The organism is Vagococcus fluvialis bH819 (genome assembly GCF_900163795.1).
GTDB classification, from domain to species: domain Bacteria; phylum Bacillota; class Bacilli; order Lactobacillales; family Vagococcaceae; genus Vagococcus; species Vagococcus fluvialis_A.
In genome coordinates this window covers 1-57,671 of the sequence record NZ_FWFD01000015.1, presented here as the reverse complement: position 1 = coordinate 57,671, position 57,671 = coordinate 1, and the positions used below count along the sequence as shown (strand labels likewise).

Genomic DNA, 57,671 nt, shown 5'->3' with positions numbered 1-57,671 from the left:
CCTTTTTATTTTGGGTAAATATATGTGCTATATCCTCACTTTCTAAAATTAGTTTTTAATAAAATCAACGGTTTTTTTAGTTTGATATTTTTAGCCTTTGGTAGTTCAAATGCAGCTTAAATGTATGTTAATTTAATTTCACATGTATTTACATTTAAAGCCGTTTCATCTGTTAACAATTGATTGATTTTTATTAGGAAATTGTATTTTGAATGTGTCAGATACACCTCTTATTATCTATTTCAATTAATTTCCTGTTTCATACCCTTGCGTTTTTTAGCCAAATAAGGATGACTTACAAATATAAGTCATCCTTATTGTTATATATCTCTACTCTAATAATGCCATCTAGCATCTTGAATATATGTTTCAACATATGCTATTAAAAGGTCCCGTATAAATATTTCGCCGTCATTTGATAACATATCGTCTAAATAGCTTAAATCAAAGCTAAAACGTTCTATCATTGCACGAGTTCCCTTTTCTAGAAAAATATCAGGATTTGTGGACTCAGATATAACATTCTTATAGTCTTCACTAAAATCTTTGTACTCACAGCCTGATTCCATAATTTCTCCTAATCCAATACCTATCTCCTCATTCCACTCTAATGTTAACTCTTTAAGGTCATCATCACGAAGTTTATCATAGAAATAATGTGCCCGTTCTAAAATTTCATTGTAGTAATACTCATATCGTTCATTATTATCTTGAGCCTCACTTCCTTCATTAAGATACTCTATCTCCTCACTCCCTACTGCTAGTTCTTCTTTCATTAATCCTTTTACTTGTTCCATTCCTATCTCCTCCTGTTTATATACAATTCCATTTTGTCTAAATTCTTTATTTAACATTGTAGTATTCATTATTTTTATAGAAACTCACATACAAATACTGATTCACTTCTTTAGTTTCTTCATAGTAAATATTACTTGTATAGTCAGCTAAATATTCTAACTTCTCTAAACTTGCTAAATTTAATACTGAATCTACCTCTTTTCTATTTAACATTTATTTACCTCCTTTGAAAGAGATAACTTATCTCCTTCAGCAACAACCTGAGTATAACTCGATTTACTTCCTCTTTCCTCTCCTCCTGTATCATCTTTACAACAAAGTTTGTAAAACAATAACGGAATGTATCTATAATTAACTAATTTAAAGCAATCGCTGGAAATTGATTATTTACTGAACTAGCTATTGCTAAATTTATTAACCTTCTTCTACTTCACCAAAATACTTCTCATAGTCATCTGCATCACCATTTTCTTCCATAAATTCTTTTGCCTCATCTTTTGATAATAATTTTATTCCTGAACTTTCAGACATTTGATTATTACCTATTGATTCACCGTATTTACTGCTTGGTCCACCAAAGTAGTATAAAAAATACGCTCCTTTTTTAGTCACGTATAACTCTTCTAATACCTTTCTGAAATCCATTCCATACCCATATTCATAAGTTGCTAACAGTGTCCCAGTTTCCGTATTGTATGCTTTGCCATTAATAATTTTCTTCATTTCCTTTTCCTCCTATTTTTTATAATTGTTTTTTTACGCTTTGAACTTCCCTACCTACAATGTTTAACACATAATTATCATACCCCCTTGTTTTTTAACGATTTTAAAATTAGCGTTTCCTGTATTATATTTTTAAGTACTTTACTTAACTTGTCCGTCGTTGTATCAACACTATAGCTCGTTCTCATAACCGCGTCAAGTCTATTTTTCTCGACTTTCAGCCTACTCAAAATCATACTAGTTATGTTATTTTATCCCGTTCTAAGTTATACATTTAACCGCTATATCTTCCTTTTACTACAACTAAGTTATATAACTTCATAAAAAAAGTTTTTTAACTAACTTTTTCATATATATAGATATCTCCCCCTAATATGTTTCTTTCTATATATAGCACTTTTTAAGCTCATAAATACTGATTTAACAGTAATGTAAAATTTTTAGGAAACAAATAATACAAAGTGTTTTCAGGATTCTCCCTCTCTTTTCAGTACCTTTCCACCCCCTAACGAGACTTCCTTATTCATTTAAATTTCATTCATTTTATTCCGCATAAAAAATTCATCTTTTTTATTTTTATTATCACTTTTTATTATATAAACATATTCCGTATAACATTAATAAATTATTCCGTCATTATATATTTAATTACATTTTTATCGAACAGCTATTAGTTCCTTAATTTAAGATTAAAAGGTTAACTAGAGATAAGTTGGTTAGGTAAAAACAGAAGAGGCTAGCGAATTCGCTAGCCTCTTCATTTGCTATACAACCTGTTTTAATTCTAATAATGCATTATACTTATCATTTAATATAGTTATTTTGAACTTGTTTTTAGCGGTTAACTCATTATCTTTTACCATTAACTCCTTCACTTTTACTATTTTCTTACTTAAATCATCAATTTTTATTTTGTTTTCTAAACTAATGTTCTTATCAATCAAACTTTCAATAATATCTAAACTTAAAGAAATATCTTCTAGTTGAGTTTTAATAATAGAATTTTTTAACTCAATACTGTATTCTTCTTTTTTTGTTCGACTTACTTCCCTTTCTGATACTTTCATATTTTTAGCTACCTCCTTAATAGTTTTATTGGCTGTATTCACATAATTAATTTTGGTATATTGAATACTTTCTGTTAACAACCTTTTATACTTTATACCAAGCTCTTTTATCCTTTTTCTACAATTCGCCTCTTCCTCATTAACTAAAACTTTTAACCCTTCCTCTTCTTCATCAGTAATTTGTAAACTATTGAATATTTTTTCCCGTTTTATAAAATGATATTTTTGGGTATAGTTAATAATATGATTAAATTCTGAAGAAGATAGCGGTATATCAAATACCTCATTATTAACGTATCTTAGATAGTCCTTTGAATATTTTAAACACTTTAAAGTATATAAAGTATTATTCCGAATACCTTTCCACTTATAACCTGATACCTTTCTATCCTCAATTATTTTTTGAATATCCTCTCTTAAAAATTTAGCGTAATTGTTGGAACGTTTCTTCTTATCTTTAGTAGCTTTTTCACTTCCTTCAGAAGATTTTTTAGTATATTTATTGGGGTCATAATTCTCTTTACTTTTACAATATTGACTATAAAAATCTTCTCTAAAATCATACGTCTTAGTTAAATTATTGATAAGTATTTTAGTTTTAATTGGTGTCTCTTCTTTATTGTTAGTTGATAGTGGGACTCGCAGGTACCTACTAATCTCATTTACCGCAGTATCACTTTTTAATTGACTTGAGATAAACTTCTGAACCTTTTCCCAACTTCTGACATACGTCTCTAAGGCAGGTAATTTATAGTTCAATATCCAATAAAAATGAACCCCATGTCCTGAAGAGATAGCGTAGCTTGGTTGAGGTAATTGACTATTTTTAAGCCGAAATAATCCTTCCTCTGCAGAAACATGGTCAATATCTGCAAATAATGTCGTTAAATAGCTAACATTCTCTTTAGATTCCTTTCCTTTATAGTTAAAAATACTAGGCGTGTAATATAAATTTGCAGTATCTTTAAAAAATAACTGGTATTCTTCTAATTGAACACTTATATCCTTGTTGATTTCTATTCGAAGACTGTCTAAATTTTGAACAGTTTCTTTAATAAAAATAGGCTTACCATAATTTAGTTTAAATGTATCCTCCTCCATCGATAAACATTCCTTCTCAATGTTAGTGAGACTCAATAAACGAATCGTCCCATAGTTTAAACTGCCAGTTAATTTTTCTAACAATTTTGTAAACTCTTGTAGCTCCTCTTTACTCATTACTCCTTTCCTCCGTATTTTTTAACCGATGATTCCTTTTGATAAATAGATTCCTTGATACCCCCTAGAAGAATCCCATATTTTCTTTTTTCATATACTTCCTTGTTCAGAATAATCCAGATTCTTTGATTCAGATAATTTATTTTATGTAGATATATATACTATTAGAAGATTATGTCCATATAGAAATCAGAATTTTTAATATATATTAGGGGAATCTTTCTACTTTCTGTTTAATATTTTTTCACTTTTCTTTCTTCTAAATCTACTTGTATATTATTTAATTGAACTATAAACAATTCTTTTCTTTGCCTAGCTCCTTTAATTTCCTCTACTAACTCTTTAATATTTTGTTCCTCGTCTAAAATATTACCTTTTAAATGTTTCTCTTGTTTTAACAACACCTCTGTCTCACTTGTTAATGACATTTAACTCCCTCCTTTTTTACCATCCACTTTCCTTTTTTTAACTTTCCCTCCCTTGAAGTTAATTTAATGATAACTCCTCCTCGTATCAATTATTCGATTTCTGTATCATGAACAAAAAAAATAAGCCCTATCCTTTAATAAAAAAAGTTAATAGCTTATTTTAGTCAATCTATCGAAAAGGAAACAACACACCGTTTAAGAGATAATCACTTCCTCCAAATCAAACTCCTTATTTCACAAAGATATTTAACGTTCGTTTTCTAAGGTGCTTTCCTCACGTTCTGTCGCCTCTTAGACTCAGATGATATAAATATGCTAGAGAGTGATTCAAATGCGTCAGGAGGGCTCATAGACCCCTTAAAAATGATTCTAAAATATAGTCGCTGTTATCTTTTGATAGAGAAGAAGACAGCTTAAACCTCACTGTAATCATCTTCTAAAGTTTTTAATTTAAATTAAATTCGTTATTTTATGTATAAACACTGCCGTAAGTATTTGTATTTGATTTGGAGGTGGACGTAGGTTCGGGGAGGGTTGCCCCTTTTGTTATATCGTCCTCTATAACACTTTTTAACCTCCCGTCTGTCCCTTTTAAATAACCCTCTATGTAGTTATCTTCTGTTAAAGAGTTTAGCTTTTCCTTTACATAAGGAGAGACTTCCCTCATTTCTTCCGTTGGAGAATACACCCCATCCCCCACCACGTTATTATTACTTGCAGATACTTTACTAGTAGTTTGCGTAGAAAATACACCTACTGCAACCGTGCCTAATAAAACACCCCTTAAAATGCCTACATTCCTTTTTTTCTTTTTATCTGCCATACATTAATACCTCCATTAATCTTTTTGTCAGTATTTTTATGTTCTTTCAACAAGTTTATTTTTTCAACAAAAAAACCTACTAATTTAATAGTAGGTCTCTTTTATTATTTTTTAGTTGTTATTTGATTCTTACTACAATATCCGTAATATGAATGATTAAAGTATCACCGTTTGATTGTTTAACTGTCTTTTCTGATTCCTTACGTGATACCTCAGAATATCCACTTGGAATTGTTCCCCCTAAAAATACCCCGTTTTGGTTGTAAACATTCGTTTCATAGGTGTGAATTGTTTCACCTTGATGGTCTTCTTTTAATTCATAAGTAATTGTTGTTGTATACGTTGTCATAGTGTCCCCATTTGGAAAAGTTTCTTTCACTCCGTTATCAGCAATAGAACTTACTTCAATATACTCATTGATATCAAAGTCATCAGGTAATATATTTCCTTTATCATCTTTATAGACTGTTAAAAATTGTTCTTCATGTTTTGGCACATAGACAGTGTTTAGTTTGTAAATAACGGTTGTTGTATGAGTTGTAATTGTGTTCCCGTTAGATAGAGTTTTTACTGTTTGTTTAGTGTCTTCTGATACTTTTGTATACTTTGTAAGGTCAACGTTTGATGGGAGTACTTTCCCTTTATCGTCTTTGTTGATTGTTTCGTATTTGTCTTCGTTGGTTGGGGTTTCTTTATTGAAGTCGACTGTGTATTTTCCATTTTCCATTTTGTAAACAAAGAATGAACCGTTTGGATTCGGATTGTTATCGTAGCCCCAATCGTAAGCTTCTGCCTTGGTGTTGAATTGCATTCCACTGTTTCCAATGTCGCTTGGAAGTTCGGTTGTTTGGTCTTTCTTCCATATGATTGTTTTTGTGAATAAGGTATGTGTATCACCATTTGGTTTCTTGCTTACTTTCCCTTTATCTGTCTCCTCAGATACTTTTTTGTAGCCTTTTGTATCCTTTAAAACTTTGTTTGAGGTATCTTTATTGATTGTTTTTGTTTCTTTTGTTTGTTTAGGCTGATAAGATTTAGTTGCTGTGGCATTGATATAACCTAACCAAGTGCCTTTTTCATCATACACAGAATAATAAGTGTTTCCATTGAAATGTTCGTATCTGCCTTTGGCTTGTAAAGATTTTTTGAATTGTGTTGAACCCATTCCTTTTTTCTTCCAAGAGAAGTTTTGCCACAGTTCATAGTTTTTCGTTATTTCTACATATCGTCCGTCTGAAATGTAATTTCCTTCTGACTTTGTTTTTGACGTAGCATTTGCATTGATATATCCTAACCAAGACCCTGTTTTAGTATAAAGAGAGTAGTAAGTATTTCCATTGAAATGTTCATAACGTCCCTTAGCTTGGACTTGTTGATTAAAATAAGTTGAACCCATTTCTTTCTTTTTCCAAGAGAAATTTTGCCATATTTCATAGTTTTTAGTTATTTGAACCGTGCTACCGTCTGATATATAAGAGCCTTGCCCATCAATCTTTTTAGTGGCATTCGCATTCAGATACCCGTACCAAGTTCCTTTATTATCATATAAAGAATAATAAGTGCTTCCATTTTGATGTTGATAACGCCCTTTAGCATCAAACGTTTGATTATAAACATTTGAAGTATTATTTTTTTCTTTCCAACCAAAATTTTGCCAAATCTCATAGTTTTTCTTAGTGATTTGAACCGTGCTACCGTCTTTGATGTAATCACCTTGGGCGGATGCGTCTGCTTGCGTAGCTCCTAAGGCTACAGATAAAGACACTAATGACAATGATGTAATCAATAATTTTTTAACTCCACTTTTTTTCATCGTAAAACTCCTTTTTGTTTTATTAATATTAACAATAACTATTTTACTATACATATGATTGTTTTTATAGTTATTTTAATATTGGCTTAAAATATGAGATTTCTGATCGTGCAGAAGACAGTAGTCTGCGACAAAATTAAAAAAGTAGTCATCAACATTTTAGAAACTCAATGTTAACAACTACTTTATAATTTGTTATTTATTTTATTTTTACACTGCAAATGACTACTGGAAAATGCCTCTAAATTCATCTGATATCCCAACTTCCTCTTTATTATACCTTCTATGTTTTAGAGGTTCAACTCTTTCTTTGAATTAACTTATTTTTCTTGTTAAGTTGTGTCGTTGTGCAATGTTATAGACAGTTCTAATGCTAATGTCATTAGACTTTGCTATGAATTCTATCGTGTTTGAACGATTACGATACATTTCAATCACCCGTTTTTCTTTTTCCATGTTCCGTTGTTTGCCGATTTTTTTTCCGTCTTTACGAGCTTTTTCTATCCCCATTTTTATTCTTTCTCTAGTTTGACTGACTTCATATTCGGCAAAAGAACTTAGTATATTAAACATTAATTTACCCTCAATACTTGCTGTATCAAAAGATTCTGTTAATGATTTAAAAGCAATATTGTCTTCATCCAATTCGTTTACAGTGTTTACTAAGGTGGAAAATTTTCGGCTAAGCCTATCAGATTTTACCACCACTAAAATCACTTTATTTGTTTTAGCTAATTCTTTACACCGTTTAATACATTTTTTAAATTCCTTTCTATCATCATTGCGCCCTGAACTTTTTTCAAAAAATACTTTCTCACATCCGCAATCCCTTAATAACTCTTGTTGATTTTCTAAGGAACTATCCTGTTTATCCGCTGTAGATACTCTTCCGTAGCCTACTTTAATAATATTCTCTTCTTTCATTTGCTTCCTCATCCTCCATTATTAACTTTTAACCTTACTTATTATAGTTGTCCTCCTATTTCATTTGTAAATTTTCACTAAATACTATTTTCAACTAAGAATGCAATAAGAAGATAAAAAAATACCTTTATCAGGAGAAGGTTTCCTAATAAAGATATTTTTCTGTTTGTAGAATTACTATTTACCCATGTAGATTAGCCGAAGATTTTACTATTAAGGATTTAGAAATAGATATGAATGAAGATAACTAGATTTAATTCACTACTTTCCACTTTATTTCTATATCAATCATATTCTAGATTTGGATTCTTTGATTCAGATAATTTATTCTAAGTAGATATATATACTATTAGAAGAGTATGTCTATGTAGAAAACAGGAATTTTTATAGATTTCATAAGGAAATTAAGCGTTAATCAGATTTTTTATCTACATCTGATAGCTGTAATTTTTGATTTACCTCCTCCAATTTTTTTATTAATGTTTTTTGTTCCTTCAATAGGTCTTCCTTAACCTTTTCAAACTTAGTATCTTTATCAAAATTGATGTTTTTAACTGAAGATAAATAGTTTTCCGTTAGCTTGATTTGTTTTTCTAAAGAATCATCAAAATACATAAAATAATTTTTGCCGTCTTCTTTCTTAATAATCATCAAGTTTTCTTCCTTACCGTCTTTAATACGATTACTTAATCCTTGAAGAAGCCCCAAACGCTTTTCTTTCTTAGAATTAATCATTACTTTAGCCAATTTTTTATCCTTAAACAACTCGTCCCATAACTCTTCAAAGGTTGCTCCTTTAGGGAATTTCTCTTTTAATATTACTGGGAGCACGCACCTCATCATTTGTGTATCGCTGATTTTTTCAACTGTTTTATTCATAATTAAAACCCTTTCATTATTTGATTGGTCTTAATCTACCTTCCTTCAGAACTTAAGTCAAATCATTATTATCTGTTTAATTATATTTTACACTGTTGCATTTTTTACTATAATTTTTTATCTAGTAGTAATACGGTTAAAGGCGTAATTCCCTGAACATCATTTAAAATTTCATCATTGGTCAAGCTATTAAGGTATGTTTGAGTGGTTTTAATATTCGAATGACCCAATAGCCTACTAATCGTGTAAAGATTAACACCACTCTTCAATAGTTTTTGTGCGTAGTAATGTCTTAATGAATGGCAAGATTTCCTTTGAATTTCATCACGAACACCTACTTCATTGCATGCGTCCCTTACAATTTTTTCAAGTAAAACATTATTTTTTAACTGATTACCGCTTTTAGAAACAAATACATAATCCTCAATTTCTCTATAACTTCTAAGATTATTAAAATAACCTTTCTTCACACGATTATATTTTTTTAAAGAATATGATAAATATGGACTCAATGGAACTATCCTTTCTTTTCTTCCCTTACCCCAAAATTTTATATAGTTATCATAGATATTTTCATTTTTAAGCTCCCTTACTTCCTGTGCTCTTAGCCCACAATCAGCGAACACTTCAATAATTACTTTGTTCCTTTGCGATATAAAATCTGTATTTTTTGCGTAGTGTTCAATCATATTTGCCACTTCCGTATCATTGAAAGTGTTCAACAAAACTCTTTCCGTCTTTAAATACGAAACATTATCTATAACATTTTTATCCAAATAATTTTCTTCTACAGCATACCTGAAGAGTAATTTTAATGTTTTTAACAACTGGTTAATATAATTTGATTTTTTGCTTTCTTGTAAATCTAACAAGTATTTTTTTACATGGATTTTTTTTACTTTTACAATATCCTTTTCATTAAATTCAGTCTCTATATATTTAACAAAAATACCAATTTGATAATTATAAGAACTAATAGTTTTCTTTGATAAATTTCTAATCTTGCAATCTAATAAATACTCTTCCAAAACCTCATTAATTTCCACAAAATAGACTTCCTTTACCTAAAAATTAATAAAAGAAAATAAAAAGTAAGGTATAACTAACTACAAGCTTTTTCTAATTAGCAATACAATAAGTATCTACAACCAACTAAAATTGGTCTACCTAAACAATAAACTTTAAAAGAGACAAAAAAAGACCCTTCAAAAGAAGAGTCTTTACGTCCGAACAGTTTTAATTCCTATTAGAATAAGCTTTATTTAAACTAAAATTATTTATCGTTTAAGTTGTAGAATGAAGCTAAACCTTTGTATTGAGCTACTTCACCTAATTGGTCTTCAATACGTAATAATTGGTTGTATTTAGCAATACGGTCAGTACGGCTAGCAGAACCAGTTTTGATTTGACCAGCGTTAGTTGCAACAGCGATATCAGCGATTGTTGCATCTTCAGTTTCACCAGAACGGTGAGAGATAACTGCAGTGTAACCAGCTTCTTTAGCCATTTCGATTGCTTCAAATGTTTCTGTTAAAGTACCGATTTGGTTAACTTTAATTAGGATTGAGTTAGCGATACCTTCTTTGATACCACGAGCTAATTTTTCAGTGTTAGTTACGAATAAATCATCCCCAACTAATTGAACTTTTTTACCTAATTTTTCTGTTAAGCTCTTGAAGCCTTCCCAGTCGTTTTCATCTAATCCATCTTCGATAGAGATGATTGGATATTTAGAACATAAGTCTTCGTATAAAGCAACCATTTCTTGAGAAGTTAAAGAACGTCCTTCTGAAGTTAAGTCGTACATACCAGTTTCTTTGTTATAGAATTCTGATGAAGCAACGTCCATTGCTAAACGTACATCTTTACCAGGAACATAACCAGCAGCTTCGATAGCTTCGATGATTACTTCTAATGCTTCTTCGTTAGAACCTAAGTCAGGAGCAAATCCACCTTCGTCACCTACAGCAGTATTTAAGCCTTTAGCTTTTAATACTTTAGCTAAGTTATGGAAGATTTCAGCACCCATACGGATAGCTTCTTTAAAAGTAGCAGCTCCAACAGGCATAACCATGAATTCTTGGAAGTCAACGCTGTTATCAGCATGAGATCCACCATTGATGATGTTCATCATTGGAGTTGGTAATACTTTAGTGTTAAATCCACCTAAGTAGTGGTATAAAGGAATTTCTAAGTAATCGGCAGCAGCACGAGCAGCAGCAATAGAAACACCTAAAATAGCGTTAGCTCCTAATTTACCTTTGTTTGGAGTTCCGTCTAATTCGATCATTTTTTTGTCGATTGCCATTTGGTCACGAACGTCGAATCCGATGATTTCTTCAGCAATAATGTTGTTTACGTTGTCAACAGCAGTTAAAACACCTTTACCTAAATAACGAGCTTTATCGCCATCACGTAATTCAACGGCTTCGTATTCACCAGTTGAAGCTCCAGAAGGAACCATACCGCGACCAAAAGCACCACTTTCAGTATAAACTTCTACCTCGATTGTTGGGTTTCCACGTGAGTCTAGGACTTCGCGAGCATAAACATCAGTAATAATTGACATTGTTTTTTTTCTCTCCTTTAGGTTGTATTGTTTTATTAGCTAAGGGACATATTATCCCATACTATCATTCTAACTAGTTTTACCATTTTTCGCAACGATAAAACGATTATTTAATTAATGACTCTCCTGTCATCTCAGCTGGTTTTTCTACTCCTAATAAATCTAACATAGTCGGAGCGATATCAGCTAGGCGTCCACCATCTCTTAATTCAGCTCCTGCAACAGTCACAACGACTGGAACTGGAACAGTAGTATGAGCAGTATGTGGGTTACCTTCAGGTGTTGTCATTGTTTCAGAATTACCGTGATCGGCAAATATGATGGCGTGACCACCTTTAGCATGAACAGCATCAACAACTCTACCTAAACACTCATCTACCGCTTCGATTGCTTTAATCGCAGCTTCTAAAATGCCTGAGTGTCCAACCATATCTGGATTGGCAAAGTTTAAAAGAATCGCGTCATTGTTTCCAGCTTCGATGTCTGCTACTAAAGCGTCAGTCACTTCGTAAGCACTCATTTCAGGCTGTAAATCATACGTTTCAACTTTTGGAGAATTAATTAAAATTCTGCTTTCACCTGGAAATTCCTCATTACGTCCACCATTCATGAAGAAGGTAACGTGTGGGTATTTTTCAGTTTCAGCAATACGTAATTGTTTCAGTCCTTTATCAGAAAGAACTTCTCCAATTACATTTTTCATTTCAATTGGTGGGTAAGCCACTTCAGCGACGATACTTGGATTGTATAAAGTCATCGTTACAAACTTAACGTTTTCTGGATGAGTTGTACGATCAAAGTTTTCCCACTCAACATCAGTGAAAGCATTTGATAATTGAATCGCACGGTCAGGACGGAAGTTGAAGAAAATAACAGCGTCATTGTCTTTAACAGTTCCAACTGGTTTACCGTCTTTTTCAATCACAACTGGTAAAACGAACTCGTCATTTTTACCATCTGCGTATGAAGCTTCAATTGCTTCAACTGGGTTAGTAGCTGTATTGCCTTTACCTTCTGTTAATACAGAATAAGCTTTTTCAACACGTTCCCAGCGTTTGTCACGGTCCATTGCATAAAAACGACCAGAGACAGTTGCTACTTCACCGTAACCAAGTTTTTCCATGAAAGAAACAAGTTCTTCCATGTAACCTTTACCAGATGTCGGAGCTACGTCACGACCATCTAGGAAGGCGTGAACGTAAGTATTTTTAACGCCTTTAGCTTTTGCCATTTCTAGTAAAGCATAAAGGTGATTTTGATGACTATGTACACCACCATTAGATAATAAACCAAATAAATGTAAATCTGAATTATTTTCTAATGCATGATCAATCGCGTGATTTAAAGCTTCATTTGTTTGGAATTCTCCATCTTGAATGGCTTTATCAATACGTGTCAAACTTTGATAAACAATACGTCCAGCACCAATGTTAGTGTGGCCGACTTCAGAGTTACCCATTTGACCTTCTGGAAGACCTACGTCTAAACCAGAAGCTTTAAGTTGGTTATGTGGAAATTCATTCCAATAACGATCAAAATTAGGTGTATTTGCTTGAAGTACAGCGTTCCCTGTTACTTCGTCACGTTTTCCATATCCATCAAGGATAATCATTGCGATAGGCGTTTTACTCATACTATTTTACGGCCTCCAATAATGCTAAGAAAGAATCAGCTTCAAGAGAAGCTCCACCAACTAAAGCACCATCAACGTTTTCTTTAGCCATATACTCAGCGATGTTCTCAGGTTTAACTGAACCACCGTATTGGATACGAACTTTGCTAGCTACAGTATCGTTGTAAAGTTTTGCAACAGTACCACGAACCACGCCACAGATTTCATCAGCGATGTTAGCATCAGCAGATTTACCAGTTCCGATTGCCCAGATTGGTTCATAAGCGATGACTAAGTTAGATACTTGATCATCAGTTAAATCAGCTAAACCACCTTTAATTTGTTCTTCAATCCATGATGCTGTTTGACCAGCTTCATAAGTTTCTAAAGATTCACCACAACATAAAATTGGTGTCATGTTGTTAGCAATGATAGCTTTAGCTTTTTTGTTAACATCAGCATCAGTTTCGCCGAAATATTCACGACGTTCAGAGTGTCCGATGATCACATAGTCAACACCTAAGTCAGCTAATGCTGCTGGTGAAGTTTCACCAGTGAAAGCACCACTGTTTTCAAAATAACAGTTTTGAGCTGAAATTTTTAAATCAGTTCCTTTAGAAGCATTAACTAAGTCTGTTAAGAATAAAGCTGGTGAGCCGATAACAGCATCCACTTTATCATTTGATGGGACATTATTTTTAACTGCTTCAGCAAAAGCATTTGCTTCAGAAACAGTTTTGTTCATTTTCCAGTTACCTGCAATAATTGGTTTACGCATATTTTGGTCTCCTTAATGATTGTTTTTATTTATCAGAAATTGATTCCACACCTGGTAATTTTTTGCCTTCTAGATATTCTAGAGAAGCGCCACCACCAGTTGAAATGTGAGTGAATTTGTCAGCATAGCCTAATTGGATTGCTGCAGCAGCAGAATCTCCACCACCGATGATTGTTGTTGCATCACTTAATTCAGCGATTGCTTCACAAACACCAACAGTACCTTTAGCGAATGTTGGTAATTCAAAAACGCCCATTGGTCCGTTCCATACAACTGTTTTAGCACCTTGTAATTCTTTAGTGAATAATTCAATTGATTTTGGTCCAATGTCTAATCCTTCAAGATCATCAGGAATATCTGAATCACCATCTACAATAGTTGTTACTGCATCATTGCTGAATTCACCAGCACAAACAGTATCGATTGGTAAAATAATTTTGTCGCCAGCTTTTTCTAATAAGCTCTTAGCTAAATCAACTTTATCTAATTCTACTAATGATTGACCAATCTTACGACCTTTAGCAACGCCAAAAGTATAAGTCATTCCACCACCGATAAGAATTTTATCTGCTTTGTCGATTAAGTTTTCAATAACACCAATTTTATCAGATACTTTAGCGCCACCTAAGATAGCCACGAATGGACGTTTAGGTTCGTCTACAGCTCCACCGATAAACTTAATTTCTTTTTCCATTAAGTAACCAGCTGCTGATGGTAAGTTTGAAGCAATCCCAACGTTAGAAGCGTGAGCACGGTGAGCAGTACCAAAGGCATCATTCACAAATACATCACCTAAAGAAGCCCAATATTTACCTAATTCAGGATCATTTTTACTTTCTTTTTTACCGTCAATATCTTCAAAACGAGTATTTTCAACAACTAAAACATCACCACTGCTCATGTTAGCAATCGCTTGTTCTAATTCTTCACCTCTTGTTTGAGGAACAAATGTAACTGGTTTTTCTAATAATTCAGACAAACGTTTAGCAACTGGTGCTAATGATTTACCTTCTTTATCTTCTTCAGTTTTAACACGGCCTAAATGTGAGAATAAAATAGCTTTCCCACCATTTTCAACAATGTATTTAACTGTTGGTAAAGCAGCAACGATACGGTTATCATTAGTGATAACACCATCTTTTAATGGAACGTTAAAGTCGACACGGACTAAAACCTTTTTATCTTTTAATTCTAAATCTTCTACTGTTTTTTTCGCCATAATGAGTAAATCCTCCCTGAAATGGTTAATAAAAAAGCGAGGAAGCGCGTCGGCTCCCCCGCTTCTAATGAAACACTTGATACTTACTTAATAAAATTAAGCTAAGTTAGCAAAGTATTCTAAAGTACGAACTAATTGTGCAGTATATGACATTTCGTTATCATACCAAGAAACAGTTTTAACTAATTGGTTGTCCCCAACTGTCATAACTTTAGTTTGTGTTGCATCAAATAATGATCCAAAAGTCATACCTACGATATCTGAAGATACGATTTGATCAGTTGTGTAACCATAAGATTCGTTAGCAGCTTTTTCCATAACAGCGTTAACTTCTTCTACAGAAACTTTTTTGTTTAAGATAGTTACTAATTCTGTTAATGAACCAGTTGCAACAGGAACACGTTGAGCAGCTCCATCTAATTTACCGTTTAATTCTGGAATTACTAAGCCAATAGCTTTAGCAGCACCAGTAGTATTAGGTACGATGTTTTCTGCAGCAGCACGTGCACGACGGAAGTCTCCACCAGGGTGAGGACCATCTAATGTCATTTGATCACCAGTGTAACCATGGATAGTTGTCATTAATCCTTCAGCAATACCGAAGTTTTTGTTTAATGCATCAGCCATAGGTGCTAAACAGTTAGTAGTACATGAAGCACCAGAGATAACTGTTTCTTTACCTGTTAAGATATCGTGGTTAGTGTTATAAACGATTGTTGGAACATCGTTTCCACCAGGAGCAGAAATAACAACACGTTTAGCTCCACCTTTTAAGTGTAATTCAGCTTTTTCTTTAGAAGTAAAGAAGCCAGTACATTCTAAAACGATGTCTACTCCTAATTCTCCCCATGGTAATTCTTCAGGATTACGGTTAGCTAAAACTTTAACTTCTTTTCCGTTAACGTTAAAGAAACCATCATGAACTTCAACTTCACCATTGAAACGTCCTTGTGTAGTGTCATATTTTAATAAATGAGCTAACATTTTTGCGTCTGTTAAATCATTGATTGCTACTACTTCTAATCCTGCTACTTCTTGGATACGACGGAATGCCAAACGACCAATACGTCCAAAACCATTAATACCTACTTTTACTGTCATGCGGGATTTCCTCCTTTAGAAAATCAAAAAATTATTTTATTTTAAAGAGTTACCTCTTTTAAAATCTGATTAGCTGCACCCTCATCGGTTATTAACCAAGTTTGCTTAGGTGCATTTTTGATATATGCTTCTACTGCTTTAGCCTTTGATTTACCGCCAGCTACAGCCAAAACATACGGTATATTTTCTAGGTCTTTCAATTGTAGACCAATGCGTGGAATTTTATAAACAACTTCCCCGTCTTCATCAAAGAAATAGCCAAAACTCTCAGCAACTGCTCCTTGATTCGTTAGCATTGCTAACTCTTTTGAATTCATGCCACGTCTTTTTGCCATGTGAAGTGCACGTCCAATACTATGGATGACACAATTCGAATGAGAGATAAGCGTAAGCACTCTTTGTACAGTTGGTTCATGAAGTAATATCTCATATGTTTCAGGGCTAACTTGCTCTGGCACATATAAAACCCTAAAATCTCCACCTGATTTTTCTGCCATCATGCCACTAATTGAATTAGCTTGGATATTAATTGTCTCACCTACACCGCCCCTTGCTGGAACGAATAAGTTATGACGCTTATCTGTTTCTAATCCTTGCATATTTAGTGCTACAGTTTCCATTGTTGTTCCACCCATAACTGCGATGGTATTTTCCCCATCTGGTAATTGAGTGGCTAAAACATCTGATACGATTGTACCAAAACTTTCTAAAACTTTTTCTTCAAGATCACTATCTCCTGGTACTATGATACAACGAGCAATACCTAATTTTTTAGATAATTCTCTTTCCTTAACACGTGTACCTGAATACTCCGCCATGAATTTTTCAAGGCCTTCGTAAACCTGTAATCCGTTTTTTGTTAAAGTCATACCACTCTTAGAAGCATCTATTAAGTTAAGTTGCTTTAGAAGGTCCGTTTCAGTTCGTAACATACGCTCTGTTATATTTATTTTTTGAGCCAATGTTCTTCTGCCAACTGGCTGCATCCAATAAATATTACGTAAGATACGAAATCTCTTTTCAACTGTTTGCATCATCTCCGGAGCAATTCTCTCGATCATCTCTAAATCATGAAGCATCGAGTGACTCCTTCCTCGGGTCTTTTTTTGTCCAACGTAGACTTATTGCGACCCAACTATGGTAAAAAAATAGGTTGAATCCAAATCAAAAGACATTTTGTTTGTTTCAACCTTACGAACACATTTTAACAGTTATCAAACTATATTTCAAGTAAAATAACTAATATTTATCATTTTTAACGATCATAACGTTTTCTCTTTGTTGATGAGGCTATCCCTAATTCCTCTCGATACTTGGCAACTGTCCTTCTTGAAATCTGAATTTTTTCAATTAATAGTAATTCAACAATTTTTTGATCTGAAAGTGGTTTTTGCTTATTCTCTGCTTCGACAATATTTGCTATCTGTTTTTTAATCATATTAGTTGAAAGTTCTTCATCTGTTAACTCTTGTGTTAAACCGACTGTAAAGAATGAACGTAACTCAAATATGCCAAAATCCGTTTCTAAATATTTACCATTAATACTACGACTTACCGTAGATTCATGAACTGATAAAGCTTTAGCGATTTCTTTTAGTTGCATGGGTGCTAAAGGTCTTTGTGCATCTAAAAAGAATGCGCTTTGTCTCTTAACTATTTCCTCTGCTACTCTTAGGATTGTATTCCCTCTTTGAATGACACCTTTTTTAATCCAGTCAAACTCTGCTTTTCGATCTTTCAAGTATTCGATAACTTCTGTATCTTCTGATTGTTTCATTTTATCAAAATATGCTTGTTGGAAAACCACGCTAGGCACTCCTTGCTTGGTGCTCAAAACATCTAAGTTACCTTTAACTTCCCTAACAATGACATCAGGAATAATATACATTTCTTTTTCTTGATTGAATCCTGCTCCTGGATAAGGATTTAATTTCTTTATATAATCAAAAATTTCTTGAATCTCAAATAACTCTATCCTATATGCTTTTTCTATGATGCTCCATTTTCGATTAGCTAATTCTTCAAAATATTCCTCTATAACAATATAAGCCATATTAGGTGCTTGTTGATCTTTTTCGATTTGTAGCATTAAACATTCTCTTAAACTTCTTGCACCTACTCCAACTGGTTCAAGCATTTGAAGTAAGGTTAAGGCATCTAATAGCTGAATTTTACTAGCACCTGTTCTTTCCACGGCTTCTTCTATAGTAATCGTTAGATAACCGTTCACATCAATATACTCGACTAAAAAAAGAATAAGTTGTCGCAAATAAGTTTCTCTATAATTGAGATGAATCTGCTTGATTAAGTGATCAAATAAAGAAACCGTTTCATCTGGAACCTCATTTAGCCATTCTTTACTATCGTGTTCATAACTAGTACCGGCTTTAGTTTTAATCGGATAATCATATTCATCCACAGTTACTTTTACTTCCATCAATGGATTTTCCAGTGTCTTTGCTTCAAGAAAGCTTAGTAAATCTTCTGTATTATATTGGAGCATCTGAATCGATTGTTTCAATTCTTGTGTCATAGCAAGTTTAGTTGTTTGTTTTTGACTTTGACCTAAGTGTTGTTCAAATCTCATATCGTTCTCCTCCTAATAACAGATTATTCTTGCTATTTTTTTTTATTTTGTTAAAATAATTACTGTCTGCGCCCTTAGTGTAGTGGATATCACGTAAGATTCCGGTTCTTGAGACAGGGGTTCGATTCCCTTAGGGCGCGTTTTCATGATTGATTGTATCATACAAATGATAACAACAAAAGTCGTAAATGCTTGGTGTCATTGCTATTAAACAAGTTAAAGATACATTCAATTTTCAGTAAAAAATGCTAATTAAATAAAGTAAAAAAACCACAGCAAGATATTTTTTGCTGTGGTTTTTTATCTAAATGAATAAATATTTAAGTTTATTTTCAGACATTTCTTTAATATTGAGATTGATTGACTGACCATCTTGTTTTTTCTTTACCTGGTAATACAAGAGTAACGAACATCACTATTGATCCAATTATAGGAATTAAATAGAATAATATCCACCAATTGCTATGATCTCTATCGTGCAATCTTCTTGCACGAACAGTAAAATTGGCTAGAAATATAAACAAACCTAAAACTGTAAAAATAATTGTTATTGTATTCCACTCTTTAACAATATTTGTTCCATCAGACATGAAATCAATATATCTATAAGCCTTAGTAAGCATCGTGTACAAAACCAATACAAAATAATTAATCACTTGTGGCCACCAATATTGTCCACCTGAAGCTGTGCCATTCATCGTCAACATATTACCCCAATATTCTTTATATGTATTTATCATAAAGCCACCTCCCTAATTATAATTTTAAAACATGCAATCTAATTGTCAAGAATATTACCTTTTTTTAAACTTCATCTTCAATTCTTGTTGGAGTTTAAACATTTAACAAATATTATGATTTTACCATATGAATGGTTGCATCAGAAGGATTTCTTGAAAAATAATTAGGATTAGTATACAATAATTTCCATAGTAGTTTGTGATTATTTATTTTTTTAAGCCTACAAACACGACAATTTCCATTAATATATGGATGAAAATAAATTATAAAGGTGATTATTTGACTGACAAACAAAAAGAAATTATTAAATTTATTGGTAAATCTGTTTTTTATGCAGCCATTCTTTTAGCGATGATTTATCTATATGGCTATTTAAAATCAAGTGGTGGCGGCTTTATTTACAATGATTTTTAAAGGTTGTACCCTTTTATTTTACTTATGGGACAGCCTTTTTTTATTCGCAAATAAAGACCAAACAAATCCTTTGACCTTTATTGACCTACCCGTTATTCTTTTATTAGGTAGTTAAAATAAATTATGTTAAAATACAATGAATGAACGTTTTAGTTTAGGAGGAATTTTTATGAATTTAATACCAACAGTTATCGAACAATCTTCTCGTGGAGAGAGAGCTTATGATATTTACTCAAGACTTTTAAAAGACCGCATCATCATGCTTAGTGGTCCGATTGATGATAATGTTTCAAACTCAGTCATTGCGCAACTCTTATTTTTAGATGCTCAAGATCCTGAAAAAGATATCTTTATCTATATCAACTCACCAGGTGGTAGTGTTTCTGCTGGCCTTGCAATTTACGACACAATGAACTTCATCAAAGCTGATGTTCAAACAATTGTTTTAGGAATGGCTGCTTCTATGGGTTCATTCTTACTTACAGCAGGTACAAAAGGTAAACGATTTGCTTTACCAAATGCTGAAATCATGATTCATCAACCTTTAGGCGGCGCACAAGGTCAAGCAACTGAAATCGAAATTGCCGCTCGCCACATTTTAAACACTCGCGAAAGATTAAATACCATCTTAGCTGAGAACACAGGTCAACCAATCGAGGTCATCGAAAAAGACACTGACCGTGATAACTTTATGTCAGCTGAGGAAGCCAAAGCATATGGCCTAATTGATGATGTGATGGTAAATAGTTCAAAATTAAAATAGGAGTGATCTGATGGGAATGACAGATGTTGATGTAACAAAAATTAATACAGAAACAGGCATTAAGATTGGTGACGATAATGCACCAACAAAAATTGTTGAATTTATTAACTTGAGGTGCCCATATTGTCGCCAATGGTCTGATGAAAAAGATGACCTATTGCAAGAGTTAGTCAATGAAGGAAAAATTCAACGAATCATTAAACTATTCAATAAAGAAAAACCTGCTTTAACTAAAGGCAATGTGATGCATGGTTTTGTTCCAAATGATGCCTCTGCTATCAGTGCCATTCGATCAATCTATGAAACTCAAGATACTTGGGGTGATTTAGAAGATCACACAGAGATTGCAAATTTTGCAGAATCAACATTGAGCTTAACTCGTCAAAACAGTGAAGAAATCAGCCAAGCAATCGTCAAAGAAGCTGAAGAAGCCAATGTTTTCTTTATTCCAACAGTGATTGTTGGCAATCAAGTATTCGATCAAAAAATTAGCAATGAAGAGTTGCTTAAACTTTTAAAATAGCATGATGAAAAAGGCGTTTAGCTTCAAGCAACTGGAGTGAATACTAAACAATTCACGCTTTTCGAATTGATTAGTATTTACGAAGTTGCCGCAGGAGCTGCCTTTTGAATCTGAACTAAAATAGCATGATGAAAAAGGCGTTTAGCTCCAAGCAACTGGAGTGAATACTAAACAATTCACGCTTTTCGAATTGATTAGTATTTACGAAGTTGCCGCAGGAGCTGCCTTTTGAATCTAGTCTAAAACAACATACTAAAAGCTAGAAAGTCAGCCAATCTGATTTTCTAGCTTTTTTGTCTTTTAAATTAAGACAATCCGCCTTTCGACTGATTGCCCTCTCAAACTTATATATGGTAAAATTAATACATTCTATAACTACTAAGGAGCGATATTATGGGTTTAATTAAAGCAGCAGCAAGTTCAATCGGCGGCGGATTTTCCGACCAATGGTTAGAGGTTATTGAACCAGCAGATTTAAGCGATTCAACAGTCATGACGATAGGTGTTCTTGTTCGTAAAAACGAAAAACGCCAAGGCAATAAAAAAGGAACCTCTGATGTGATTACTGACGGTTCTGTTGTTCATGTCTATCCTAATACCATGATGCTTCTAGTTGATGGCGGAAAAATCATTGATTATACAGCTGAAGAAGGTTATTACACGGTTAATAATCAGTCAGCACCATCAATGTTTAATGGTGATTTAAAAAATGCTATTGCAGAATCTTTTGATCGTTTCAAATTTGGTGGTATGACACCACAAAAACAAAAAGTTATTTATATCAATTTACAAGAAATCAGAGGCATTAAATTCGGTACACCAAGTCCAATTAACTACTTTGATAACTTTTATAATGCTGAGCTATTTTTAAGAACACACGGAACTTACTCAGTTAAGGTTGTAGATCCGATTCTTTTCTACTCTAACGTTTTACCTAAAAATCAAGACCACGTAGAAATTAATGAAATCAATGATCAGTTTTTATCTGAATTTTTAACAGCCCTACAAACATCGATCAATCAAATGTCTGTTGCTGGTGAGAGAATTAGCTTCATTCCCTCAAAAAGTATGGAATTAAGCCAATACATGTCTTCTGTTTTAGATGAACAATGGCAAACCTTACGTGGTATGGAGGTTGTTTCTGTAGGAGTTTCTAGTATTTCTTATACGGACGACTCTAAAGAATTAATCAACATGCGTAACAAAGGTGCCATGTTGGGTGATGCTGGGATTCGTGAGGGATTCGTTCAAGGATCAATTGCTGAAGGAATGAAAGATGCAGGCTCTAATGCTAACGGTAGCATGGCTGGATTCATGGGCATGCAAGCTGGCATGGGGGCAACTGGAAACTATTTCTCTCAAGCTTCTCAAACCAACCAACAACAAATGGAACAACAACAAGCCGCTCAACAAACACAACAAGCTGCTGACACATGGACTTGTCCAAGTGATCAAACAGAAAACACAGGTAAATTCTGTTCTGAATGCGGCGGATCAAAACCAGTCGCATCTGGTGGCGGTATTCAAATGAAATGTTCAAACTGTCATGAAGTGATTACTGTTTCAGGCCAAATGCCAAAATTCTGTCCTGAGTGTGGACAACCGTTCCAAGGAATGCCTTTATAAATCAATGAAAGTAGGCTAACAAAATGAGTGATGTTGTTTCACATAAGTGTCCAAATTGTGATGGACCTCTACTCTTTGATCCAGAGTCACAGTCTTTTCATTGCGAATACTGTCTAAGTGTTTTTAAAGACACAGACATTAAAGAAAATACTGAACCTTCTCAGGTTGAAGAACTAGCGAAAGAAACCTTTAATCTATATGCTTGTCCAAGCTGCGGTGCTGAAGTGGTAACCGAAGAAACCACCGCTGCAACTTATTGTTATTACTGCCATAACCCTGTTGTCTTAAAAGACAGGGTTTCTGGTGAATTTTTACCCAATGCAATTCTACCTTTTAAAGTTTCTGAAAAAGAAGCCAAAGAAAAATTCTTACAATGGGCAAATAAAAAGAAATTTATCCCTCGTGATTTTTTCAGCAAAAAACAAATTGAAAAAATGACAGGTGTCTACTTCCCTTATTGGAATGTGGATGCTGAACTTTTTGGCGATGTCAAAGCCAAAGGAACTAAAATCGATGTCTGGCGCATTGATGAAACAGAGTACACGAGAACAAGGCGATACGACATTAGAAGAAAAGGAAATGTTACGTTTAAATCCTTACTAAAAACTGCTCTTTCTAAAAATGTGAAACAAAATATGATTGAATCTGTCCAACCATTTAATGTAGATGATTGCCAAGCATTCGATTCCCGTTTCTTGTCTGGATTCCAAGCTGAAAAAAGAGATTTAGAATTCAATGAAATTAAAGATGCTGTTAACCAAGAACTAGATCAGTACACTGAAAAATTATTAGTTAATGATATCTCTGGTTATGGCATGATTGATAGCTCTAGGTGCCAAACACAATTACTCAATCAATCCAATCAATATTACTTACTACCACTTTGGATTGTGACATACAAAGGTCACGATAGTGAGGAGCCTTACTACTTTGCAATGAACGGTGTCTCAGGTAAAACAAGTGGTATCTTACCAGTTAACAAAACAAAATTAATAGGGACATCTGCAATGATCGGTGCGGTTGTTAGTGGAATCGTCTTATTAGGGGGGTATTTATTATTTTAAACATTAAAAAAAGTAGGTACCTACTCTCATTTATTATGTTAGGTTTATTCTTTATTTTGCCAATTTTTGGGATAAATACTGAAGCGGCTAGTCAAAATGTATACGATGAAGCCAAACTCTTTACTAATGAAGATATCCAAACCTTTGAAAAGAAAATTAAAGAAATCAAAGAGCAATACAAATCAGAAATAGTCATTGTGACAACTAATTCAACGAATGATAAAACACCAGAAGAATTTGCTGATAATTTCTACGAACAAGGTGGCTTTGGCGTGGGTGATACTCATGACGGTATGCTTTTTCTAATCGATATGGGAACTCGTAAATACCATGTCTCAACTACTGGAAATACGATTGCAGTTATTAGTAACAAACGAATGCAACGCTTAAAGGAAAGTATTGAAGAGGATTTAAGCAATAACGATAACTTAGGTGCTGTAAACACCTTCTTCGAGACAACCACGTCTTATTTACAGGAAGGAACGCCTAATGGTTATATTTATAATAAAGAAACGGGTGAAGTAGATAAACAAAAGTACGTATCTCCACTTAAAATTATTATAGCTGTAGTCAGTGGTATTGCTGTGAGTATTGTTTTTTACTTCAGTATTCATTCAAAGTACAAATTAAAACGTTCTAGTTATAATTATCCATATAGTGCAATGAGTACTGTGGATATCACTCAAGCTGATGCGGTTAAAGTAGCTGATTTTGTGACAACTCGACACATTCCAAAACCTTCAAATAATAATGATGACTTTGGTGGTGGTTCATCCACTCATATGAGTGGTGGTGGTACCAGTCATGGTGGCGGTGGCGGAAGTTTTTAACCCTTAAATGAAAAACAGACGATACTAGGTTGATTTTACAACTAGTTGTCATCTGTTTTTTTGTTTTCTTTTTAAAATTAGCATTGAGATCAAATCAGTCGTCATTATCGAAATAATTACTAAAATAATGAGTAACTTTAAATTCCCATTAATAAAGTAAACTAGTCCTGACACAAATAAGTATAAACCAAAAATCTGATTGGTAATTTTCCACGAGTCCTGCTTTTTCATATAATATAAAGCCCCACGGTAACCAATCATCGGATAATATCTAGGTGCTAATAATAAACAATATAATCCTAGCAACATGATAACAATTGATAAAATCATAGTAACCCTCTTTCTAGCCATTTGTGATTTTTTTATTTATTTGATTATACCATACTAAACATTATTGAAATTTTGCATACAAAAAAGAACTTCTCACTAAGTAACTTTAGCAAGAAATCCTTTTTCGTGGCAATTACAACAGCAACGCCGTTTTCATCACCTTTTTTTAGTTGGGATTCAAACGGCAACTCCTTCGGCAACTTCACAATTATTAAAAAGTCCCAAGTGCACGGACTGTTTAATAATTCCTCCAGTTGCTTGGAGTTAAACGCCGTTTTCATCACTCTTTTTTATGATTTAAAAGTATATTATTTTTTAACGATAAACTAATCCACCATCGGTTAAGATAGCTTGACCTGTTATATAATCAGAGTCGCTTGATGCCAAGAATGACACAAGGTTACCCACATCTTCTGGTAATTGGTAACGACCTAAAGCAATACCTGCTGAATATTGCTCAAAAGCCTCACCTGGTTGTAATTTGCCATTACTGTGTCGAACCATCTCTTCATCAATATGATCCCACATTTTGGTCTTAGCAATACCTGGACAGTATGCATTCACTGTAACTTGATGTTGTGCCAATTCTTTTGCGGCTGAATGCGTAAATGAGCGAACAGCATGTTTTGACGCTGAGTAAGTGCCTAACATTTCAAAAGATTCATGACCTGCAATACTACATGCGTTAATCACTTTCCCTTTTGTTCCTTGTTTAATAAATTGTTTGGCTGCTGCTTGCGTACCAAACACAACGCCATTAACATTAATTTGGAATACTCGGTTTAACTCCTCTTCTGTAATTTCTAGAATAGGTGTGACGGCATCAATTCCGGCATTGTTGATTAAGACATCCAAATGACCATATTTTTCAACAGCCTTTTCAACTAAGCTTTCTTGATCCGCCTGATTTGATACATCTCCCACAACCCCAAAAACATCCATTCCTTGATTTTTCAAAGTGGTCACTGTTTTGTTTAGATTTTCCTCATTAATATCGTGTAAAACGACTTTGAATCCATCTCTGACTAAGCGTTCGGCAATTCCTAAACCTAATCCACCTGCTGATCCTGTAACGACTGCGACTTTTGACATGTTAGCATCTCCAATATATATAATTTATTTAAACAACAAGCAGATAAGGATTTTCTAGATAATACACAATTCTTCCTAAGAATTCTGCTGCTGGTGATCCATCTACAACTTGGTGATCGAAAGTTAAACTTAAAGGTAACTCTTCGATTTCTTCAATTTCTTTGTCTTCATTGAAAACCAGTTTAGATGTAGTATTTCCAACACCTAAAATACCAATCTCTGGTGTGTTTAAAATCGGTGTAAAGTACTCAACTCCTGCACTACCTAAGTTTGTAATAGTGAATGTTGAACCACTATATAAATCTCCCGGTAATGTGCCATCAATAGCTTGTGAAGTGACTTCTACAAATTTTTCGCCAATTTGACTAAGAGATTTTGTATCAACTTGCTTAATAACTGGAACCACTAGCCCGTCATCCACAGCAACAGCAATTCCCATATGAACATCTTCATGTTTCAAATATTCAGAACCGTCATATGACGCATTCATTTCTGGTAAATCTTTAAGTGCCAAACTAACCGCCTTGATTAATAATGTATTAATACTCAAGGCACTACGGCTTAAATTAGGACCAGCTTTAACTTTCAATTCTTTTCTAAACGCAAGTAGGTTAGTAATATTGGCTTTTCTATGTAGAGTTAATTGAGCTGTTTGATGCAAGCTATTGTGCATTCTTTGAGCGATGACTTTACGCATGCCTTCTAAACCTTCACCAATCGTTTGAGCTACTGCACCATTTTTAACGTGTGGAATGTGTCTTTCTACATCTCTTTTTGTAATTCGGTTATTTCCACCTGTTCCTACGATATCTTCTAAGGCATACCCTTTTTCTTCTGCCATTTTTCTAGCTAAAGGAGTTGCAAAAATTCTTTCGCCAGCATTTCTTTTTACTACTGGTGCCTCTTGTTTCACTGGTGCTGTTTCAACTGTCTCCGAAACTTCGACTTCTTCTATAACAGGGGCTTCACCACTTGGAACGTCTTCACCTTCTGCTCCCACGTAGCCAATGATACCTTGACAAATCATCTCGCCACCATTGTCTACAGTAATTGCTAATAACACACCGTCTGCTGGTGATTCCACATCATGAGTTAATTTTTCTGAACTAATAGATACGACTGCTTCACCTTTTGTGATTGTATCTCCCACTTCTTTGTACCATTGATCGACAGTACCTTCTGTCATGGTTAAACCTAGTGTGGGCATTAATAATGCTTCTGCCATTTTTCTCACCTACCCTTTTATTTTAAATCCTCAATTAATTCTTTCGCTTGTTCTAAGACTTTATCTTTACTTGGTAAATAAAGTGCTTCTAAATTACTTGCAAATGGAACTGGTGTATTTGGAGCACAAATACATTTGATTGGTCCATCTAAATAATCAAACGCTTTGTCCCCTACTACAGAAGCAATATCTGTTGCTGTATTATTATGAGGATTGGCTTCATCAATCACGATTAAGCGACCTGTTTTTTTAACGGAATTAAGAACTGTTTCTTGATCCCACGGTGCCACTGTAATCAAGTCGATAACTTCTACTGAAATTCCTGATTTTTCTAATTCTTCGGCTACTTCTAGAGCCACATAAAGCATCTTTCCAATGGTCACAATCGTTAAATCTTTACCTTCACGTTTAACTTTCGCTTTACCAATTTCTACTTTATAATATTCTTCTGGTACTTCATCTTTAAGCCCATAAAGAGTCTTATCCTCAGAGAAAATAACAATGTTATCGTCCTCAATCGCTGCTAATAACAAGCCTTTAGCATCATAAGGATTAGAAGGTACCACTACTTTTAATCCAGGAATAGAACCAAACATGCCGTAATAAGAACCTGAATGTTGTGCTGCCGCTGAAGCTCCCGCTCCGTGACATGTTCTTACAGTCATTGGAATCGTTGCTTTTCCACCAAACATATAACGCATTTTAGAACCTTGCGCTAATAAGGTATCAAAACAGAAACCTAAAAAGTCATTAAACATTAATTCTGGAACTGGGCGTAAACCTGTCGCTGCCGCACCAACTGCTGCTCCCATATAACCCATTTCAGAAATCGGTGTATCGATGACACGTTCATAACCGTGTTTTTCTACTAAACCTTTAGTAACACCAAACACACCACCAAAAGCACCTTCTCCGTTAAGATGCTCAATACCTGTTCCTCCTGCTAAGTCTTCTCCTAACAAAATGACACGGTCATCCTTGTCCATAGCCATATCTAAACCTTCATTAACTGCTTGCATAAATGTTATTCTTCTACTCATTTTAGTCACTCCTCATCTTGGTTTTTCGATTAAATTGATACATCTTCATAAAGACATTCTGGATTAGGGACATCACTTTCTCTTGCAAAGAGTACAGCTGTTTCAACATCTTGTTCAGATTGTTTTTCAATGTCAGTAGCTATTTTTTCTGTTAGCCATTTATTTTTAATGGCCACTTCTTTAAAGACTGGAATATTATCAATGTCAGCAAACTCTTTTTCTTTACCTTCTTTTGATTTATATTTTTGTTCGTCTCCTTCAAAATGTCCATAATTACGATACGTGACACACTCTAAAATTGTTGGTCCTTGACCACTACGAGCACGATCAATCGCTTCACCTGCTGCTTCATATACTGCAACTAAATCTTTACCATCCACACGAACGCCTGGGATTCCGTACGCCACACTTCTTTCAGCAATTGTTTTTGAACCAGAAGCATACTCAACTGCAGACGCTTCACCAAAGGCGTTGTTTTCACAAACAAAGACAACTGGTAAATCCCAAATTGCTGCCATGTTGATGCTTTCATGGAAAGTTCCTTCATTCGATGCGCCATCACCAAAGAAACAAATCGCTACGTCATCTGTTTTTAAATATTTATTACGAAGCCCTGCTCCAACTGCGATTGGGAAACCTCCACCAACCATACCGTTAGCACCTAGCATTCCTTTATCAATATCAGCGATATGCATTGAACCGCCCTTACCTTTACAAAGTCCAGTTTCTTTGCCGAAAATTTCAGCCATCATACCATTTAAATCACAGCCTTTAGCGATACAGTGACCATGACCACGGTGAGTACTTGTAATGTAATCTTTATCTGTTAAGTGAGCACAGACACCCGTTGCAACTGCTTCTTCTCCAGCGTATAAATGGACAAACCCTGGAATTTCACCTGTTGTAAAAATACGATGCACTTCATCTTCAAAATTTCTAATGTCGTTCATGTTTTTATAAATCCACTCTGCTTGTTGTTTTGTCATTTTTTCCATTGTTATTTCCTCCTTAGAAAATCATTTGGCTCCCAAGTTCACCGATCATTTCTGAAAGGGTTGGGTGAGCAAATGTCATTTTTTCAATTTCTTCTAATCGGCCTTCTGATTCTTTGATGGCTAAGAGCGTATGGATCATCTCTGTTGCATTGCTTCCAACAATCACACCACCTAAAATTTCATGGTATTTTTTATCCGCAATAATCTTGATAAAGCCTGTGGTTTCATTTCCAGCAATAGCACGACCATTGGCTGAATAAGAGGTTTTTGAAACTAAAATATCGTATCCTTTTTCTTCTGCTTCTGCTTCACTTAAGCCAAAACTAGCAATCTCAGGATGCGTATAAACACATCTTGGAACTTGTTCATTTTTAAGTGGGGCTTCTTTTTCACCAAACATATGGCGCACAGCCTTAATGCCTTCTTTGCTCGCTGCATGAGCTAACATAAATCCATCTACAATATCTCCCACTGCATAAACGTTTTCTACAGAAGTTTGATAATGACGGTTTATTTTAATAAATTTATGATTGTCAGTTTTTTCTAAATTTAAATTGTCGCCAATTTCTAAGTTACCTTTACGACCTGTTACTACAAGTAATTGATCGAAGGAAAGTATTTGCTCAGTCAGCTCGACATTTTTTTGAGTGACTTGTTTAATATTCGCCCCTTCAATGACTTCAACTTTCATTTTTTTCAATTGGTTCTTAATAATTTGAGTCGCTTCTTTGTCCTCAGTCATTAAAATACTAGGAGCAACTTCGACTATTGTTACTTTCGTTCCCAGTGGCGCCATAGCAAAAGCTAACTCAATACCAATTACACCACCACCAATAATTACTAGCTCTTCTGGTAATTCTTTTAAATCAAAGAATGTATCTGTTGTTAAATAATCTGCTTGTTCAATCCCATTAATAGGTGGGACAAAAGGCTTACTTCCTGTTGCTAATAAGACGTAATCACTTTCAAGTAAGTCTTGATTTACAACAACTTCATGTGATGTTCTTAGTTCTGCTTCTCCTTCATAGTAATCAATCTTGTTTTGATTAAACAGATAATGAATCCCTTGTTGCAATTGGTTAACCACACCATTTTTTCGATCGACTAATTTCGAATAATCAATGTCAGTCAAGGTATTTTTTAACCCAAAACGATTGGCTTCTTCCATTTCATCTACCCAGCTTGCATGTTTCAAATAAGCTTTTGATGGAATACAACCAACATTCAAACAAGTACCTCCGATTTTTTCCTTTTCAATCACAGCTACTTTTTGACCAAGACGAGCTGCTTCAACAGCTGCCACATAGCCTCCAGGACCAGCTCCGATTACAATCAGATTGTACTTTTTCATGACATCACCTTCCTTATTTTTCACTACACTTTACTTAAAGCAAATATCATGCCAACTTAGAAAACGCTTTAAATAAAACTTTTTTGTTTTAATAAATGATCGATCAGACAAAAATGATGCGGCAATGTCGCAACAAAAAAAGTCATTAAACACAAAATTTCAGTGTTTAATGACTTTTACTATTAGAACTAGTTATTTATAACTTTTTTGTGACATCTATCTGGTACTTATCTATTTTACGATATAAAGTACTTCGTGCCATATTTAATCTTTCAGCTGTTTGTGTGAGATGATAGTTAGTTGCTTGAAGTGTGTGAATAATTTCTGATCGTTCATCTAAATCATTATCCAATTTAGGTGATATTTTAATTGAACCGATTGAAATTAAGTCTACTACTTCTTCATATGTCGGTTCTTTTTTAGGAAAATACAACGCTAAGCGTTCTAAAAAGTTTTGAAACTCACGTATATTTCCTTGCCATTCATATTCTCTAGCAATTTGACTGATTTTTCTTTGCCAAGTTGGTTGCCATTGTTTATTCTCACAAAAAGCATCTACTAATGTTTCAAAGTCCTCTTGTCTTTCTCTAAGAGAAGGTAAATTTAATGGCAGCACATATAATCGATAGAATAAATCTTCTCTGAATTCGCCTTGTTTGACTAGTGCCTTTAAATCTTGATTACTTGCTGTGACTAATCTAAAATCAACAGAAATTTCTTTATCACTTCCAACAGGTGTTACTTTTTTTTCTTCTAAAGCACGAAGTAATGCTACTTGCATGCGCTTAGACATGCTATCAATTTCATCTAAAAAGAGGGTTCCTTGTTCAGCTTGCTCAATCTTACCTTGATAACCAGATGAATTAGCCCCTGTAAACGCTCCTGAGACATATCCAAACAACTCACTTTCTAGTAAATTTTCACTCAATGCGCCACAGTTAACAGAAACAAGTTTACCAAATTGCCGACTACTATTGTAGTGAATCGTTTTTGCTGAAACCTCTTTCCCACTACCAGTCTCACCATAAATGTGGATTGGTAGTTCTGATTTAGCTGCTTGAGATAGTTGATTTAAAAATTGTTGATAATCTTGATTTTTTGACGTAATGCCAAAACTTACAAAAGAAGGTTCTGCTTGTCCTTTTTCTAACCTATAACAATATCCCACCAATTCTTTATTTTGGTATAATTTTTGTTTTTGAAAGGGTGCTTTTCCCTTTTTCATTAAATCAGTAATCATCTCACCTTGATTGTCTTCGTATCTGCTTTGATAGTCTTCTGATACAGATAGAATTTTCCCGTCTAATCCAACCAGTAAAGCTTGACTGAATGGCTCTTCCAAAACACCTAGTAGTAATTCTTTTGTTTCTTTTATCTCTTGTTCAATCACTCTTTGTTGGACATTTTTAGCAATCATTTTAAGGGCAAATAAGGTATAGTTTGCCTCTTTCGTCTGCTCCATTGTAGAAACATTTAAACAAGCAATAACCTCATTATTTCCATTAAAAATAGGTGTTGAACTACACGTAAATGGATGTGATGCTTCAGAAAAATGTTGGAATTTTTCAACTGTCACACTTTGAAGTGTTCTAAGAGAAATACCAATCGCATTGGTTCCTACAGCTTTTTCAGTCCAAATACTTCCTTCTGAAAATTCAATATCGTTCGCTAAATGACGTGTTTCTGAATGGCCCTCTCGCCATAAAATAGTTCCTTTTTTATCTGTTAAAATAAAAAGTGGTTTTTTTATATAAAAAAACTCATTTAACCGATTAATTTCACTTTTTACTGTTTGAATTAAAAAGGTCATTTCTTTCATTTGTAGCGCTAATTCAACATCAGATATTTTTTCAACCCCTTGTCTTGAGAATGGATTAACTGAGTGTTCTGTACAATATTTCCATGAATCAATAATATATTCTGGTAGTAATTTTTGATTAACTTCATTTGATTGAACGTAAGTCTGCCATAAATCTTTAGTATTCAATAGCTTCACTCGCCCTTCCTTAGTTAGAAATAGTATAGCATTTTTTCACAAATTTTAATAACATGGAAGATTAAAAGTCACATCAAAATAACCTACCTTTACCTAGTTTAGGTAAGGGTAGGCTCAGACTATCATTAGCAGATTTATAATTTCTCTGCAAATTCGTTAATTTTTCTAATTCGATGATTAATTCCGGATTTGGTAATTGCTCCAGAAGGTAACATCTCTCCTAGCTCTTTCAAGCTAATCTCTGGATTTTCTAAACGAATCTCTGCAACTTCTTTTAACCTCTCTGGAAGGCTATCTAACCCAACACGATCTTCGATTAGACGGATATTTTCAATTTGTCTCTTTGCCGCGTCTGCTGTTTTATTCATATTGGCATTCTCACAATTTATTAAACGGTTAACTGAGTTTCTCAAATCTCGAACGATTCGAACGTCCTCAAATTTTAGCATAGCGTTAGTTGCTCCTACTAAAATTAAAAAATCAGCAATTTCTTCTGCCCCTTTAAGATAGACAATATAACCATTTCTTCTGTCCAACACTCGACCATTAAAATCATAAAATTTCAACATTTCACAAAGATCATTGCATTGATCCTCATACATTGAATAAATTTCTAAATGGTAACGGCTTGTTTCAGGATTATTTACTGAACCACCTGCTAAAAACGCACCGCGTAGATAGGAACGCATTTTTTGTTCGTTTCCCATAATAGAAGAGGAGACTCGTGTTCTAAACATAAAACCATCCATAATTTCTAGGTCAGTTAGGACATCTTGAGTTCCTTGCTTCAGTCTAACAATATAAACATTATTTTTTTTTAATTTCATTTTTCTTCTAACTAATAATTCACTATTTACTTGATAATGATCTTTTAGTAAGGTATAAATTCTTCTGGCGATTGCCGCATTTTCAGTCTGCACATTTAGAACAAACTGACGATTCACTAGTGTAACCGCTCCATTCATTCTTATCAAAGCAGCTAATTCAGCTTTAGCGTGCTCTTTATGAACTTCCAATGTGGTCAGTTCTTTTTTTACATCCGATGCAAAAGACATCCTGACTCACTCCCTTACTATTTAATATTTAGTACCTAAAACTAGACGAAACAGCTCTTCCACTACTTTATTCCCATCATGGAAAACCCCACCATCTTTTAGTTCTAAGAAGTCTGCTGAGATTACACGACACTCTTCATCTCTTAAGCCTTGAAAATTATGACGTACTTGAACGAGGTATTCATCATATACATCAAAATCCATGTAACCTTCTGGAATTGGCTCTGTATTTACAAGAACTGTACTTATAAATTTAGCGCCCAAATGTTTATGAAGCACGCGAATATGATCCGCATCTGAAAAATGCTCAGTTTCACCTTTTTGCGTCATAATATTACATATATAAACAACTTCTGCCTCTGAGTCAACTATTGCTTGACCTAAATCACCTATCATTAGGTTTGGCAAAATACTGGTATAAAGACTACCGGGTCCAAGAACAATCATATCTGCTTCTTTAATTGCTGTTACAACCTTACGAGCTGCTTTTGGTGTCTCTTCGTCCATCGTATTTTTTACATAAACATAATCAATTTTTTTACGATCTTCAGCAATTTTTGATTCCCCAACTACTTCTGTTCCATCTTCAAATTTTGCATGCAATGTTAAAGATTTTTCAGAAGCAGGATAAATATGACCATCTACATGCATGAATTTTGTCAATAATTGGATCGCATCATAAGTGCTTTCTTTCATTTCAGAAAGAGCAGCGATAATTAAATTACCTATCGTATGATTTGCTAAAAAGTCATCTTCTTGTTTAAAACGGTATTGAAAGATTTTTTCATACATTTGAGGCATATCAGATAATGACACTAACACATTACGCAAGTCCCCAGGAGGACTCATATTAACACTTTCTCTTAAAGCGCCACTGCTTCCTCCATCATCTGCTACAGTAACAACTGCTGTAATATCCGCGCTTTGATAACGAAGACCTTTCAAGATAACTGGTAAACCAGTTCCGCCACCGATAACGACGATCTTAGGTCTTCTAATTCGGTAAGTTTTCATGAACGATTAACCGTTTCTTTTCTTTTTGAAATATCTCGGTGGGTGATATTTGTCTTATAATCTTGTTCAATACGGTGACCTAAACGTTCAGTTAAAGCAACTGAACGGTGTTGACCACCTGTACAACCAATCGCAATGGTTAAACTCATTTTACCTTCTTTTTTGTAACCAGGTAAAATACTTAAAATTAATTCTTCATATTTTTGATAGAAATCTTCTGTCATTTCTGATGCCATCACGTAATCATAAACTGGTTTATCTTTACCACACATTGGACGTAATTCATCCACATAGTGAGGGTTTGGTAAAAAGCGAACATCCATAACAATATCAGCATCAATAGGTAAACCATATTTAAATCCAAAAGAAACCATCTCCACTCTAAAAGTAGACGTGTCTTGAGATTTAAAATTCGCCATGATGCGCTCTCTTAACTCACGAGGTGCTAATTTAGTTGTATCAATCACTAATTGAGCTTCCGCTTTTAATTCACTAAGTAAAGAGCGCTCTTTAGCAATTCCTTCTGTCACTAATCCGTCCATAGCTAAAGGATGGGTTCTTCTTGTTTCTTTATAACGAGAAACTAATTCTTTATCTGAAGCATCTAAGAACATAATACTTGTATCGACTAATTTTGTATTTTCAATTTCAATTAACATACTTTGGATTTCTTGGAAAAAGGCACGTGATCTTAGATCAATTACTAAGGCGATTTTTGTGATCTTTCCAGATTCTTTAATTAATTCCCAAAATTTAGGAATTAAACTTGGAGGTAAATTATCAATACAGAAAAAGCCCATATCCTCGAAGCTTTGGATAGCGACTGTTTTACCAGCACCACTCATTCCTGTAATAACAACTAATTGAAGACTTTCTATTTGTTTTTCTTCCATTTATCTCACTCCCTATTTTCAATTCATCAATTATAACATACCTGGCGTGTCATAAGATAGTCTTAAAAATCATTTGACAATTAATGTCTCTGGATATATAGTTAGTTACATAACCAACTAACCAAATAAGTAGTGAGGTGATTTCATGAAATTTAATTACACAGGTGACAAACCTTTATTCCAACAAGTAGCTGATCAAATTAATGAAGGTATCTTAAATGGTGCTTATCAAGAAGGTGCTCAAATCCCTTCTACCACAGAGATTTCAAAAGTGTATCAAATTAATCCAGCCACAGTTTTAAAAGGAATGAATATTTTAGTTGAGCAAGAATTAATCGAGAAAAAACGTGGGATTGGGATGTTTGTTCTTCAAGGAGCGAAGGAGAAAGTGATGACAATGAAAAAGGAAGAATTCTTAAACCAAGACGTTCATCAAATTATTGAAGAAGCAAAAAAATTAAATATTAGTTTAGACGAACTTAAAACAATTTTAGAAAGAGGGTATCAATCATGAGTTTAGACATCAGAAATGTCACAAAAGATTATAAAGAGAAAAAAGCTTTAGACAATATTACTATTACAATTGAGCCAAACAAAATTTACGGCTTACTTGGTCGAAATGGTGCTGGTAAAAGTACCCTTTTAAATATTATTAATAATCGCAGTGTTCCCAGTAGTGGCGAAGTACTTTTAGATGGTGTTACTTTATTAGACAATGAAGTGACTCTTAATCAAGTTTATCTAATGAGTGAAGATAACCTCTTTCCTTCAACAATGAAAGTGAAAGAAATGTTTAAAATATCTGAACAATTTTATGGGTCATTTGATTGGGATCTAGCTGAAAAAATGAGTTTAGAATTTGAGCTTGGTAAGAAATCAACCTTTAAAAAGTTATCCACTGGTTACCGTAGTATTGCAAAATTAATTATTGCTCTTTGTGCTCCTTGCGATTACATCTTTTTAGATGAACCTGTTTTAGGTTTAGATGCTGCTCACAGAGAATTGTTTTATGAGTTTTTAATCGAGACTTACGAGGAACGACCACGAACCTTTATTATTTCTACTCATTTAATTGAAGAAATTACTAATCTGTTAGAGAGCGTCATTATCATTGATAAAGGACAAGTCAGTGTAGCTGAGGACGTTGCAACGATTTTAGAAACTTCTTTCACTTTATCAGGTCCTAAGACAAGTGTTTTAGCTGCAATTAAAGATACTAACATTATTGGACAGGAAGAACTTGGTGATTTCATTAGTGTTCATATCACTGGTCAACTGCCTGATAATTTCTCAAATGATATTTCCGTTTCTCCACTTAATTTGCAAAATTACTTCGTTCAATTAACTAAAAGAAAGTAGGTTTACTTATGAAACTATCTACAGCAATCTCTTATCGCTTTAAATATCAAATGAAATCAGCCGCTATATTCTTTGCTTATTTTATCTTTTTCGCCGTTATTTTACCGTTAGTTGGTATCTTTATGGCAGGAGGTGTTGATCAAGTCGTAAAATCTGACGCAATTATCCCTGGTATTGTCTTCATGATGATACTAGCTTTTATCGGAATCAGTACTGATTTTAAATTATTTATTCAAAATGGTATGTCGCGACTTAATATTTACTTAGCTTCTTTAATCTCAAATGCCGTTTTATCAGCTGTTTTTGCTTTTGCTTTGATGTTGTTTCCATTTTTATTAAATAAAGTTTTACCAACAAACTTTAAATTCACGCTTTTTTTAACTGAATTTTACACTGATAATAATGTAATGCTTAGTTTCTTACTTTTATTTGTTTTACTTCTAGCAGCAAGCTCATTAGGTACAATTGCTGGAACATTTAATGACCGTGTGACTGGTGTTAAAAAACTTGTTGTCATCGGTTTACTTATTGTCATCCCTATTTTAGTTAGCATGCTCATTCAAATTGTTAGTCCCTCTTTTAGAGCCAATATTTTTTCATTCTTACAAAAAATGTTAGGACTTAATAATGGAAAAGTTGAAGTGTTACCGTTTATGATCACTTTAATCACTCTCTTTATCATTTTTTCTATCATCACTTATTTAATGAATATCAACCGTGAGATTAAACGAGTTAATGGATAAAATTATCAAAAAGCGCTTAGTTCCAGTTGCTCGGATCTAAACGCTTTTTCATCTACCATTTATTATTCAGAGATTTAAAAGCAACTCCTTCGACAACTTCACAAATCATAAGCAATCCCAAAACCGTGGATTGTTTATGATTTCCTCCAGTTGCTCGGAGCTAAACGCTTTTTCATCTACCATTTATTTGTATCTTTCCATAACTTCTTTTAAGTAATAACCTGTAAAACTTTCTTCGACCATCATGACTTCTTCTGGTGTTCCTGTCGTTACAATCGTACCGCCTCCATCGCCGCCTTCTGGTCCTAAATCAATAATATAATCAGCCGTTTTAATCACATCTAGATTATGCTCAATCACTAGTACTGTATTACCAGCATCTACTAAACGAGTCAAAACTCCAATCAAGCGACTAATATCATCCGTATGAAGTCCTGTTGTTGGTTCATCTAAAATGTAGAAATTCTTACCATATGAACGTTTATGAAGCTCACTAGCTAGCTTCATCCGTTGGGCTTCCCCACCTGATAAAGTTGTCGCAGATTGACCTAATTTAACATAACCTAAACCAACATCGACAATCGTCTGCATTTTGCGGTGAATTTTTGGAATTGGTTTAAAGAATGTGACAGCATCTTCTACTGTCATCTCTAAAATTTCTGCTATATTTTTTCCTTTGTATTTCACTTCTAATGTCTCAGAATTGTACCGTTGACCATGACAAACCTCGCAAGGGACATAGACATCTGGTAAAAAATGCATCTCTATTTTAATAATTCCATCACCACGACATGATTCACATCGTCCACCTTTTACATTAAAACTAAAACGTCCTTTTTTATAACCACGAATTTTAGCTTCATTGGTTTTTGAGAACAAATCACGAATATCATCAAAAACACTGGTATAAGTTGCCGGATTACTACGAGGTGTTCTACCAATTGGGCTTTGATCAATATCAATGATTTTTTCAATATCTTCATAACCTGTAATGGATTTATACTTTCCTGGTTTCTCTGAATTTCGATTAATCTTTTGAGCTAAAGCTTTTTTCAAGATACCATTCACTAAAGTACTCTTACCTGACCCTGAAACACCTGTCACTGCCACAAATTTACCAAGAGGGAATGAGACATTTAGATTTTTCAAGTTATTGGCTTCGGCTCCCTTAACAACAATTTCTTTACCATTGCCTTCTCTTCTTGTTGTTGGAACAGGAATTTGTTTTTTGCCAGATAAGTATTGACCGGTTAAAGAATTTTCATCCTTTTCAACTTCACTAGGTGTCCCTGCTGCAATAATTTGACCGCCTAATTCACCGGCTCCTGGTCCAATATCAATCAAATAATCGGCTGCTCGCATCGTATCTTCATCATGTTCCACTACTATCAAAGTGTTTCCTAAATCACGCATTTTTTTCAAGGAATCAATCAATCGATTATTGTCTCGCTGATGTAAACCTATCGAAGGTTCATCTAAGATATAGAGTACTCCAGAAAGATTAGAACCAATTTGGGTTGCTAATCGAATTCTTTGGGCTTCTCCACCGGAAAGTGTTCCAGCTGAACGGCTCAATGTTAAGTAAGTTAAACCAACATTTTTCAAGAAACTTAATCGATCTTTGATTTCTTTTAAAATAGGATTGGCTATCATTTGTTCCTGTTCACCAAATGATAACTCATCAAAATAAGCTAAACTATCTCCGACTGCCAGATTACTAATTTGACCAATATGATTACCATCCACTTTTACAGACAACGCTTCTCTATTCAAACGATACCCATGACATGTTTCACATGTTAACTCAGTCATATACAATTTCATTTGTTCTCTTGTATAGTCACTGTTCGTTTCATGATAACGACGTTTAATATTAATTAAAATCCCTTCAAAGGGAATGTCCACATCTCTCACGCCACCGAATTCATTTTCATAGTGGAAATGGAATTCATCCCCTTTTGATCCTTTTAATAAAATATCTTGTTGCTCACTTTCTAACTTTTCAAAGGGTGTATCAAAATCAATTCCAAATTGTTCGCAAGCTTGTTCTAACATTTGTGGGTAGTAATTTGAACTAATTGGATTCCACGGAGCAATCGCCCCTTCTCTTAGTGTTTTACTTCCATCTGGAACAACTAGGTCTTGGTCGACTTCTAATTTAATACTTAGACCATCACACTCTGGACAAGCTCCAAATGGCGTATTAAATGAGAATAACCTTGGTTCGATTTCGCCAACAGTAAAACCACAATAAGGACAGGCATAATGTTCACTGAACAACATCTCTTCTTGTCCAGCAACATCAACGAGAGCATATCCTTCCGACAATCGTAATGCCATTTCAAACGAATCAAACAAACGAGATCGAACGCCTTCTTTTACTACAATACGATCGACAATAATTTCAATCGAATGCTTTTTATTCTTTTCTAGTTCTGGAACTTCTTCAATATCATAGCTTTCTCCGTCAATTCTAACACGGACAAACCCTTCTTTTTTAATTTTTTCAAAGACTTTTTTATGTTGTCCTTTTTTACCTCGAACAATAGGTGCTAAAACTTGAATTTTAGTTCTCTCTTCAAGTTCTAAAATTCGATCCGTCATCTGTTCTGGAGACTGACTGCTAATTTCCGTGCCGTCATTGGGACAAATCGGATGCCCTACACGAGCGTATAATAATCTCAAGTAATCATTAATTTCTGTCACGGTTCCTACTGTTGAACGAGGATTTTTACTCGTTGTTTTTTGGTCAATTGAAATGGCTGGACTCAAGCCATCAATACTATCCACATCTGGTTTATCCATTTGACCTAAGAATTGTCTTGCGTATGCTGACAGACTTTCTACATATCTTCTTTGCCCCTCAGCGTATAACGTATCAAATGCTAAAGAACTTTTTCCAGAACCTGAAAGTCCCGTAATAACTACTAACTCATCTCTAGGAATTGTTACATCTATATTTTTCAAATTATGGGCGCGCGCACCACGTATAACTATTTTATCGTTAGCCATGATCATCCTCCTTATTTAAGTGCCTTTAATTCTAAAATCGTATCTCTCAATGTTGCTGCTTTTTCAAAGTCTAATGATTTCGCTGCATCTTTCATTTGAGCTTCAAGTTCTACTAATAATTCTGATTTTTCAGCTTTATTTAAGTTCTCATATTGTTCTGTTAAGCTAACATCCTCTTCATCATCGTTCGTTTTAGAAATCCGAATCAAGTCACGAATTTCTTTAATTATTGTTTTTGGTGTAATGCCATGCTCTGTGTTATACGCCTCTTGAATACCACGTCTTCTTCCTGTTTCTTCAATCGCATAATTCATAGAATCCGTCATTTTGTTCGCATACATGATTACTTTTCCGTTCTCATTTCTTGCTGCCCGACCAATTATTTGCACTAAGGAACGTTGACTTCTTAAGAAACCTTCCTTATCTGCATCAAGAATCGCCACTAGTGAAACTTCTGGGACATCAATTCCTTCTCTTAAAAGGTTGATACCAATCAAGACATCAAATTCACCCAATCTTAAATCTCGAATTATTTCAGTTCTTTCTAATGTTTTTATATCACTATGTAGATACTTCACTTTGATTCCTAACTCTTTAAAGTAATCTGTTAAATCCTCTGACATTTTTTTCGTCAAAGTCGTAATGAAGACACGTTCATTTTTCTCAACCCGCTCATTGATTTCACCAACTAAATCATCAATTTGTCCCATAATTGGTCTTACTTCAATTTCAGGATCTAGTAACCCTGTCGGACGAATAATTTGTTCTGCCACGATGTCCGTTTGCTCTGCTTCGTAAGGACCAGGAGTTGCCGAAACATAGACGATTTGATCCACATGCTCTTCAAACTCAGATAATTGCAACGGTCGATTGTCAAGAGCACTTGGTAATCTGAAACCATAATCCACTAACATTTGCTTTCTAGCTCTGTCCCCGTTATACATTCCTCGAACTTGGGGCATCGTTACGTGAGATTCATCTACCATAATTAATGAATCTTCTGGGAAGAAATCAATTAAAGTATAAGGTGGTTCCCCTTCTTTTCTGCCTTCCATTTGACGGGAATAGTTTTCAATCCCAGAACAGTAGCCCATTTCACGCATCATCTCAATATCATAATTTGTTCGTTGTTCTAAACGTTGAGCTTCGATTAATTTTTCATCGGCTTTTAATTCTTTTAATCTCACATCAAGTTCCATTTGAATTCTAGCAATGGCTTCCTCCATTTGTTCTTCGTTGGTCACAAAGTGTTTTGCTGGGAAAATGGCTACATGCTCTGTGTCTTTCATTATTTCACCTGTTAACGCATTCACTTCACGAATTCGGTCAATTTCATCTCCAAAAAATTCGACCCGTAAAGCATGTTCATCTCTTGAAGCAAGAAAAATTTCCACTACATCGCCACGAACTCTAAAACGTCCCCGTTGGAAATCAATATCGTTACGATCAAATTGAATATCAACTAGAGCTCTCAAAAGCTGATCACGTTCCATCTCCATTCCCACTCTTAATGATAAAACTTGCTCTTGATACTCTTTAGGATCACCCAAACCATAGATACAAGAAACAGAAGCGACTACAATCACATCATTTCTCTCAAGTAAAGAGCTAGTCGCTGAATGTCGTAATTTATCAATCTCATCATTCACACTAGAGTCCTTTTCGATATATGTGTCACTAGAAGGAACATACGCTTCTGGTTGATAATAATCATAATAACTAACAAAATATTCGACTGCATTATTAGGGAAAAATTCTTTGAATTCGCTATACAGTTGACCTGCTAATGTTTTATTATGAGCAATAATAAGTGTTGGTTTATTAACTTCTTTGATAACATTAGACATGGTAAATGTTTTACCAGAACCTGTTACACCTAATAAAATTTGCGCTTTTTCTTTTTTATTTATATTATCTACTAACATTTTAATGGCTTCTGGTTGATCTCCAGAAGGTTCGTATTTAGACACCAAATCGAAAGTATAATCTGTTCGTCTTTCTATCATTTTCTTGACTCCTTTGGCTGTTTATTAATTGCTTTATTTTACCATACCGAACACACTTTCGCCAATTGGAACTTTTAAAAACAAAAAAATAATCATATCATTTTCCTTTTACGAACTAAAAGAGTAGAATAAATGAATAGTCATACATATGTTAAAAAAGAAAGGATGTTCCATTTATGTCTAAAGAAATTTCAATGAAACAAATTAAAGCATTAAACGAAACTTACTACGCTAATCCAAGCCATTTAATCAGCCAAAGAGCTGTTAAAAAGAACGGAATTTTAGCTTCATCAGAAAATCAATCTTCTGTAATAAAAAATAATCCTGTTTTTTCAATTGATATAGATACTGGAAAAGTAGCTAATCAAAAACAAAGTGGCCGTTGTTGGATGTTTGCTGCACTTAATACCTTCCGTCACCAAATTACAGATACTTTTAACATTAAAGATTTCGAGTTATCTCAAAACTATACATTTTTCTGGGATAAATTTGAAAAGGCAAACTATTTCTATGAAAATATTCTTACTACTGCAACAGAAGATTTATCAAGCCGTAAAGTAGCTTTTTTACTTCAAACACCACAACAAGATGGTGGTCAATGGGATATGCTAGTTGCCATTATTCAAAAATACGGAATTGTTCCAAAAACAATTATGCCAGAAACCTTTAGTAGCTCAAAAAGTAGTGACTTAAATGCTTTCTTAAATAAAAAATTAAGAAAAGATGCTATTACTTTACGAAAATTAGTTTCAGAAAATACATCTACAGAAGAAATTACAATAGCTAAAAATAACATGCTTCAAGAAGTTTATAATTTATTAGCAACTTCTTTGGGCACACCCCCAGAACACTTTGATTATTCTTATGTAGATACAGATGGAAACTATCATTTAAAACAAGATCTAACACCACAATCATTTTACGATGAATTTATCGGACGTGATTTATCTGATTATGTGAGTATTATCAATGCACCAACTAAAGATAAACCTTACAATCAAGTTTACACCGTTGAAATGTTAGGCAATGTGGTTGGTGGAAAAGAAGTTCGTCATTTAAACGTAGATATGGATACCTTTAAAAACTTAGCAATCAATCAATTGAAATCTGGAGAAGCTATTTGGTTTGGCTGTGATGTCGGTCAATCATCAACACGTGACTCAGGTATTATGGCAACTGACGTTTATAGTGTCGCAGAAACTTTAGATGTGGATTTTGGCATGACAAAAGCAGAACGTTTGGATTATGGTGAAAGTTTAATGACTCACGCTATGGTTATTACTGGTGTGGATTTAATAAATGATAAACCGGCTAAATGGAAGGTCGAAAATAGTTGGGGCGATAAAGTAGGCAGCAAAGGTTACTTTGTTATGAGTGATGCTTGGTTAGATGAATACACTTACCAAATTGTAATCAATAAAAAATTCTTAACAAAAGAACTATTAGAAGACATCGAAAAAGACCAAGTCACAACACTCCTACCTTGGGACCCCATGGGAGCACTAGCTTAAAACAGCGTGATGAAAAAGGCGTTTAGCTCCAAGCAACTGGAAGAACTACTAAACAATCCATGTTGTTGGGATTGATTAGTAATTCTGAAGTTGTCGTAGGAGTTGCCTTTTGAATCCAGACTAAAACAAGGTGAATAAAAAATCGTTTAGCTCCAAGTAACTGGAAGGAATAGTAAACAAGCCACGCTTTTAGGCTTGATTGCTGTTACTGAAGTTACCGTAGGAGCTGATTTTTTAGTCCCGACTAAAACAGCGTGATGAAAAAGGCGTTTAGCTCCAAGCAACTGGAAGAATTACTAAAAAAAATCTGCGGTGTAAGTTAAAAACTTACACCGCAGATTTTTTATTTTGGTAGTTGTTGTTTTAATAACGCTTGAACACGAGCTAATTCTTCGTCTGGGATAACTTGATAAGATAAACCATCAATTGTTTCTCCATTACCATGAAGTGTTTCATTATCAATAGTTGTGAAACAATTTCTATAATCTTTAGCAATTGTAAACATTTCTTCAGGTTCTAAATCTGTTTTCATGTTATCTTCAATAGCTTTTAAAATTTGTTTATATCTGGTTACACCACTAAAAGTTAAGGCACGGTCTGCAATTGAACCAATCACTTCTTGTTGTCTAACTTGACGACCATAATCACCATTTGGATCTTCATATCTCATACGAGTATATGCTAAAGCTTGATCTCCATTTAGTTTGTTTTTTCCTTTAGAGAATTTATGACCATCTTGTTCAAATTCAAATTTATTATTTACTTCTACGCCGTCTACTGCATTGACTAAATCTTCAAACCCTTCCATATTGATCCAAACATAGTGATCAAGTGGGATGTCTAAGAATTTTTCCATTGAATCTAATGCCATTTTTTCTTGCCCGTACGCATAGGCATGGGCTGCTTTTTCAACAGTGCCGTGTCCTACCATTTCCATACGTGTATCACGTGGAACGCTGACTAGTGTTGTTTTATTTTCTTTTGGGTTAACTGTTGCGACTAAAATAGTATCCGAACGACCAACATCTGTTCGCCCGAATTCACCAGTGTCAAGGCCTAATAAAAGAACAGAAAATGGTTCTCCATCTTTAATATTAGTTGTATCTACTCTTCCCTCAACAGGTTTACTTACTTTATTAGCTGTATTTTTAACATCAAAATACGTTTTACCTAAAAATGCTGTTGCTCCTACTAAAAGAACAACTAAAATTCCTAGTAAAATGAAGATTGTCTTTTTTAAAGGACTGCTTTTTTTATTTCTATTTTTCTTACGGGTTTCCATAATCCATCTCCTATAAATAACAATTTAAAATTATTCTATCATACAGCTTTTATAAAAACCACCTTTTACAAAAGAGGTTTAAACAAATTTAAACTTTTAAAATAACATGTTATATTTACACCTTTAAAAAACTGATTAATTTTTGGGTTGCTTCTACTATATTCTCAGTTTTAGTTGCTAAATTAATTCTAATAAATGATGAATGATTTGCATCAAACCACTCACCATAATCAACTGCTATTTTAGCTTTTTCTTCCATAATATTAACGATATCTTGCTCTTTTAAATAGTAAGATAAATCTACCCAAGCCAAGTAAGTAGCTTCTTTGGGTGACACAACAACATGAGGGAGCTCTTTTTCAAATAACTGACTCATAACTTTGTAGTTGTGTTCAATGACTTCTATCAATTCATCCAACCATTCTGAACCATAAGTATAAGCAGCCTCTGTCGCAATCGTTCCCATCAAACTAACAGTATTATTAACTGCTTTTTCAGCAAATAAATCATACTCTGATCTTAATTCTTGATTGGGGATTAAAAGATGAGAATGAAGTAAACTAGCAATATTAAATGTTTTAGAAGGTGCACTTAGCACAAATAAATGATCTAAATATTTTTCCTCTACAGACAAAGTACTAATAAATTCTTGACCTGGCTGAATAAAATCTTGATGAATTTCATCTGAGATAACTTTTACACCATGTTTCAAGCAAATTTCTAATAAACGTTCTAATTCATTTTTACTCCACACTCTTCCAACAGGATTTTGTGGTGAACAATGGAGAAATAACTTAACCTTATTTTCGATAATATCAGCTTCAAATTGCTCAAAATTAATTCCATATATCCCTTTATTATTTTCCAAATGAGAGACCACTAATTGACGATTATTATTAATAATAGCATCATAAAAAGGATAATAAACTGGAGCTAAAATAATAACACTTTCATTTTCTTGACTAAACGCCTGGATTAAATAATTAAATGAATTAACCACTCCAGTAGTGAATCTAATCCATTCTTTCTTAATTTCAATATTGTGACGCTTTTTTTGCCATTTCATAAATGAATTGTAATATGAATCACTCACTAAAGAATAACCAAACACACCATGCTCAATTCGTTCAATCATTTTTGCTTGAACTTCTTTAGGAACTTTAAAATCCATATCTGCAACCCATAAAGGCAGTAAATCCGCTGTTGAGAAACGTTCATTCATGCCATCCCATTTAACTGAATTCGTTCCAGCTCTTTCAACATAATAGTTTTCTATAAACTTTTCAATAGACATTCCATCATTCCTTTTTTTGTAGTCATTTAATTATAACCAATTTTGATTCATTTAACATCATAAAATAAATTTTGTCTTTTTACGTATATTGATAAAGTTTTCGCTTAGGGTTATAATAAAAAAAGATTAGGTTAACCTAAAAAGAAAGGATTATCTTTATGAATTTATTAGCAATTCACACTCAAGAAGAAGCAATCATTGAAAATATTATTCATCCAGACGAAGAGATGAAACGTCGTTTATTTGATTTAGGTTTTTATAAAGGGACTATTGTGAAAAAAGTTCTAGTTAGTCCTAAAGGAGATCCTATTGCTTACCGTGTTCGTGGAACAACTATTGCGCTCAGAAATAGTGATGCTCAGTACATTGAGGTGAAAAAAAATAATGCCAACTAATAATGAGATATTTTCAATCAAAAAAAAATCAGCCTCAGATCATGTTATTTCTTTAGCTGGAAATCCAAATGTGGGGAAAAGTTCTATTTTTAACGAATTGACTGGTATGAGACAACACACAGGTAATTGGCCAGGTAAAACGGTTGATTTAGCTCAAGGATATGCTCAACACAATAATAAGGGGTATGTTTTAGTTGATCTACCTGGAACTTATTCTCTGATGGCTCATTCTCAAGAAGAAGAGGTTGCTCGAGATTTTATTGAATCTGCAGACTCTGAAGCTACAATCGTCGTTTGTGATGCCACTAGTTTAGAACGAAATTTAAATCTCGTTCTTCAAATCATGCAAATTACGCCAAAAGTAATTGTCTGCGTCAATCTTCTTGATGAAGCAAAAAAGAAAAAAATTGATATTAATTTATTAAAATTACAAGAATTATTAGGGGTTCCAGTTGTCGGAACTTCAGCTGTCAAAAAACAAGGACTAGATGAGTTAATGACCCAAGTAGAAAATATTATCACTGGTAAAATCACTGCTAATCCATACATGAGAGAAGCTTTAAACCAGATACATCAAGAATCTGAAACTGAAATTTTAGCTATTCTTGACAGAGCTTCTGTTATTTCTAATGAGGTAATCACATTCGGGGATAAAGATTTTGATAAAAGGGATCGAGCATTAGATAAAGTTCTAACGCAAAAAAGTACGGGTATTCCCATTATGATTCTCTTACTTTTACTTATTTTTTGGTTCACAATAGTAGGTGCGGATGCTCCTTCTAATTTTTTAGCTGATCATTTTAATCGCTTTGGTAATTGGTTAACTAATTTAGCGAATCAAGCTAATATTCCGATTATGATTCAGAGTGTTTTTATTGATGGCATTTATAAAGTTCTCTCAACAGTCATCGCTGTTATGTTACCACCTATGGCGATCTTTTTCCCTATTTTCACATTATTAGAAGATTTTGGTTATTTACCCCGTGTTGCTTTTAATTTGGATAAATATTTCCAAAAAGCTGGGGCTTGCGGAAAACAAGCTTTAACAATGTGTATGGGCTTTGGTTGTAATGCTGCTGGAGTAGTAGGTACTAGAATTATTGATTCACCTAGAGAGAGATTAATCGCTATCATAACAAATAATTTCGTTCCTTGTAACGGACGATTCCCTATTCTAATTGCTATTATTACAATGTTTTTTGCCGGAACAAATACTGGGTTACTTAGTTCTTTGAAATCTGCTGTTTTTCTTACTTTAGTCATTTTACTTGGTGTAGCAACTACTATTTGGGTCTCAAATATTTTATCAAAAACTATTTTAAAAGGACTACCTTCATCTTTCACTTTAGAACTACCGCCTTATAGAAAACCGCAAATAGGCCAAGTAGTTGTTCGCTCTATTTTTGATCGAACGTTCTTTGTTTTATGGCGTGCTATGATTGTAGCTGCTCCTGCTGGTTTAGTTATTTGGATTCTGGCTAACATTCAGATGGGAGACCAATCTATCTTACAAGCTATTACTAATTTTATTGATCCTTTTGCCCAACTTATGGGACTTGATGGAACAATTTTAATGGCCTTTATTTTAGGTCTTCCAGCTAATGAGATTGTTATTCCTATTATGGTCATGGGTTATATGGCATCAAGCACAATCACTGATTATAGCTCCCTTAATGAGTTCCACCAATTACTTGTTAACAACGGTTGGACGTGGTTAACAGCAGCTAACGTTTTACTATTTACCTTATATCATTGGCCTTGTTCAACCACACTTTTAACTATCTACAAAGAAACTAAAAGTAAAAAATGGACGTTTATTTCTTTTATCACACCAACTATTATTGGTGTTGGTATTACGATGTTAACGACTTTAATTGCCCATTTGTTTGGATTAGTATAATTAAAAAAACCTCCTAACGTTTTTCACGTTAAGAGGTTTTTTAGTTAAATACTGCTTGTTTCATATCCAAGTTCAGTAATAACTTCCATCACTTTATCAAGAGGGATTTTCGTTTCATCAAACTTAATTTTCGCTTCTGCATCTTTTAATTTCACTTTTATTTTTTCAACTCCATCAAGTTCAGAAACAGCTTTTTCAATTTTCCCAACACAATGTCCGCAACTCATACCATCTATTTTAATTTTTTGTTTCATCATTTTTATCACCTTTCTTTTTTAAAAGATTTACATCTGTAGTTCATATTTATATAATACTCCCAGAAGAAACTTTTGTCAAAGTTTTAGGTCTAAAAAAATAGCTATTCCAAAAAAGGAATAGCTAATAACATCTCTCTATGGATAGATACGGTGTAATAAACGAGGGAATGGACTTGCCTCACGTACATGTTCAATACCACAAACCCAAGTAACAGTACGCTCTAAGCCTAAACCAAAACCTGAGTGAGGAACTGGACCATATTTTTGTAAATCTAAATACCATTCATAGTCCTTGCGATCTAAACCATCTTTTTCAATTTGTTCTAATAAATAATCAAATCCAATAGCACGTTCGCTACCACCAATGATTTCTCCATAACCTTCTGGAGCAATCATGTCGGCACGAATCACCACATCATCTCTTGTAGGATGTGGTTTCATGTAGAATGGACTCATTGATTTTGGATAGTTTAAAATAAAGACTGGTTTTTCATAGTGGTTAGCTATGAATGTTTCATGTGGAGAACCAAAGTCATCTCCCCAATTAATATCTTCAAAACCATTTTTTTGTAATAATTCCACTGCTTCATCATAAGATATACGTGGGAATGGTAATGTTGTATATTTTTTAAGTAATTCTTTGTCACGTTCCAAAATATCTAAAGCATAATCACAATTTTCTAAAACTTTTTCAATCATGAATGAGACATATTGTTCTTGGATTTCTAAGCTTTGTTCTTGATCAACGAATGCCATTTCTGGTTCCATCATCCAAAATTCAGTTAAATGACGACGTGTTTTAGATTTTTCAGCTCTAAATGTTGGACCAAATGAGAATACCTTACCAAAAGCCATTGCTGCAGCTTCTAAGTATAATTGACCTGTTTGTGATAAATAAGCTGGATCACCAAAATAATCTGTTTCAAACAACTCAGTTGTGCCTTCCGGTGCACTAGCTGTTAAAATAGGTGGATCAATTTTAATAAAATTACGATCATTAAAAAATTCGTATGTCGCACGGATTAATTCATTACGAACTTGCATAACAGCATGTTGTTTTGTAGAACGTAACCATAAATGGCGATGATCCATTAAAAAATCAATCCCATGTTCTTTGGGAGTGATTGGATAATCTTTACTTTCTCCGACTATTTCTAGACCGGTAATACCGATTTCATAACCAAATTTAGAACGTGTATCTTCTCGAATTTCTCCGATGACAAAGACAGATGTTTCTTGGTTTAAGTTTTTAGCTATATCAAACAGTTCTTCTCCCACTTCACTCTTCACAAGAACTCCCTGGAAGTACGCTGAACCGTCTCTTAGTTGTAAGAATGCAATCTTACCACTTGAGCGTTTATTGGCGATCCACGCCCCAATTTTGACTGTTTCTCCTACATGATTTTTTGAATCAATTATTTGTATAGTTTTCATTTCAACGCTCCATCCCTATTTTTTTATTTGCTTTGCTTTTGATTGAACAAAAGCTGTTATCTGATCAATTGCTTGATTTAAAGTTTCTAAGTCAGTGGCATAACTTAACCGAATATGATTTTTAGTCCCAAATCCAGCTCCCGTAACAACAGCTACATGTGCTTCTTCTAGTAAATCATTCACCCATGTGTCTACATCCGTATAACCACAAGTAGTCATACACTCTGAAATATCAGGATATAGATAAAAAGCACCATGTGGTTTATCTACTTTAAAACCTGGTATCTCTGATACTCGTTTGTAAACGTGATTCAAGCGCTCTTCAAATATTTGTCGCATAATCTCTACTTGTATTTGATCTCCTATTAAGGCCTCAGTTGCCGCATACTGGCTCACTGCTGATGGATTACTTGTTGCTTGAGAAGCAATCTTAATCATTTGCGAAATTATTTGGCTATCTCCTAAAGCATAACCAATTCGCCAGCCAGTCATCGCATAACTTTTAGATACTCCATTAATCACGATTGTCTGCTTTTTTAATTTTTCAGACAAAGTAGCAATTGGCGTAAAGACATTCCCATTATAAACTAATTTGCCATAAATATCATCGGCAACTATCAAAATATTATGTTTAATTGCCCATTCACCAATTTTTTCTAACTCTTCCTTAGAATAAATCGCCCCCGTTGGATTACAAGGCGAATTTAAAATAAACGCTTTTGTCTTATTTGTGACACTTTTTTCTAAATCTGCAACTGTAACTTTAAAGCCAGCTTCTTGATTACCCTCAACAAAAACAGGCACACCTTCAGCTAACTCTACTTGGGCTGCGTAGCTGACCCAATAAGGAACAGGAATGATAACTTCATCCCCTTGATTTAAAATAGTTTGGAATAAAGTATATAGAACAAATTTAGCTCCTGTCCCAACAATCACCTCATTTGGCTGATACGTTATCCCATAATCAATCTTAGTTCTTTCAATAATTGCCGTAATTAACTCACTTGTGCCTTGGACAGGTGTATAAAAACTAGCTTGACCTGTTTCAATTGAATTGATCGCTGCTTGTTGAATATTTTTAGGTGTCGAAAAATCTGGTTCTCCTAAAGTTAAACTAAGAACATCTATACCTTGTTCTTTTAATTTTTTGGCTTTAGCCGCTGCAGCCAAAGTTGCTGATGGCTTTAAGTTTGCCGCTCTATCAGATAAATCCATAACTAATCCTCCTCGTTATAAATCAGTCATTTTATTGGTAATTTTTCCTTCTTTGAAATCAATTAGATAATAACTAAGACTATTATCCTTAGCAGTAGCTACTACTTCCCAAACTGGCTTTTTATCATACATCCCTAATGATATTTTTTTTATTTTTTTAGTTTCCTTTGTGTCTAATACAACTTGGATGGCATCGTCTCCTGTAAGTCCATCTTTTTGATTCATTACAAGCGCTTCTGAACCATCTTGAGGTAACAACACTACTTTCGACTCATTTTTATCGTCAGTTCCTACTACTGTAAAATAAGTCCTATCTCTTGTGAACCAATAGAAATTTTCTACTTTAGATATATTAGCAACTTCTTCTGAAATCTTGATTGCTTGATTTTTTGCTTTGCGCATCGGACTACTAGATTGAAAGAGAATGATCCCCATCAATATTAAAAATAGAATCAACGACAATGTAACTAACTTTAACTGTCGATTGCGTTTTTTACTCACCCATCATCCCTCATTTCATTTGACCTATTATAGCAATTTTTAATTAAATTATCATTCATTTACTGTAAAAAAATCTGCCACTTGCTTGGTTAAATCTTTTTTTGAAACTTCACTAATTGGTAGACTATTAGGTAAAAAAGATAACAGTTTGGAGCTATAGCTAGAATTTAGTAGCCTATCATCTAACAATATAATGATTCCTCTATCTTTTTCAGATCTTAACAATCGGCCCAAACCTTGTCTTAATCTCATACCTGCTTGGGGAATTGCTTCATCATAAAAAGGATTGCCTCCTTGCTGCTCTATATAATGATATTTTGCTTCAACTATCGGTCTTTTAGGTGGATCAAAAGGAAGCTTAGTCATAATAATTAAGTCAAGTTCTGGAAAAGAAAGATCAATTCCTTCCCAAAAACTATTGGCACCTAAAATAATCCCACCATTATTTTTTGAAAAACGTTTAATTATTTTTTCTTTTGTTCCAGTTATTCCTTGTGCTAAAACTTCTGCCTCTTGATGGTTAAAAAAGCCTGCTAGTTTCTGATAAACTTTCTTTAATAAATTATGAGACGTAAATAAAATTAACATTGATTTTTTTCCTATCTCATAATTATCGATAATTATTTTAGCAACATACTCTGCGTATTCGTTAGTTTTGGATAAATCAACAAGCTCATTTTTAACAACTAACAATTTAGCTTGTTTTTTATAATCAAAAGAATCCTCTGTTTTTAATTTTTTAGCATTAGGTATTCCAAGTTGTTTTTCAAAATAATTAGAATCTGAATCTAGTTGGAGCGTGCCACTTGTATAAATTATTTTATTAAAATTTTCATACCATTGAGTATTTACTACTGTCATTTTAGAAAAATCAACTTTTTTTAAGATGACATGATTTCTTTCTAGTGTAATCCATCTTGTAGTACTATCATCATAAAACTTAAAATACTCAATAAACTCTTCACTCCACTGACTAAATTTTTCTAATAGAATAAGATAATCTATAACATAAAAATAATTATCAAAAACAATCTCTGTTAACTGATTAGCTATTTTTTCTTTAAAACTTTTTTTAATTTGATTAATTTCACTCAAAATAGTTAATAACTCTTTTAAATTTTTTCGCATAGGAAGAGGCCAATCAATTATATTACCTAATTGCTCCCATAATATCTCTACATTATTTCCATTTAATTTAGTTTTACTAACGATAAAGTCTTCAAACCACTGTAAATCTTCTTTAGCATCTAAACAAAGAGTTCCTATTAAATCAACGAATTGACTCAATGAGTTATCTGTTAAATTGACTAGACTTTTGTAAATTTCCTCGTGCTCTCTTAATTTTTTTAATAAAGAAAAACCTAAATTAATCGAAAGTTCTTTAGTTACTTGATTTTCTAAATTATAAATTAATTTATGTGCTTCATCTACTACTAAAACTGAGGTCTTAGGAATCACTGGCTTCTCTCTTTCGTTTTCTTCACATAAGAAAGCATGATTAACGATAAAAATATCTGCTTTGTCTTTTTTTTCTTCAAGGTAACACATGAAATCTTCTTTATAGAATATTGATTGCTGATTAAGTGAATTAATACCTCGATGCTTTATATGGTCAAAGAAAACATGTTTCTTGTTTAAATTAATCTCATCTAAATCACCAGTCTCTGTTTCTGTCAGCCAAGTTAATGTAGCCATCTGATTCAATGCGTATTGCTTTTGCGGTTCACCATGATGATACAAAGTTTTATAAAACTTATCTAGATCAATGTAGTGCTGGCTACTTTTTAAAATGATTCCAAACAGCTGGATACCAGTAACTTTCTCTAGATAATTTAATGATTTATCAACTAGTTGTTCTTGAAGCAGAATAGTACTAGTAGAAATAACAAAAGGACGTTTTATTTTAGACGAATAGCTTAAAGGTAATAAATAACCTAACGATTTACCACTTCCAGTACTCGCTTCAATAATTAAATTTTTATCTTCTTCTGCACCATCTGAGACAAAATGATAAATTTCATCCATCATTTGATTTTGAGAGGGACGATAACTAAACTCATTACTCAGGTTATTTTCCTTATTTTTTTTACCACTAGGATAATCAGCTTGTATCGTATTATTTTTTTCTCTAAATTGATAATTTTTTTCCTTGAGAGCAACACATTCAATAGTTTTTAATTTATTTAAATTTTTATTGTCTAATACACTTTTTTCATTTAATAATGTTTCTAAAAAAATATTTGAATTATCAACACCTAGTGAATACGACAAATCCACCATTTTACTGAGAGTTATAAAAGGCAATGTTGCTATTTTTTGTGCTAATCTAATAAAAATTTCGGCTGTAACATAAGCATCACTCAATGCTTGATGAGGATTATCGTGTTTTAAATTCAAATATTCAGCTAAATCTTTTACTCTAAACCCTGAAGAGCATGGGAACATAATTTGAGACAGTTCGACAGTATCTAAACAATCTAATTCTAACTCTTCTTGGCCCGCTCTGCGTAATTCACTATTTAAAAAGGAATAATCAAAATAAACATTATGCGCTACGAAGCAACAATTTGAAAGAATTTGACTAATCGTAGAAGATATATCTTCAAAATAAGGTGCTGTTGCAACCTGTTCATTACTAATTCCTGTAAGAAATTCTATATTTTTTGGAATTGGTTTTAGGGGATTTACATCTGTTGAGAAGTAATTGATAATTTTCCAATTTTGAATAAAAACACAGGCAAACTGAATTATTTTATCAGTTTCTGGATTGGTACCCGTTGTCTCAATATCAACAACTGCATAAGTACTATTTTTTTTCAATCTCTATTCCCCTTTCCTATAACATCACTTCTTACCATTATACAGATTTCTACTTCATTTTTCACTATATAACTTATTAATTTTACTCATGATATTCTTTACGTTACATTGTTTTAATGAACAAGTTATGGTTAAATAGATATATATATAAAAAGTTTGATTAGGTGGGCTATTAAAATTATGAAGAATTTAAAAATTATTGGAGGGATTGTGTTCGTTTTTTGGTTAGTTGCCCTATATTTAACCTATACGGATTCTATTTTTTGGTATTTATATTTACTTATTTCTAGTATTGCACTATTTCTAGCATCAATTTTGCTATATCGTGCAGAGTTAAAAAAAATGTATAAACGTGCCGACCAACAAATTAATCGGTTAAAATCACGATCTACAAAAACAATTAGTTATGACGAAGATGAAGAATATTATGAAGTTCTAGACAATAAAAGACGTCGTAAAAAACGTCGTAAAAAAAGAGATAACTACCATTTAGAAACAACTATGAGAGAAAGAAAGAAAACAAGTGAAAATCATGGTTCATCTGATGAAATTCATAGAGTATCTTCTATTAGAAACAAAGAGTACTTACACACTAAAATAAATTTATTGTACAGCGGTGAAAAACAACAGCTATTATTTGAAACAATCCAGCAATTAAAAGATAATAATTTATTCACTACTTATTATGCTGGTGTCTCAAACGAAGATTTGATTAATCACTTTGAAGAATATGAAGAAAGAAATATTTTTGAATTATATGATAACCTGATCCCAAATACTTATGCAAAATTACTTTATGATCCTTCTTCAGACCATAATAGAATTGGCATCTTCCTTGGTATCACTCGTGATGCACAAGAAGAGATGATGCTTGGTTTTATTGCTCTTGAAGATAGTTATAAAGCGGATCTGCTTTTAAAGAAATACGACAATATCCAAGTTTTTCCAACTATTTTAGGTGGAACCTACAAACGTGTTTATCGTAATAAAGAAGGTGAAATCAAAATTATTAAAGATTTCATCAATTACGATTTAACCATTTCATTAGCCTTTTACAATAATTAAAAAACATTAATCACAAAATTTTAAAAATTTTGATGATTAATGTTTTTTTAATACTTATTAAATACTACGTTTCTTAAAAACTGCTTTTTTAGAAATAATATAATTAATAACAATCGCTAAGACTTGGACAATTAAAGCAAAAATAAATTCATTTAATAGCTCTGGATTTCCTATCAGTTTTTCGGAAAAATAATTATTAAATAATAGAGAATTATAATTTATCCGATTCAAAAATAAAATATTGATGAAAAATTCTGAAAATTTTTCAACAGCAAGGTAAGTAATTCCGATATCTAATATAAATACAAATAAACGTCCGGCAATAAAACCAATTAATTGTTTTATTACAACACGTGGTGACCACTCTGTATCTTTAAATACAAATATTTTATTGGTTATATACGCAAATAAAATTGCTGATATCTGACCAAATACAACACCACTAATTGAACTATTAGTTATATTTAAAACTGTAAATCTTGTTATAAAATAAACCATTGTAGTTAAAATCCCAAATATCAAATATAAAATTGTTTCTTGATTAAAAATTTTTTTCATTTAATTACACCATCTAACCTTTTATTTGTACTCTTAAAAGCTAATCGATTAATAATAACAGCAAAAAACATACATATCAAGACAAAATAATTTTTAGTCTTGATCTTGTTACTACAATTTAGTTAGTGTTACAGGTTAATAATTAGTATTAATTAAAAATAAATGATATCATTTAACTATTAGTTTGAAAGGATGATTACTATATGAAAATGGCACACACATGTGTACGTATAAAAGACCTAGATGCTTCTCTTAGTTTTTACAAAGAAGCTTTTAACTTTGTAGAGAGTAGACGCAGAGATTTTCCTGAGCACGAGTTCACACTCGTTTATTTAACATTACCTGGAGACAACTATGAACTTGAATTAACTTATAATTATAATGCAGAAGCTTATGATTTAGGAAATGGATACGGTCATATTGCTATTTCAACAGATGATTTAGAAGGTCTTCATAAAAAACATAAAGAGGCTGGTTTTAATATTACAGATTTAAAAAATCTACCTGGAGTCCCACCATCGTATTATTTTATTATCGATCCAGATGGCTATAAAATAGAAATAATTCGCGAAAAATAGTTACTAACCTAAAAAGAGGTTAAAATCAAATTGATTTTAACCTCTTTTTATTTATTTTATTAAACAAAAAAATTAAATCATAAAGATTTGATTTTAAAAACTCCGGCAGTAGGACTCGAACCTACGACATCATGATTAACAGTCATGCGCTACTACCAACTGAGCTATGCCGGATTATTTATAATAAGCATGGCAACGTCCTACTCTCACAAAGGGAAACCCTTCACTACCATCGGCGCTAAGAAACTTA

At 33.4% G+C, this 57,671-nt stretch carries 52 protein-coding genes and 2 tRNA genes; 15 read left to right on the top strand and 39 right to left on the bottom strand.

Features of this window, described 5'->3' with window-relative positions; all coding sequences use genetic code 11:
* Window positions 1-335: 335 nt before the first annotated feature.
* The 17 genes from FM121_RS09825 to rpoN all read right to left on the bottom strand — a co-directional run bounded on the left by FM121_RS09825 (window position 336) and on the right by rpoN (window position 18,539).
* Complete coding sequence (locus tag FM121_RS09825; RefSeq protein WP_086951992.1) at window positions 336-797, bottom strand: hypothetical protein; 462 nt, start codon at window positions 795-797, stop codon at window positions 336-338.
* 46 nt (window positions 798-843) lie between these two features.
* Window positions 844-1,011 (bottom strand): hypothetical protein, encoded by a 168-nt coding sequence (locus FM121_RS14460; RefSeq protein ID WP_179203850.1) that lies wholly within the window; start codon window positions 1,009-1,011, stop codon window positions 844-846.
* A gap of 201 nt (window positions 1,012-1,212) precedes the next feature.
* Entirely contained in the window at window positions 1,213-1,521 is a 309-nt protein-coding gene (locus FM121_RS09820) for a hypothetical protein (protein WP_086951991.1), read from the bottom strand.
* 764 nt (window positions 1,522-2,285) lie between these two features.
* A complete protein-coding gene (locus tag FM121_RS09815) occupies window positions 2,286-3,806 on the bottom strand; it encodes a hypothetical protein (RefSeq protein WP_086951990.1) in 1,521 nt (506 codons plus the stop codon).
* 233 nt (window positions 3,807-4,039) lie between these two features.
* On the bottom strand, window positions 4,040-4,234 hold the full coding sequence (locus FM121_RS09810) for a hypothetical protein (protein WP_086951989.1): 195 nt from the start codon (window positions 4,232-4,234) through the stop codon (window positions 4,040-4,042).
* A 469-nt stretch (window positions 4,235-4,703) separates the two neighbouring features.
* Window positions 4,704-5,057: a hypothetical protein gene (locus FM121_RS09805; protein WP_086951988.1), complete on the bottom strand. Its 354-nt coding sequence runs from the start codon at window positions 5,055-5,057 to the stop codon at window positions 4,704-4,706.
* Window positions 5,058-5,175: 118 nt separating this feature from the next.
* Window positions 5,176-6,870 carry a hypothetical protein gene (locus FM121_RS09800; protein WP_086951987.1) on the bottom strand — a complete coding sequence of 565 codons (1,695 nt, stop codon included), beginning with the start codon at window positions 6,868-6,870 and terminating at the stop codon, window positions 5,176-5,178.
* A 315-nt stretch (window positions 6,871-7,185) separates the two neighbouring features.
* Window positions 7,186-7,794, bottom strand: a complete 609-nt coding sequence (locus FM121_RS09795) for a recombinase family protein (RefSeq protein WP_179203849.1) — start codon at window positions 7,792-7,794, stop codon at window positions 7,186-7,188.
* A gap of 411 nt (window positions 7,795-8,205) precedes the next feature.
* Window positions 8,206-8,673, bottom strand: coding sequence for a hypothetical protein (locus FM121_RS09790; protein WP_086951985.1), 468 nt, complete (start codon window positions 8,671-8,673; stop codon window positions 8,206-8,208).
* Window positions 8,674-8,780: 107 nt separating this feature from the next.
* Window positions 8,781-9,719 (bottom strand): tyrosine-type recombinase/integrase, encoded by a 939-nt coding sequence (locus tag FM121_RS09785; RefSeq protein WP_086951984.1) that lies wholly within the window; start codon window positions 9,717-9,719, stop codon window positions 8,781-8,783.
* Window positions 9,720-9,946: 227 nt separating this feature from the next.
* A complete protein-coding gene (eno, locus tag FM121_RS09780; protein WP_086951983.1) occupies window positions 9,947-11,242 on the bottom strand; it encodes a phosphopyruvate hydratase in 1,296 nt (431 codons plus the stop codon).
* A gap of 106 nt (window positions 11,243-11,348) precedes the next feature.
* The gene (gpmI, locus tag FM121_RS09775; RefSeq protein WP_086951982.1) at window positions 11,349-12,875 is read right to left on the bottom strand and encodes a 2,3-bisphosphoglycerate-independent phosphoglycerate mutase; all 1,527 of its coding nucleotides are present in this window, start codon (window positions 12,873-12,875) and stop codon (window positions 11,349-11,351) included.
* A 1-nt stretch (window position 12,876) separates the two neighbouring features.
* A complete protein-coding gene (tpiA, locus tag FM121_RS09770; protein WP_086951981.1) occupies window positions 12,877-13,632 on the bottom strand; it encodes a triose-phosphate isomerase in 756 nt (251 codons plus the stop codon).
* Between the two features lie 25 nt (window positions 13,633-13,657).
* A complete protein-coding gene (locus FM121_RS09765) occupies window positions 13,658-14,851 on the bottom strand; it encodes a phosphoglycerate kinase (RefSeq protein ID WP_086951980.1) in 1,194 nt (397 codons plus the stop codon).
* A 96-nt stretch (window positions 14,852-14,947) separates the two neighbouring features.
* On the bottom strand, window positions 14,948-15,952 hold the full coding sequence (gene gap / locus FM121_RS09760) for a type I glyceraldehyde-3-phosphate dehydrogenase (protein ID WP_086951979.1): 1,005 nt from the start codon (window positions 15,950-15,952) through the stop codon (window positions 14,948-14,950).
* A gap of 41 nt (window positions 15,953-15,993) precedes the next feature.
* A complete protein-coding gene (locus FM121_RS09755; RefSeq protein WP_086951978.1) occupies window positions 15,994-17,031 on the bottom strand; it encodes a sugar-binding transcriptional regulator in 1,038 nt (345 codons plus the stop codon).
* A 176-nt stretch (window positions 17,032-17,207) separates the two neighbouring features.
* Entirely contained in the window at window positions 17,208-18,539 is a 1,332-nt protein-coding gene (gene rpoN / locus FM121_RS09750) for an RNA polymerase factor sigma-54 (protein WP_086951977.1), read from the bottom strand.
* Window positions 18,540-18,607: 68 nt separating this feature from the next.
* Between rpoN and FM121_RS09745 the strand changes: the two genes are divergently transcribed.
* Window positions 18,608-18,679: transfer RNA gene (locus tag FM121_RS09745), tRNA-Arg, on the top strand.
* A gap of 204 nt (window positions 18,680-18,883) precedes the next feature.
* Here the strand turns inward: FM121_RS09745 and FM121_RS09740 are convergent.
* Window positions 18,884-19,279, bottom strand: a complete 396-nt coding sequence (locus tag FM121_RS09740; protein ID WP_086951976.1) for a DUF805 domain-containing protein — start codon at window positions 19,277-19,279, stop codon at window positions 18,884-18,886.
* A gap of 280 nt (window positions 19,280-19,559) precedes the next feature.
* Between FM121_RS09740 and FM121_RS09735 the strand changes: the two genes are divergently transcribed.
* From FM121_RS09735 to FM121_RS09710, 6 genes are all read left to right on the top strand, one after another.
* Complete coding sequence (locus FM121_RS09735; RefSeq protein ID WP_256958445.1) at window positions 19,560-19,694, top strand: teichoic acid D-Ala incorporation-associated protein DltX; 135 nt, start codon at window positions 19,560-19,562, stop codon at window positions 19,692-19,694.
* 169 nt (window positions 19,695-19,863) lie between these two features.
* Complete coding sequence (gene clpP, locus FM121_RS09730) at window positions 19,864-20,457, top strand: ATP-dependent Clp endopeptidase proteolytic subunit ClpP (protein WP_086951975.1); 594 nt, start codon at window positions 19,864-19,866, stop codon at window positions 20,455-20,457.
* Window positions 20,458-20,467: 10 nt separating this feature from the next.
* The gene (locus tag FM121_RS09725) at window positions 20,468-20,980 is read left to right on the top strand and encodes a thioredoxin domain-containing protein (RefSeq protein WP_086951974.1); all 513 of its coding nucleotides are present in this window, start codon (window positions 20,468-20,470) and stop codon (window positions 20,978-20,980) included.
* A gap of 393 nt (window positions 20,981-21,373) precedes the next feature.
* On the top strand, window positions 21,374-22,606 hold the full coding sequence (locus FM121_RS09720) for an SPFH domain-containing protein (RefSeq protein ID WP_086951973.1): 1,233 nt from the start codon (window positions 21,374-21,376) through the stop codon (window positions 22,604-22,606).
* Between the two features lie 23 nt (window positions 22,607-22,629).
* Entirely contained in the window at window positions 22,630-23,670 is a 1,041-nt protein-coding gene (locus tag FM121_RS09715; protein WP_086951972.1) for an ATP-binding protein, read from the top strand.
* Between the two features lie 56 nt (window positions 23,671-23,726).
* Window positions 23,727-24,500 (top strand): TPM domain-containing protein, encoded by a 774-nt coding sequence (locus FM121_RS09710; protein WP_179203848.1) that lies wholly within the window; start codon window positions 23,727-23,729, stop codon window positions 24,498-24,500.
* Window positions 24,501-24,548: 48 nt separating this feature from the next.
* Here the strand turns inward: FM121_RS09710 and FM121_RS09705 are convergent, their stop codons facing one another.
* The 10 genes from FM121_RS09705 to rapZ all read right to left on the bottom strand — a co-directional run bounded on the left by FM121_RS09705 (window position 24,549) and on the right by rapZ (window position 35,491).
* Window positions 24,549-24,830 (bottom strand): hypothetical protein, encoded by a 282-nt coding sequence (locus tag FM121_RS09705; RefSeq protein ID WP_086951970.1) that lies wholly within the window; start codon window positions 24,828-24,830, stop codon window positions 24,549-24,551.
* Window positions 24,831-25,145: 315 nt separating this feature from the next.
* Entirely contained in the window at window positions 25,146-25,922 is a 777-nt protein-coding gene (locus tag FM121_RS09695) for an acetoin reductase (protein WP_086951968.1), read from the bottom strand.
* Between the two features lie 28 nt (window positions 25,923-25,950).
* The gene (locus tag FM121_RS09690; RefSeq protein WP_086951967.1) at window positions 25,951-27,147 is read right to left on the bottom strand and encodes a dihydrolipoamide acetyltransferase family protein; all 1,197 of its coding nucleotides are present in this window, start codon (window positions 27,145-27,147) and stop codon (window positions 25,951-25,953) included.
* Between the two features lie 17 nt (window positions 27,148-27,164).
* Window positions 27,165-28,187, bottom strand: coding sequence for an alpha-ketoacid dehydrogenase subunit beta (locus FM121_RS09685; protein ID WP_086951966.1), 1,023 nt, complete (start codon window positions 28,185-28,187; stop codon window positions 27,165-27,167).
* A gap of 29 nt (window positions 28,188-28,216) precedes the next feature.
* Window positions 28,217-29,182, bottom strand: coding sequence for a thiamine pyrophosphate-dependent dehydrogenase E1 component subunit alpha (locus tag FM121_RS09680; protein ID WP_086951965.1), 966 nt, complete (start codon window positions 29,180-29,182; stop codon window positions 28,217-28,219).
* Window positions 29,183-29,195: 13 nt separating this feature from the next.
* Window positions 29,196-30,533, bottom strand: a complete 1,338-nt coding sequence (gene lpdA, locus FM121_RS09675) for a dihydrolipoyl dehydrogenase (RefSeq protein WP_086951964.1) — start codon at window positions 30,531-30,533, stop codon at window positions 29,196-29,198.
* 196 nt (window positions 30,534-30,729) lie between these two features.
* Entirely contained in the window at window positions 30,730-32,529 is a 1,800-nt protein-coding gene (locus tag FM121_RS09670; RefSeq protein WP_086951963.1) for a sigma-54-dependent Fis family transcriptional regulator, read from the bottom strand.
* 134 nt (window positions 32,530-32,663) lie between these two features.
* Window positions 32,664-33,584, bottom strand: coding sequence for a DNA-binding protein WhiA (gene whiA, locus FM121_RS09665; protein ID WP_086951962.1), 921 nt, complete (start codon window positions 33,582-33,584; stop codon window positions 32,664-32,666).
* Between the two features lie 21 nt (window positions 33,585-33,605).
* Entirely contained in the window at window positions 33,606-34,598 is a 993-nt protein-coding gene (locus tag FM121_RS09660; protein WP_086951961.1) for a gluconeogenesis factor YvcK family protein, read from the bottom strand.
* Complete coding sequence (gene rapZ, locus FM121_RS09655) at window positions 34,595-35,491, bottom strand: RNase adapter RapZ (protein WP_086951960.1); 897 nt, start codon at window positions 35,489-35,491, stop codon at window positions 34,595-34,597. The genes FM121_RS09660 and rapZ overlap by 4 nt, the downstream gene beginning before the upstream one ends.
* A 145-nt stretch (window positions 35,492-35,636) precedes the next feature.
* On the opposite strand from rapZ, the gene FM121_RS09650 reads away from it, so the two are divergent.
* The 3 genes from FM121_RS09650 to FM121_RS09640 are packed head-to-tail and all read left to right on the top strand — an operon-like array spanning window position 35,637 to window position 37,593.
* A complete protein-coding gene (locus FM121_RS09650) occupies window positions 35,637-36,005 on the top strand; it encodes a GntR family transcriptional regulator (RefSeq protein ID WP_086951959.1) in 369 nt (122 codons plus the stop codon).
* Window positions 36,002-36,850 (top strand): ATP-binding cassette domain-containing protein, encoded by an 849-nt coding sequence (locus tag FM121_RS09645; RefSeq protein ID WP_086951958.1) that lies wholly within the window; start codon window positions 36,002-36,004, stop codon window positions 36,848-36,850. Before FM121_RS09650 ends, FM121_RS09645 begins: the two co-directional genes overlap by 4 nt.
* Before the next feature lie 8 nt (window positions 36,851-36,858).
* Window positions 36,859-37,593, top strand: coding sequence for a hypothetical protein (locus FM121_RS09640; protein WP_086951957.1), 735 nt, complete (start codon window positions 36,859-36,861; stop codon window positions 37,591-37,593).
* Window positions 37,594-37,776: 183 nt separating this feature from the next.
* Here FM121_RS09640 and uvrA read toward each other — a convergent pair whose 3' ends face one another.
* Together uvrA and uvrB are read right to left on the bottom strand one after the other, a co-directional pair.
* Window positions 37,777-40,605: an excinuclease ABC subunit UvrA gene (uvrA, locus tag FM121_RS09635; RefSeq protein ID WP_086951956.1), complete on the bottom strand. Its 2,829-nt coding sequence runs from the start codon at window positions 40,603-40,605 to the stop codon at window positions 37,777-37,779.
* Window positions 40,606-40,616: 11 nt separating this feature from the next.
* Window positions 40,617-42,611: an excinuclease ABC subunit UvrB gene (gene uvrB, locus FM121_RS09630; protein WP_086951955.1), complete on the bottom strand. Its 1,995-nt coding sequence runs from the start codon at window positions 42,609-42,611 to the stop codon at window positions 40,617-40,619.
* Window positions 42,612-42,787: 176 nt separating this feature from the next.
* On the opposite strand from uvrB, the gene FM121_RS09625 reads away from it, so the two are divergent.
* Complete coding sequence (locus FM121_RS09625; protein WP_086951954.1) at window positions 42,788-44,122, top strand: C1 family peptidase; 1,335 nt, start codon at window positions 42,788-42,790, stop codon at window positions 44,120-44,122.
* 343 nt (window positions 44,123-44,465) lie between these two features.
* On the opposite strand, the gene FM121_RS09620 is transcribed toward FM121_RS09625, so the two are convergent.
* Together FM121_RS09620 and FM121_RS09615 are read right to left on the bottom strand one after the other, a co-directional pair.
* Window positions 44,466-45,404 carry an LCP family glycopolymer transferase gene (locus FM121_RS09620; RefSeq protein WP_086951953.1) on the bottom strand — a complete coding sequence of 313 codons (939 nt, stop codon included), beginning with the start codon at window positions 45,402-45,404 and terminating at the stop codon, window positions 44,466-44,468.
* A 115-nt stretch (window positions 45,405-45,519) separates the two neighbouring features.
* Window positions 45,520-46,698, bottom strand: a complete 1,179-nt coding sequence (locus tag FM121_RS09615; protein WP_086951952.1) for a MalY/PatB family protein — start codon at window positions 46,696-46,698, stop codon at window positions 45,520-45,522.
* A gap of 158 nt (window positions 46,699-46,856) precedes the next feature.
* Here FM121_RS09615 and FM121_RS09610 point away from each other — a divergent pair, with 158 nt between their 5' ends.
* Both FM121_RS09610 and feoB read left to right on the top strand, forming a co-directional pair.
* Window positions 46,857-47,093, top strand: a complete 237-nt coding sequence (locus FM121_RS09610; protein WP_086951951.1) for a FeoA family protein — start codon at window positions 46,857-46,859, stop codon at window positions 47,091-47,093.
* The gene (feoB, locus tag FM121_RS09605) at window positions 47,083-48,993 is read left to right on the top strand and encodes a ferrous iron transporter B (protein ID WP_086951950.1); all 1,911 of its coding nucleotides are present in this window, start codon (window positions 47,083-47,085) and stop codon (window positions 48,991-48,993) included. The genes FM121_RS09610 and feoB overlap by 11 nt, the downstream gene beginning before the upstream one ends.
* A gap of 44 nt (window positions 48,994-49,037) precedes the next feature.
* Here the strand turns inward: feoB and copZ are convergent, their stop codons facing one another.
* From copZ to FM121_RS09580, 5 genes are all read right to left on the bottom strand, one after another.
* Window positions 49,038-49,247, bottom strand: a complete 210-nt coding sequence (gene copZ / locus FM121_RS09600) for a copper chaperone CopZ (protein ID WP_086951949.1) — start codon at window positions 49,245-49,247, stop codon at window positions 49,038-49,040.
* A 138-nt stretch (window positions 49,248-49,385) separates the two neighbouring features.
* Window positions 49,386-50,684, bottom strand: coding sequence for an asparagine--tRNA ligase (gene asnS / locus FM121_RS09595; RefSeq protein ID WP_086951948.1), 1,299 nt, complete (start codon window positions 50,682-50,684; stop codon window positions 49,386-49,388).
* 15 nt (window positions 50,685-50,699) lie between these two features.
* Window positions 50,700-51,899, bottom strand: coding sequence for a pyridoxal phosphate-dependent aminotransferase (locus FM121_RS09590; protein ID WP_086951947.1), 1,200 nt, complete (start codon window positions 51,897-51,899; stop codon window positions 50,700-50,702).
* Window positions 51,900-51,914: 15 nt separating this feature from the next.
* Window positions 51,915-52,400, bottom strand: coding sequence for a cell wall elongation regulator TseB-like domain-containing protein (locus FM121_RS09585; protein ID WP_086951946.1), 486 nt, complete (start codon window positions 52,398-52,400; stop codon window positions 51,915-51,917).
* A gap of 51 nt (window positions 52,401-52,451) precedes the next feature.
* Window positions 52,452-55,220: a helicase C-terminal domain-containing protein gene (locus FM121_RS09580; RefSeq protein ID WP_086951945.1), complete on the bottom strand. Its 2,769-nt coding sequence runs from the start codon at window positions 55,218-55,220 to the stop codon at window positions 52,452-52,454.
* A gap of 180 nt (window positions 55,221-55,400) precedes the next feature.
* On the opposite strand from FM121_RS09580, the gene FM121_RS09575 reads away from it, so the two are divergent.
* The gene (locus FM121_RS09575) at window positions 55,401-56,285 is read left to right on the top strand and encodes a DUF6681 family protein (RefSeq protein ID WP_086951944.1); all 885 of its coding nucleotides are present in this window, start codon (window positions 55,401-55,403) and stop codon (window positions 56,283-56,285) included.
* A gap of 57 nt (window positions 56,286-56,342) precedes the next feature.
* On the opposite strand, the gene FM121_RS09570 is transcribed toward FM121_RS09575, so the two are convergent.
* Entirely contained in the window at window positions 56,343-56,843 is a 501-nt protein-coding gene (locus FM121_RS09570; RefSeq protein WP_086951943.1) for a GtrA family protein, read from the bottom strand.
* Between the two features lie 203 nt (window positions 56,844-57,046).
* Here FM121_RS09570 and gloA point away from each other — a divergent pair, with 203 nt between their 5' ends.
* A complete protein-coding gene (gloA, locus tag FM121_RS09565) occupies window positions 57,047-57,421 on the top strand; it encodes a lactoylglutathione lyase (RefSeq protein ID WP_086951942.1) in 375 nt (124 codons plus the stop codon).
* A 100-nt stretch (window positions 57,422-57,521) separates the two neighbouring features.
* On the opposite strand, the gene FM121_RS09560 is transcribed toward gloA, so the two are convergent.
* A tRNA-Asn gene (locus FM121_RS09560) sits at window positions 57,522-57,595 on the bottom strand.
* Window positions 57,596-57,671: the final 76 nt, after the last annotated feature.

Excerpts from the sequence above, each read along its gene's own strand:
- FM121_RS09610 (WP_086951951.1), top strand. The coding sequence starts at position 46,857 with ATGAATTTATTAGCAATTCACACTCAAGAAGAAGCAATCATTGAAAAT.
- FM121_RS09790 (WP_086951985.1), bottom strand. The coding sequence starts at position 8,673 with ATGAATAAAACAGTTGAAAAAATCAGCGATACACAAATGATGAGGTGC.
- lpdA (WP_086951964.1), bottom strand. The coding sequence starts at position 30,533 with ATGAAAAAGTACAATCTGATTGTAATCGGAGCTGGTCCTGGAGGCTAT.
- FM121_RS09695 (WP_086951968.1), bottom strand. The coding sequence starts at position 25,922 with ATGTCAAAAGTCGCAGTCGTTACAGGATCAGCAGGTGGATTAGGTTTA.
- feoB (WP_086951950.1), top strand. The coding sequence starts at position 47,083 with ATGCCAACTAATAATGAGATATTTTCAATCAAAAAAAAATCAGCCTCA.
- FM121_RS09825 (WP_086951992.1), bottom strand. The coding sequence starts at position 797 with ATGGAACAAGTAAAAGGATTAATGAAAGAAGAACTAGCAGTAGGGAGT.
- FM121_RS09660 (WP_086951961.1), bottom strand. The coding sequence starts at position 34,598 with ATGAAAACTTACCGAATTAGAAGACCTAAGATCGTCGTTATCGGTGGC.
- FM121_RS09620 (WP_086951953.1), bottom strand. The coding sequence starts at position 45,404 with ATGGAAACCCGTAAGAAAAATAGAAATAAAAAAAGCAGTCCTTTAAAA.
- FM121_RS09575 (WP_086951944.1), top strand. The coding sequence starts at position 55,401 with ATGAAGAATTTAAAAATTATTGGAGGGATTGTGTTCGTTTTTTGGTTA.
- FM121_RS09765 (WP_086951980.1), bottom strand. The coding sequence starts at position 14,851 with ATGGCGAAAAAAACAGTAGAAGATTTAGAATTAAAAGATAAAAAGGTT.
- FM121_RS09715 (WP_086951972.1), top strand. The coding sequence starts at position 22,630 with ATGAGTGATGTTGTTTCACATAAGTGTCCAAATTGTGATGGACCTCTA.
- gpmI (WP_086951982.1), bottom strand. The coding sequence starts at position 12,875 with ATGAGTAAAACGCCTATCGCAATGATTATCCTTGATGGATATGGAAAA.
- FM121_RS09705 (WP_086951970.1), bottom strand. The coding sequence starts at position 24,830 with ATGATTTTATCAATTGTTATCATGTTGCTAGGATTATATTGTTTATTA.
- FM121_RS09795 (WP_179203849.1), bottom strand. The coding sequence starts at position 7,794 with ATGAAAGAAGAGAATATTATTAAAGTAGGCTACGGAAGAGTATCTACA.
- FM121_RS09755 (WP_086951978.1), bottom strand. The coding sequence starts at position 17,031 with ATGCTTCATGATTTAGAGATGATCGAGAGAATTGCTCCGGAGATGATG.
- whiA (WP_086951962.1), bottom strand. The coding sequence starts at position 33,584 with ATGTCTTTTGCATCGGATGTAAAAAAAGAACTGACCACATTGGAAGTT.
- eno (WP_086951983.1), bottom strand. The coding sequence starts at position 11,242 with ATGTCAATTATTACTGATGTTTATGCTCGCGAAGTCCTAGACTCACGT.
- FM121_RS09740 (WP_086951976.1), bottom strand. The coding sequence starts at position 19,279 with ATGATAAATACATATAAAGAATATTGGGGTAATATGTTGACGATGAAT.
- copZ (WP_086951949.1), bottom strand. The coding sequence starts at position 49,247 with ATGAAACAAAAAATTAAAATAGATGGTATGAGTTGCGGACATTGTGTT.
- FM121_RS09805 (WP_086951988.1), bottom strand. The coding sequence starts at position 5,057 with ATGGCAGATAAAAAGAAAAAAAGGAATGTAGGCATTTTAAGGGGTGTT.
- FM121_RS09640 (WP_086951957.1), top strand. The coding sequence starts at position 36,859 with ATGAAACTATCTACAGCAATCTCTTATCGCTTTAAATATCAAATGAAA.
- FM121_RS09590 (WP_086951947.1), bottom strand. The coding sequence starts at position 51,899 with ATGGATTTATCTGATAGAGCGGCAAACTTAAAGCCATCAGCAACTTTG.
- FM121_RS09645 (WP_086951958.1), top strand. The coding sequence starts at position 36,002 with ATGAGTTTAGACATCAGAAATGTCACAAAAGATTATAAAGAGAAAAAA.
- rapZ (WP_086951960.1), bottom strand. The coding sequence starts at position 35,491 with ATGGAAGAAAAACAAATAGAAAGTCTTCAATTAGTTGTTATTACAGGA.
- clpP (WP_086951975.1), top strand. The coding sequence starts at position 19,864 with ATGAATTTAATACCAACAGTTATCGAACAATCTTCTCGTGGAGAGAGA.
- FM121_RS09820 (WP_086951991.1), bottom strand. The coding sequence starts at position 1,521 with ATGAAGAAAATTATTAATGGCAAAGCATACAATACGGAAACTGGGACA.
- tpiA (WP_086951981.1), bottom strand. The coding sequence starts at position 13,632 with ATGCGTAAACCAATTATTGCAGGTAACTGGAAAATGAACAAAACTGTT.
- uvrB (WP_086951955.1), bottom strand. The coding sequence starts at position 42,611 with ATGATAGAAAGACGAACAGATTATACTTTCGATTTGGTGTCTAAATAC.
- FM121_RS14460 (WP_179203850.1), bottom strand. The coding sequence starts at position 1,011 with ATGTTAAATAGAAAAGAGGTAGATTCAGTATTAAATTTAGCAAGTTTA.
- gap (WP_086951979.1), bottom strand. The coding sequence starts at position 15,952 with ATGACAGTAAAAGTAGGTATTAATGGTTTTGGACGTATTGGTCGTTTG.
- uvrA (WP_086951956.1), bottom strand. The coding sequence starts at position 40,605 with ATGGCTAACGATAAAATAGTTATACGTGGTGCGCGCGCCCATAATTTG.
- FM121_RS09690 (WP_086951967.1), bottom strand. The coding sequence starts at position 27,147 with ATGGCAGAAGCATTATTAATGCCCACACTAGGTTTAACCATGACAGAA.
- FM121_RS09625 (WP_086951954.1), top strand. The coding sequence starts at position 42,788 with ATGTCTAAAGAAATTTCAATGAAACAAATTAAAGCATTAAACGAAACT.
- FM121_RS09725 (WP_086951974.1), top strand. The coding sequence starts at position 20,468 with ATGGGAATGACAGATGTTGATGTAACAAAAATTAATACAGAAACAGGC.
- FM121_RS09815 (WP_086951990.1), bottom strand. The coding sequence starts at position 3,806 with ATGAGTAAAGAGGAGCTACAAGAGTTTACAAAATTGTTAGAAAAATTA.
- asnS (WP_086951948.1), bottom strand. The coding sequence starts at position 50,684 with ATGAAAACTATACAAATAATTGATTCAAAAAATCATGTAGGAGAAACA.
- FM121_RS09720 (WP_086951973.1), top strand. The coding sequence starts at position 21,374 with ATGGGTTTAATTAAAGCAGCAGCAAGTTCAATCGGCGGCGGATTTTCC.
- FM121_RS09685 (WP_086951966.1), bottom strand. The coding sequence starts at position 28,187 with ATGAGTAGAAGAATAACATTTATGCAAGCAGTTAATGAAGGTTTAGAT.
- rpoN (WP_086951977.1), bottom strand. The coding sequence starts at position 18,539 with ATGAGATTTGAACAACACTTAGGTCAAAGTCAAAAACAAACAACTAAA.
- gloA (WP_086951942.1), top strand. The coding sequence starts at position 57,047 with ATGAAAATGGCACACACATGTGTACGTATAAAAGACCTAGATGCTTCT.
- FM121_RS09650 (WP_086951959.1), top strand. The coding sequence starts at position 35,637 with ATGAAATTTAATTACACAGGTGACAAACCTTTATTCCAACAAGTAGCT.
- FM121_RS09615 (WP_086951952.1), bottom strand. The coding sequence starts at position 46,698 with ATGTCTATTGAAAAGTTTATAGAAAACTATTATGTTGAAAGAGCTGGA.
- FM121_RS09810 (WP_086951989.1), bottom strand. The coding sequence starts at position 4,234 with ATGTCATTAACAAGTGAGACAGAGGTGTTGTTAAAACAAGAGAAACAT.
- FM121_RS09800 (WP_086951987.1), bottom strand. The coding sequence starts at position 6,870 with ATGAAAAAAAGTGGAGTTAAAAAATTATTGATTACATCATTGTCATTA.
- FM121_RS09680 (WP_086951965.1), bottom strand. The coding sequence starts at position 29,182 with ATGGAAAAAATGACAAAACAACAAGCAGAGTGGATTTATAAAAACATG.
- FM121_RS09570 (WP_086951943.1), bottom strand. The coding sequence starts at position 56,843 with ATGAAAAAAATTTTTAATCAAGAAACAATTTTATATTTGATATTTGGG.